Source organism: Blautia sp. DFI.6.71, assembly GCF_020593585.1.
Lineage (GTDB): Bacteria > Bacillota > Clostridia > Lachnospirales > Lachnospiraceae > Blautia_A > Blautia_A wexlerae.
The window spans coordinates 57,672-109,233 of sequence record NZ_JAJDMJ010000005.1; the positions used below are offsets into that span (position 1 = coordinate 57,672).

The following is a 51,562-nucleotide window of genomic DNA, read 5'->3' on the forward strand; positions in this document are numbered from 1 at the left end:
ATTGTCTTTTCCAGACCGTTAGCGTATAATATTACGGAATATTCATATCTGGAAATAGATATTTTAATAGGAAAGAATTACTTCAATATTTTTTCTTTTATACAGAAAGAGGAGGCTTGAATTTACTTTATGAATTACAAAACACTTGGAATTGACATTGGTTCCACTACTGTAAAAATCGCGATTCTGGACGAGAATGAAAATCTTATTTTCGCAGATTACAAGCGCCATTTCGCCAACATTCAGGAAACCCTTGCAGACCTTCTTCAGGAAGCCTTTGACCAGTATGGCGAGATGACTCTCCATCCTGTGATCACAGGTTCCGGCGGTCTGACCCTTGCCAACCATCTGGGCGTTCCTTTTACCCAGGAGGTTATTGCAGTTTCTACTTCTCTGCAGAAGCTGGCACCAAAGACAGATGTTGCCATCGAGCTTGGTGGTGAGGATGCCAAGATCATTTATTTCGAAAACGGAAACGTAGAACAGCGTATGAACGGTATCTGTGCAGGCGGTACCGGTTCTTTCATCGACCAGATGGCTTCTCTTCTCCAGACAGATGCCACAGGTCTGAATGAATATGCCAAAGATTACAAAGCGCTCTACCCGATTGCTGCCCGCTGCGGTGTTTTCGCCAAAACGGATATCCAGCCGCTGATCAATGACGGTGCAACCAAACCGGATCTGTCAGCTTCTATTTTCCAGGCAGTTGTAAACCAGACCATCTCCGGTCTTGCCTGCGGGAAACCCATTCGTGGACATGTTGCATTCCTGGGTGGTCCGCTTCACTTCCTGTCCGAACTGAGAGAATCCTTTATCCGTACTTTGAAGCTGGATGAGGAACACACCATCATTCCGGAGAACTCCCATCTTTTTGCAGCCATTGGTTCTGCATTAAATGCAAAAGAAGACAGCTCCATTTCCCTGACAGAAATGAAAGACAGACTCCGCAATTCCATTAAGCTGGATTTTGAAGTAGAACGTATGGAACCACTTTTCGCTTCTCAGGAAGAATACGATGCATTTGCAAAACGTCAGAGTTCCTACAAAGTAAAAACAGGAGATCTGGCTACATATAAAGGAAACTGCTATCTGGGTATTGATGCAGGTTCCACCACAACCAAAACTGCACTGGTAGGCGAAGATGGAACACTTCTCTATTCCTTTTACAGCAGCAACAACGGAAACCCGTTAAAAACTACCATCCGTTCTATTAAAGAAATCTATGAACTGCTTCCCAAAGACGCAAAGATCGCTTATTCCTGTTCTACAGGTTACGGCGAGGCTCTGATTAAGGCTGCTCTGATCCTGGATGAGGGCGAGGTTGAGACCGTATCCCATTACTATGCAGCAGCGTTTTTTGACCCGGAGGTAGACTGTATCCTGGATATCGGCGGACAGGATATGAAATGTATCAAGATCCGCAACAAGACCGTTGACAGCGTACAGTTAAATGAAGCATGCTCCTCCGGATGCGGTTCCTTTATTGAAACCTTTGCCAAATCCCTGAATTATACAGTACAGGATTTCGCAAAAGCTGCTGTTTTTGCACAGCATCCTATAGATCTTGGTACCAGATGTACTGTTTTCATGAATTCCAAGGTAAAGCAGGCGCAGAAAGAGGGAGCTGAGGTTTCCGATATTTCCGCAGGTCTTGCTTACTCTGTTATCAAAAATGCTCTGTATAAGGTTATCAAGGTTTCTGACGCTTCCGAACTTGGCAAGCACATCGTTGTACAGGGTGGTACCTTCTACAATGATGCGGTTCTTCGAAGCTTCGAAAAGATTGCAGGCTGCGAAGCCATCCGTCCGGATATCGCCGGAATCATGGGTGCCTTCGGTGCCGCACTGATTGCCCGCGAACGCCATCAGGAAGGTGCAGAAACGACTATGCTCTCCATTGATAAGATTAACGAGCTGAAATATACAACTTCTATGGCAAACTGTCGTGGATGTACCAATAACTGCCGTCTGACTATCAACAAATTCTCCGGAGGCCGTCAGTATGTAAGCGGTAACCGCTGCGAGCGTGGTATTGGCAAGGAAAAGAACAAAGATCATATTCCGAATCTTTATGAATACAAATATAAACGTATTTTCTCCTACACACCGCTTACTGCTGATAAGGCATCCAGAGGTAAAGTAGGTATCCCGCGTGTTCTGAATATGTTTGAGAATTATCCTTTCTGGTATACTTTCTTTACAGAACTGAAGTATGAGGTTGTGCTCTCTCCTACTTCCACCAGAAAGATTTATGAGCTGGGTATTGAATCCATTCCAAGTGAATCCGAATGCTACCCTGCCAAACTTGCACATGGCCATGTAACCTGGCTGATCCGCAATGGTGTGAAATTTATTTTCTACCCTTGTATTCCATATGAACGTAACGAGTTCCCGGATGCAGTCAATCACTATAACTGCCCGATCGTTACCTCTTATGCCGAAAATATCAAGAATAACGTAGACGAATTAAATGATCCGTCCATTACCTTCCGCAATCCCTTCCTTGCATTTACTTCTGAGGAAATTCTGGCAAATCGTCTGGTAGAGGAATTTAAGGATATCCCGGCTGAAGAAATCAAAGCTGCTGTGCATAAGGGCTGGGAAGAAATGGCTGCTGCACGCCGCGATGTACAGAAAAAAGGGGAAGAAACCCTGAAATACCTGGAAGAGACAGGTCGCCATGGTATTGTTCTTGCAGGCCGTCCATACCACATTGACCCAGAAATCCATCATGGTATCCCGGATCTGATCAACAGCTATGGTATTGCCGTACTTACTGAGGATTCCATCTCTCATCTGGCACCTGTGGAACGCCCGATCCGCGTCAATGACCAGTGGATGTACCACTCCAGACTGTATGCTGCCGCAAACTATGTAAAGACACGTGATGATCTGGATCTGATCCAGCTTAATTCTTTCGGATGTGGTCTGGATGCAGTTACTACTGACGAGGTTTATGAAATCCTTGACGGAAGTGACAAAATCTATACCTGCTTAAAGATTGACGAGGTAAATAACCTTGGTGCTGCAAGAATCCGTATCCGTTCCCTGATCGCAGCGATCCGCGCGAAGAAAGCACAAGGACAGAAACGTACTGTCAAACCTGCTTCCATTGATAAAGTATCCTTTACAAAGGAAATGAGAAAGGAATATACCATCCTCTGCCCGCAGATGTCACCGTTCCATTTCAGCCTCCTGCAGGCAGCATTCAATTCCTGCGGATACAACCTGGAGGTGCTTCCGAATGACAATAAGCATGCAGTGGATGTTGGTCTGAAATATGTAAACAATGACGCCTGCTATCCGTCTCTGATCGTTGTGGGACAGATCATGGATGCTCTGCTTTCCGGTAAATATGACCTGAACAAAACGGCCGTTGTCATGTCACAGACAGGTGGCGGATGTCGTGCTTCCAACTATATCGCATTTATACGACGCGCATTAAAGAAAGCCGGTATGGAACAGATTCCGGTTATCTCTGTTAACTTAAGCGGTCTGGAAAGCAATCCCGGATTCAAACTTACGCTTCCATTAGTGAAGAAAGTTGCTTACGGTGCCGTATTCGGAGATATCCTGATGAAATGCGTATATCGTATGCGTCCTTATGAACTGGAAGAAGGAATCGTAAACAGGAAACATAAAATCTGGGAACAGCGTGTGATTTCTTTCTTAAGCGGAAGCAGTATCAGCCACAGCCAGTTTAAGAAAATGTGCCGCGAAATGGTTCACGAATTTGATACCATTCCGATCAGTGATGTGAAAAAGCCTCGTGTCGGCATCGTAGGTGAGATCCTTGTCAAGTTCCTGCCTGCTGCAAATAATCATCTGGCAGAGCTTCTGGAATCTGAAGGCGCTGAGGCAGTTGTACCGGATCTGATCGATTTCATGTGCTACTGCTTCTATAATCAGAACTTTAAGGTAGAAAATCTTGGATTCAAGAAGTCCAAGGCAACCATGGCAAACTGGGGAATCAAAGCAATCGAATGGGTGAGAAAGCCTGCAAGCGAAGCTCTTGCACAGAGCCGCCATTTTGCACCGCCTGCTGATATCAGAGATCTGGCAAAAATGGCATCTCCGATCGTTTCCACCGGAAACCAGACAGGTGAGGGATGGTTCCTGACAGGTGAGATGATGGAACTGATCCATGGAGATGTTCCGAATATTGTTTGTATCCAGCCTTTCGGATGTCTGCCGAACCACATTGTAGGTAAGGGTGTTATCAAAGAGATCCGCAGAGAATATCCGACAGCCAATATTGTAGCCATCGATTATGACCCGGGTGCAAGTGAAGTTAACCAGCTCAACCGAATCAAACTGATGCTCTCCACAGCTCAAAAAAACCTGAAAAAAGCAGAAAAGAAAGACGCCTAAAATAAAAGAGTTATATTTCAGAAATTTTAAATGTGTTTCTATTTCAGAAATACATTTAAACCATGAAATATAACTCTTTTATTTTTTATAACTTCTGTTTTTTAATTATTCTGCCAGAACGGAAGTTTCTCTGCAATCCTTATCAGATAGCTTCCACCCGGAATTCTTCTAAGCTGTGATTCTGACGGCTTGCTGATGATCAGGTAAGCAAACAGATAAACAACCGCAGCAACAGGAATGGAAACAATCAGACAAATGAAATTGGATTTTACAAAAATGTTCAGTCCATAGCAGATACAGCCTGCAACAATTCCCATGGGAACAGATGCAAGAACAGGATACAGATATCCTTCTTTCCATGGATTCTTATACTGCAGATATTTCTTCATGGCTCTGTCATTTAACACACACACAACCACAGAATAGATCACCATTGCGATCAGCAGTGCATAAACTCCAAGGTTTGTAGTAAACAGCAGCACTACCACTACCACAATATCCACAACCAGTGCGATTGCAGCCGTAATCACCGGAATCCTCTGCTGTCCGATTGCCTGCAGAACTCCATTGGAAATATTTGACATTCCATTGAGCAGGATCGAAAAAGAACCAAGGATCAGCAGGTTGGCTGCCAGTCCTGTGGAATTTCCGTAAAGCAAAAATACAATCGGCTGTGCAAGCACTGCCAGTCCCATGGCACATGGGGCAGAAACTACCATAGAAAGCTGTACGGTCTGGTCAATGCACTCTCTGGTCGCTTCAATGTCTCCGGTGGCATACAGGGCGGAAACTTCCGGAATCATGGAAGTAGGTGCCGTACTGGACAGCGTCAGAGGAATATTGATAATTGTCATAAAGTAAGTAGCATACTCTGCATATAAAATACCAATCTGTGCCGCATCTCCACCTCTTCTTCCCAGAATATCCGAGAAAAGATACCCATTGATATAAGCATTTACATTATAAACAAAGGCGCTGAGAATGATCGGCGAAACAACCAGGATGATCACACGAAAAATCTCTTTGTAGGACTCTTCCTGATGTCTGTGGTCTTTCTCTACCCGGTGCAGGATTTTTCTGCGGTTTACACCATACACCAGAAGCATGAATGCCAATGCAGTCACCACTCCGGCTCCGGTTCCTACTGTGGAACCTGCTGCCCCCCATTTTGCAATGCTGTTCTCTGTTCCATCTGAGAATGCATTGATGAATCCCCAGGCTGCCAGAAGACTGACTGCCGCATTAAATACCTGCTCAATGATCTGGGAGATAGATGTTGGCATCATATTTCTGTATGCCTGAAAATATCCTCTGAATACCCCAAGAATACCGGACAAAAAAATCGTCGGAGCCAGAATCTGAAGTGCCGGAATTGCATCCTTCTGATTCTGAGGGATGATCAGCCCTGCTCCAAAGAGACAGAACAAACCGACCACTCCGCCAATCACCATGGCATAGATCATGGCACCCTTAAAGAACTTATGTGCATTTCTGTAATCCTTCAGAGCAATACGCTCGGAGATCAGCTTGGATACCGCCTGTGGAATACTAAATGATGCGATCATCAGAAGGATCATATAGGCATTCTGCGCAAGGCTTGTATAGCCCATTCCAAGGCTTCCTATAATATTGGAAAGGGGACTCTTGTACAGAAGGCCGATCACCTTGGAGATCATAGCTGCAATCATCAGAAAGGATGCATTTTTTACTAAATTGTTTTTCTGATTCATGTTATCACTGTGTGTCTTTTACCTGACTACACATTACCTCTTTTCTTATATATTTTCTATCTGCCAGTCGATTGGTTCCAGACCATTGGCAACAAGAAATTCGTTTGTTTTACTGAAATGTTTACATCCGAAAAATCCCCTGTAAGCAGACAGAGGACTTGGATGAGGTGCCTCCAGAATCAGATGCTTCGGATTATTCAGCATGGATTTTTTCATCTGCGCCGGACGTCCCCAGAGCAGAAATACAATAGGACGGTCCTGCTCATTCAGAACCTGGATCGCAGCATCCGTAAACTGCTCCCAGCCGATTCCCCTGTGTGAATTTGCCTGATGAGCACGTACAGTCAGAACTGTGTTCAGAAGAAGCACCCCCTGCTTTGCCCACTTCTCCAGATAACCATTATTGGGGATATAACATCCGCAATCATCATGAAGCTCCTGATAAATATTCACCAGGGACGGCGGAGTCTCCACTCCTCTCTTTACGGAAAAACAAAGCCCATGAGCCTGCCCGTCATTATGATAGGGATCCTGTCCCAGGATTACTACCTTCACTTCGTTTAACGGTGTAAAATGAAATGCATTAAACAGATCATCCGCAGGAGGAAAAATCTTCCTGGTCTGATATTCTGTCATCACCGTTTTATATAATTTCGCATAATACGGCTGGTGAAACTCTCCCTTCAGGGCTTCCAGCCAGTCACCTGAAATTGCTGACATACCTTATCCTTCACCTCTTATATTTTTCGTGGTCATCGTCTGACAGAAATTCCCCTGTCAGACAGATAATCCTTCACCTGAGAAATCTCCAGTTCTTTATAATGAAACAAAGACGCAGCCAGTGCAGCATCTGCTCCCCCTTCGGTCAGTGCATCATAAAAATGCTCCAGTGTACCTGCACCGCCTGATGCGATCACAGGAATGGAGACAGCATCAGCAATTGCTCTGGTAAGAGCCAGATCATATCCTGCTTTTGTACCGTCACAGTCCATACTGGTAAGAAGGATTTCCCCTGCGCCCAAAGCTTCCACTTTCTTTGCCCACTCTATGGCATCAATCCCTGTATCCAGTCTTCCGCCATGTTTGTAAATATTCCATCCGCCGTCTTCTCTGCGCTTGGCATCAATAGCCACAACTACGCACTGGCTTCCAAACTTGTCAGCCGCCTCACTGATCAGTTCCGGTCTGTCAATTGCTGCAGAATTTACGGAAATCTTATCTGCTCCTTCTCTCAGCAGTTTCTTGAAATCATCTACAGTACGGATACCGCCACCTACTGTAAACGGGATAAATACATTGGCAGCAACCCGTCTTACCATGTCAACTACCGTATCTCTCTGTTCGCAGGATGCTGTAATATCGAGAAACACCAGTTCATCTGCTCCTGCTGCATCATAGGCTTTGGCAATCTCCACCGGATCACCCGCATCGCGAAGCTGCACAAAATTTACGCCCTTTACCACACGTCCGTTATTTACATCCAGGCAGGGAATAATTCTCTTTGTAAACATCTTATTTTCCCTCCTTCTCAGTATTGCCGTCTTTTCCCACAGCAGCAAAATTTTCAAGTATCTTCAGTCCCCATTTGCTGCTCTTTTCCGGATGGAACTGGCAGGCAAATACATTGTCCTTTTCTACGGAAGCATGAATACAGGTGCTGTATTCTGTAGTAGCCTTTACAATCTCAGGCTCCTCTGCCTGCAGATAATAGGAATGCACAAAATATACATAGGTCTGTTCCGGGATTCCCTGAAACAGTCTGCCATTATTCTGAAAATGCAGGGAATTCCATCCCATATGTGGAATCTTAAGCCCGGGCGCAGGCGGAATCTTAACAATTTTCCCTTTCAGGATTCCAAGGCCTTCCACCCCCGGTGTCTCCTCGCTGCTTTCAAAAAGGAGCTGAAGTCCCAGGCAGATTCCAAGAAATGGCGTCTTCTTCTCTACAATCTCATGGATCACAGGTACAAGTCCGTATGTATGAAGATTCTCCATCGCCTGTCCAAAGCTTCCCACGCCCGGCAGGATTACTTTATCCGCATTTAACAAAGTCTGCGGATCGCGGGTTACTGTTGTTTCTTCCCCAAGATAATGAAGTGCTTTTTCTACACTTTTAATATTTCCGGCATCATAGTCAATTATTGCAATCATGTTATCCTCCTGATGTCATTATCTGTTTTCCTCATTATGGTAATCCAAAGTTTTTCCGGATCACATGTCAGACCGGAATAAAATATCCGATCAAAACGCTCCAATACAGTATAACCCAAAAACAGACAGTTGCAAAGTGCTTTCTTTGCTTCTGTCTGTTTTTATTCCGATCATACTACCAGTTACTGTTCACTCCATTCACAGTAACACGCTTCTCACTACGTTCACAATACCCGGATATCTTATCACTGCCTGCAATCCAGAGTGAACCAGAACTCCACGCCATTATCATAATTGCATACCCCATATTTCTGGTTCATACTCTCAATGATTGCCTTAACAATTGAAAGTCCGATACCACTTCCGCCATATTCTCTTGTCCGGGCCTTATCTACTTTGTAGAATTTATTCCAGAGATTTGGGATATCCACTTCTGGAATCGGAGTACCTGTATTAAATACGGTTACTTTCACACAGTCCTCTTCCTGAAGAACCTTAATTTCTACTTTTCGTTCTCCCTCCAGATGGTTCAGTGCATTGCTTGTATAATTGGTCACAACCTCTTCAATCTTAAACTCATCCGCCCATACATATACAGGTTCTGTTTCTTCAAAAATCACAGTTGCTTCTTTCTGTTCGATCATAATATGCATGGAACCAAGTACACCCCTGATCAGAGATACAATGTCAAATCTTTCCATCACCGGGGCATCTTTACCGGATTCCAGCTGATTCAGCGTCAGCAGGTTTTTGACCAGCTTGTTCATCTTTGAAGCCTCATCCATAATAACTTCACAGTAAAATTCCCTGCTTTCCGGATCATCGGAAATATTTTCATTCAGCCCCTCTGCATATCCCTGGATCAATGCAATAGGAGTTTTCAGCTCATGAGAAACATTATCAAGAAATTCCTTACGCATCTCATCAATTTTAATCTTATCTTCTATATCTTTCTGAAGCTTGTTATTAGCCGATTTCAACTCTGAGATCGTGCTCTCAAGTTTTCTGGACATTTTGTTAAAGTTATCGCCAAGTACATCAATCTCATTACCTGCCCTGCTTTGATATCTGGCATCAAAATCCAGATCAGACATCTTCTCTGATAATTTGGTCAGTTCACTGATCGGGCGGGTAATACGATTTGTCATCACAAGAATCACAATACCGCTGATCACAATTATGATTATTCCTACAATGAAGTAAAAACTGTTGGAAATAGATGCACTTTCCTCAATACTTTCCAGAGGAGAACGGATCAGGAAATAGTAACCATTATCAAATTGTCCCCAGCATTCCACATACTCCATGCCTGCAAAGCGGTCATGCACCTGCCACATGGTACAGGTATCTGTCTTTTTAAGCACACGACTGTGCTGCATATCCTGATCCAGATCATTAATATACCCAAACAGCTTACTGCGGAGCATTTTTGCCATATTATTCTCTCCCCAGTAATAATAACCGCTGTTTTCCTCATTTACTATGATCCAGGTAAGGTTATTTCTGGAACTGCTCCTCTCAATCTCATCCGAAATCTCATCTGTTGCCCCTTTTTTGTCCTCTTCTATATCTGTATCATACTGCAGGATGTCATCCAGATTCATCTGAGATAACACTTCTTTTGCCTCCTCCAGCACTTCTACTTTTTTGGATACATAATATTTTTCAAGAAAAAGACCATTGATCAGTGTAATGGTAAAGATTGAAAGCAGTAACAGACATATAAACACTACTGAAATCTGATGTTGCAGAGTATGAAATTTTTTATCTGTTTTTCCGGTTCCTGTCATTCGTCTACCTCAAACTTGTATCCCATACCCCATACAGTCTTTATATATTCACCTTTATCTCCCATTTTACTTCTGAGCTTCTTAACATGGGTATCAATCGTACGTGCATCTCCAAAGTAGTCATAATTCCATACAGAATTCAGGATCTTTTCTCTGGAAAGTGCGATTCCCTGATTCTCCAGAAAATATGTCAGAAGTTCAAATTCCTTAAAACTCAGTTCCATAGGCTTACCATCCACAGTAGCCAGATGTGCTGCTTTATCTATGACAATGCCGCCTGCTGAAATCACATCTTCCGGATTATTCTGACCTGTACGTCTCAGAATTGCCTCCACTCTTGCAACAAGGATTTTCGGACTGAATGGTTTAGAGATGTATTCATCTACGCCCAGATCAAATCCAAGAAGCTCATCTCTCTCATCACTTCTTGCAGTCAGCATAATGATCGGAACTTTTGAGTTCTTGCGAATCTCACGGCAAACTTCCCATCCATCCATCTTCGGCATCATGACATCCAAAATGATCAGTGCGATGTCCTTCTCCTCATAAAAGATATCCATGGCTTCTTCACCATTACCGGCTTCCAGTACCTGGAAATTCTTCTTTGTCAGGAAATCCTTTACCAGCTTTCTCATGCGGCTCTCATCGTCCACCACCAGGATTTTTAATGTATCCATTTGATCCCCTCCGTTTTTCTTCATTATTTTCCGAAACAGTTTTTACTTTTTATTTATACTGTTTTCCGAGTATTGTTAAAATCCACGACTGTTCAGCGCCTTTACAGCCACAGCGCAAAATCCGGGAAAATCGCCCTCAGCAACAGATTTTATCTTTCATATGGTTACTATAGCAGAGATTTATGTAAGATTTGTGAACATATGACAGAAAAATTATAAGTATTGCTGTTCACAACACCAAATAGCCTTAAATATAAAAATCTTCTTGACAAATTCTGTTTTTATTTCTATACTGTTAATCAGTCGATATATCTTATATAATGAATGATATATCAATATTAAAAAGTGCTTTCGTCTCATCACCAGTGCTGTTTTATGAAAAAACAGCGTTGCAGACTCATTTTCAGGGCTTGTACTGGTTTCGACGGGGGCTTTGAAGTTGGGGAAGCCATCCGCAGACTCCCAGACTGCGTACCAACCGGGAAACTAAATATAAACGCAGACGAACAGTACGCGTTAGCAGCCTAATTGCTGCTCGTCAGCCCTGATGCACTCACACTTCAGGAATCTGACGTCGACCATGTGAGAAACCTTGCCGGGTAAGCTTTGCCCCGGTAGATGTATCATGAAGCTACTAAGGTTGTAAGCCTGTCGGTGGGCGTACATCCAAGGGAATGTTAAAACAGCGACTGTGATGGGAGATGCCTCAATGAATAGGCTTTCGGACGCGGGTTCAATTCCCGCCAGGTCCATAAAAAACATCCACAGGGTAATTCCCTGTGGATGTTTTTTATTCACCAAACTGTTGTGCACATTCTTTCAGCATTTCGCGGATTGGCAGATGGTACGGACATCTGGTTTCACATTTGCCGCATTCTATACAGGCGGAAGCCTTCACCGCAAGAGAACTGTAACGGTTTCTTGCCCAGTCTCCCAGCCCGTAACGTTTAAGATAGCCTGCGAACAGGAACACACCCGAAATATCGATTCCCACACTGCATGGAGCACAGTAATTACATCTGCGGCAGAAATTTGTTCCAAGCTGATTCCGTACTGTCTGAACTTCCTCCAGTTCTTTCTCGCTTAACGGAGAATCATCAAGACAGGCCTTTATATTCTCCTCGATTTCCTTCTCTTCCGCCATTCCCGGGATCACAATAGTAACGTTCTTATTCGAACAGACATAACGCAATGCCAGCGTTCCATTTTCAATTGCACCACCGGCCAGAGGTTTCATATCAATAAAGCCGATGTTTTTCTCCTCACATTTTGAGATCAGCTCTTCCCCCTGACTCTCTACAATATTATATGGAAACATAATAGTTTCCACCCAGTCAAGCTCCAGAGCCCGGGCAAAAACCTCAACAGAATGAGCGGTCAGACCAATATGTCCGATTTTTCCTGCTGCTCTTGCCTCCTGCAGTGCTTCAAGGGCACCACCGGCCGCCTGCACCTGATCAAGCTGTTCCATACTCGGATTATGCACCTGATATAATTCAATATGATCTGTACGAAGATTATGAAGACTCTTCTCAATATCTTCAGCCATAGCTTCCTTTGTACGTGCCATGGACTTTGTGGCAATTATAAATCTGTCCCTGATACCTTCCAGTGCATATCCCAGATATTCTTCACTTACTGTATATCCTCTGGCTGTATCAATATAATTCACTCCCTGATCTGCCAGCTTATGCAGCAGTGTCTTTGTTCCTTCCGCATCAATTCTCTGAATCGGTATCCCACCAAGACCCATTCTGGAAACCCTGAGACCGGTTTTTCCAAGTGTTACGTATTCCATATTTTTTCTCCTATTCCAATCAAAGATAAAAACTGCCACCGGATCTTACCGATGGCAGTCTGATTATCTCTTTACAACTGTTAATCAGAAAAAACAACTGGTTTCATCCTGATTATACTCGAGAAAGATATTCTCCTGTTCTTGTATCGATTTTCAGTTTGTCGCCCTGGTTAACAAACAGCGGAACCTGAACCTGTGCACCTGTCTCTACAGTAGCCGGTTTTGTAGCACCCTGTGCTGTATTTCCGGCGAATCCCGGCTCTGTCTCAGTAACTTCAAGTTCTACGAACAGAGGAGGCTCAATAGCAAATACATTTCCGTTGTGGGAACAGATCTTAACCATCTCGTTCTCTTTAACGAATTTAAGAGAATCTCCAACCTGATCTTTTGTAAGACCAACCTGATCGTATGTCTCTACGTTCATAAAGTAGTACAGATCACCATCATCATACAGATACTGCATATCTACACGCTCAATACGTGCAGCCGGGAATTTCTCTGTTGGACGGAAAGACTTCTCAAGAACTGCTCCTGTAATAATGTTTTTGTATTTTGTTCTTACGAAAGCAGCACCCTTTCCTGGTTTTACGTGCTGGAATTCAACGATCTGACATACGTTTCCGTCAATTTCAAGTGTGATACCGTTTTTGAAATCACCTGCTGAAATCATAGTTATATTTCCTCCTTAATAGTACAGTTCAGCAATGCTGTGTCTTTTGACAACAACAGCCGTTCAAAGTGTGTGTCCCTCTCATGCTTTTCTCAGTTTTGTGACACACTCTTATTTAATTTTATAATATTCTGCTGTTTTTTTCAACTATTTTTTACACATGTTTTTAATTTTTCTTCAAGCTGAGCAATCAGATCCTCAAACGGCTTATCTCCTGTGATCATCTCAACATCTGCAAACTTCGCATAAACCGGATCACGCTGTTTAAGAAGTTTCCTGATCTTATCTTCTCTGTCTTCTCCCTCGATCAGAGGATTGCTGCTGGAATTTTCCAGTCTCTTCTTCAATGTTGCATAAGATCCCTTCAAATATACTACAGTTCCCAGTTTTTTAATATATTTTTCATTCTGTTCCTGCATCGGAAGACCGGAACCAAGAGAAATGATCTTCTGCTCCGGATCATCGATCAGTGCCTTGATCACAGTTGTCTCAAGAGCTCTGTAAAATGGTTCTCCGAATCTGTCAAAGATTTCTTTCATTGTAAGGTTCATCTTCTTTGATACTACGCGGTCAACGTCTACAAAAGGAAGATTGAAATCTTTTGCCAGCCGTTTTCCTACTCTTGTCTTACCTGAACCCATAAATCCTATGATAACAATATGGTTCATGAATTCCCCTCCTCTTTGCGGTAAAAATATAGTACAATTCTTTCAAGATATCGTTTCAGTACGATCTGAATCTCTTCTTTCGGATTGAGTGGTTTCACCAGAATATTCCGGATTCCTGTGCGTTTCGCACCATATATATCAGTAAAGAGCTGATCTCCTATAAAAACTGTATTACTTCTGTCTGTCCCAAGAAGTTCCATTGCCCTGATATAATTTTTTGTTGAAGGCTTGTGTGCATTCTCGATAAACTGCGCTCCTATCGCATCATTAAAAGAAGAAACTCTCTCGTACTGGTTGTTTGACAGAAAACAGCATTTAAATCCAAGTTCCTTCAGATGTGCAAACAACGCACATGCTCTCTCATCTGCCGGTGCACCATGAGGTACCAGAGTATTATCTATATCAAACAGAAGTCCTCTGTATCCCTGCGCATACAGATCATCGAAGTTTATCACATAGGTAGAATCCAGATATTCATCCGGAAAAAAGCAATTAAACATCCATAGTCATTTCCTTTATTTATATTTTTCTGAAAACAAGATCAGCGATAAGTGTCTAACAGTACGCTGTCCCCGAAATACTGAATCATTATGATCAGCGTTCATTAAGAGGAACATATACTGCCGGTTCCAGAACATTCTTATATGCCGGACGGATGATCTTATCTGCATTAATGAGCTCTTCCATACGGTGCGCACTCCATCCTACGATACGTGCAACTGCAAACATCGGTGTATATAATTCCAGTGGCAAATCCAGCATACTGTACACAAAACCGCTGTAAAAGTCTACATTGGCGCTTACACCTTTATAAATACGACGCTCTTCTGCAATTACTTCAGGTGCCAGACGTTCCACCATAGAATACAGGGCATAATCTTTCATTCTGCCTTTTTCCCTTGCCAGAGTTTCCACATATGCCTTGAAAACTTCAGCTCGCGGATCAGACACTGAATAAATCGCATGTCCCATTCCATAGATCAGTCCCTTCCGGTCAAATGCCTCTTTATGAAGAAGTCTCTTCAGATATGTCCGGACCTCGTCTTCATCCTTCCAGTCCTTAACTTCCTTCTTCATATCATCAAACATCCTGACAACTTTAATGTTGGCACCGCCATGCTTTGGTCCCTTTAATGAGCCAAGTGCTGCGGCAATCGCAGAATATGTATCAGTTCCTGATGAGGAAACCACATGAGTTGTGAATGTAGAGTTATTACCTCCGCCATGTTCCATATGAAGGATAAGCGCAATATCCAGGATCTTTGCCTCCAGATGTGAATACTTCTTATCCGGGCGAAGCATTCTCAGAATGTTCTCTGCTGTGGTAAGTTCTTTCTTCGGATTATGGATATAGAGACTCTTATCTTTAATATAATGGTTATAAGCCTGATATCCATAAACAGATAAAAGCGGAAATACACTGATCAGATTCAGACACTGTCTGAGCACATTCGGCAATGATGTATCGTCAGGGTTGGTATCATAAGAATATAAAGTAAGCACACTTCTGGAAAGCCCGTTCATGATATCCTTGCTCGGAGCCTTCATTATAACATCACGCACAAAATTTGTAGGAAGTGACCGCTGATTTGCCAGAAGCTGTGTAAAATCTGCAAGCTGTTTCTTATCCGGAAGACTGCCAAATAATAAAAGATAGGTAACTTCTTCAAATCCATATCTGTCATCTTCGATAAATCCCCTGGTAAGATCTTTGATATCATATCCTCTGTAGGAAAGACTTCCAGCACATGGAACTTCTTTGCCATCAATAATCTTTGTGGCTTTCACATTAGAAACCTGAGTCAGGCCTGCAAGAACCCCTTTTCCATTAATATCACGAAGACCTCTCTTCACATCATATTTTGCATACAGAGAAAGATCCAGACTTGTATGTTCCTTGCAAACCTCCGTCAGATTTTCAATTTCAGGTGTTACTTTGGTTTTAAATCCCGCCATGTAATAAATCTCCTTTCTTCACAATTCTCTCGATAATGATTCCCTCCTCGTTTCTGTCATCGCAACAATTTGCAGATGCACATCTCTGTAAATATTATAGCATTTTTTTCTCTTTCGGTCTACATCTTATATATTCTGTTTCTGAACATAAAAAAACAGATTACCGCTTACTGTTCACTCCGTTCACAGTAACGTAGCCAAAATTCATTCCAGATTGCCTGCGGCAATGGAATTTTGGCTTGTATGTCCTGCGAAGCAGTTATTCGGTTATGAGCAAGTAGCGAAGCGGATTGCGAATATCCGCTTGACTTTCCATTTGCAGTTTCTTACGGATACATGACAATATAAGAACCGAAACGCACAGTGCGAATTTACGCAGCTTTTATAAATATACTGTATTTTTTAGAAATTGCTATAAATTGTATGGATGATTTTTAACATTTTCTCATACTTGGCGGCATTTCGCAAGTACAAATTTTGTTCAAAAAATTTTCATAAAAAAATTTTCATTTGGCTCTTTCCATTTGTAACACTTTAGTGTATAATAACGTCGATTTAAAAAATAATTATACGATGGACGAGGAGGAAATCATAATGTCTTATACTGAAGAAGTATACGAAAGAGTCGTAGCACAGAATCCAAATGAGCCTGAATTCCATCAGGCAGTAAAGGAAGTTTTAGACTCCCTTAAAGTCGTAATCGACAAAAATGAAGAGAAATACCGCAAGCTTTCCATTCTGGAACGTCTTGTTGAGCCTGAAAGAATCATCTCTTTCCGAGTTCCGTGGGTAGACGATAAAGGTGTTGTACAGGTAAACAAAGGTTATCGTGTACAGTTCAACAGTGCGATCGGACCATACAAAGGTGGTTTAAGATTCCATCCGTCAGTAAACCAGGGAATCCTTAAATTTTTAGGTTTCGAACAGATTTTCAAGAACTCCCTTACAGGTCTTCCGATCGGTGGCGGTAAAGGTGGTTCAAACTTTGATCCTAAAGGAAAATCTGACAGAGAAGTTATGGCATTCTGCCAGAGCTTTATGACAGAACTTTCCAAATATATCGGTGCTGACATGGACGTTCCTGCAGGTGATATCGGTGTAGGCGGACGTGAGATTGGTTATCTGTACGGACAGTACAAGAGAAACCGCGGATTATACGAGGGTGTTCTCACAGGTAAAGGTCTTTCCTACGGTGGATCTTTGATCCGTACACAGGCTACAGGATATGGTCTTGTATATATGCTGAACGAAATGGTTAAAGCTAAAAATGACACAATCTCCGGTAAAACTCTCATCGTAACAGGTTCCGGTAATGTTGCCATCTACGCAGTAGAGAAAGCAGCCGAACTTGGCGGTAAAGTTGTTGCTATGTGCGACTCCAATGGATATATCTATGATCCGGAAGGAATCAAACTTGACATCGTTAAAGATATCAAAGAAGTAAAACGTGGACGTATCAAAGAATACGCAGATCGCGTAGAAGGCGCTACTTATACAGAAGGAAAAGGTATCTGGAACATCAAATGTGATATCTATCTTCCATGCGCAACTCAGAATGAACTTGACCTTGATGCTGTTAAGATCCTTATTGCAAACGGATGCAAATATGTTGCAGAAGGTGCAAATATGCCTACTACCCGCGAGGCAACTGATTACCTTATGGCAAACGGTGTAACATTTATGCCTGGTAAAGCAGCTAATGCCGGTGGTGTTGCTACTTCCGCACTTGAAATGTGCCAGAACTCTGCAAGACTTTCCTGGACAGCAGAAGAAGTTGATACAAAACTTCATCAGATCATGGTTGATATCTTCCATAAAGTTGATGATGCTTCCAAGCGTTATGATATGGAAGGCAACTATGTTGCAGGCGCTAATATCGCAGGCTTCGAAAAAGTTGTAGATGCTATGATCGCTCAGGGTATTGTTTAATTTATTTTAGTTAATTACCCCCATAAAAATACACATAAAGAGCCGGCGGGATATTATTCTCGTCGGCTCTTTATATTTGCCCGTAAATCCTTTCACACAGAGCATTCATACATTACTGTTCACACAGAACTCTTATCTAATTCATAAACTTCTTCAGCTCGTCCATAAAAGTACTGACATCTTTAAATTCTCTGTATACAGACGCAAAACGTACATAAGCAACTGCATCCAGATCTTTCAAATGTTCCATAACTATCTCACCAATTCTGGTGCTGGAAATCTCTTTCTCTTCGGTATTAAAGATTTCTCCCTCTATGGCATCCATCATCTCTTCAATCTTATCTATGGATATTGGTCTTTTATAGCAGGCTCTCAGAATTCCCGACTGAATTTTACTGCGATTATACTGTTCTCTGTTCTGATCTTTTTTAATCACAGTAAGCGGAATACTTTCCACCTTTTCATATGTGGTAAATCTCCTTCCGCAGGCATCACACAAACGACGGCGACGGATAGAATTGGTATCTTCTACCGGTCTGGAATCAACTACTCTCGTATTATCCTGATTACAAAATGGACACTTCATACGACGTCCCCCTTTAATTCGTATTACTGTTTTCTGCTTATGTACTATATACTTGATTCGGTTAAACGGCTACAAATACGTTACTGTTCACTCCATTCTCAGTAACACAAATACAAACAGTTATATATAGTTTTATTATACTGTATTTCTATTTAAGGTGTCAATAAAAGGACTTGCATAAATTTTTGCAAAAATACATAAATTGTTATCAAACGCATATCAGATTCTGAAAGCATTGGCACGACAGTCTGATTTTAACCGGAAGGACTGTATCTGATTTATGAAAATCTGTGAATTAAAGCAAAAAGAAGTAATTAATATCTGTACCTGCCGCAGTCTCGGATGTCCCATTGATGCGGAATTTGACTGCAAAAGCAGTCAACTCACCGCTCTTATACTTCCAGGCCCCGGAAGATTCTGCTGCCTGTTCGGACGTGATAATGAATATATCATTCCCTGGGAATGTATCAGCCAGATCGGGGACGATATCATCCTTGTGAAAATAGACGAAGAAAAATGTTTCCATAAAGGCTGATATTTCACCGCAGAGAATTGTCAAGGACCTATATTTTTTATATTTTCCCGGTCAAAGTATAAATCCACTGCTATATGAGAATCATTCTTACTGAAGTATATGGCAACTATTCGGCAGCCACTGTCCTTTTTTTATTTCCTGAAATGATTTCGGAGGATCCTGGCTCATATCTGCGAATAGTCGGTTTACATCCAGAGATAATAAGGAGGATTCAATAAGATGGCACTGAACAAAGTTGAAATCTGCGGAGTCAATACGTCGAAACTTCCTGTTCTTACAGCAGAAGAAAAAGCGGAACTGTTCAGACGGATCAAAAGCGGCGATGAACAGGCACGTGAATTGTACATTAAAGGAAATCTACGTCTTGTTCTCAGCGTAATACGACGATTTCAGAACAGCAGCGAAAATGCCGATGACCTTTTTCAGATCGGATGTATTGGTCTGATCAAGGCCATTGACAACTTTGATACCACTTTACAGGTAAAATTTTCCACTTATGCAGTTCCAATGATCATAGGCGAAATCAGGCGATATCTCAGGGATAACAACAGTATCCGCGTCAGCCGTTCTCTTCGTGATATTGCATACAAAGCAATCTATACCCGCGAAAATTATATGAAGCAGCACCTGAAAGAACCTACAGTTACCGAAATTGCACAGGAAATTGGTATCGAAAAAGAAATGATCGTATATGCCCTTGATGCTATCCAAAATCCTGTGAGTCTCTTTGAACCGGTCTATACAGAAGGCGGTGATACTCTTTATGTCATGGATCAGATCAGTGACAAAAAAAACAAAGAAGAACGCTGGATTGAAAATCTTGCTCTCCGCGAAGCTATGCAGAGGCTGAACAGCCGCGAAAAGCATATCATAGAACTGCGCTTCTACGAAGGAAAGACGCAGATGGAAGTAGCTCAGGAAATCGGCATCTCCCAGGCACAGGTCAGCCGTCTCGAAAAAAATGCACTGAAATCCATGCGTAATTATCTGCGTCCATAAAATGATAATTCAAGATCCGCATTCAGAAAAGCAGCCTGGCCCAATACCTGCCAGACTGCCTTACATATCTTTTAAAGTATACCGTTTTCCGCCTCTTTCCAATGAGGTTCTGATCTGTCTGTGAAGCTTTAATGAAGCTTTAACACTTCAACAAATTCTGCCAGTTTTCTATATTAAATATCTGCTTCACATCCAGAGCCCCTGACATTGCAGGAAAGAACTTCTTCATATCAGTAAATACCAGAGCATAGTCGAACTTTGACATTCCGATCATCCTGCGAAGCTCACGCCTGTAAAAATCCAGAAGCATCTCCGGCACTTCTGTTTTCTTAGATTTCATAAACTTTTTATGACATACATATTCTTCGTCCGTAGCCGGGTAGGAACGCTTCCAGTATAAAACCCTGATTTCTTTTGGCAGACTATTCAATTTCTCAGAAGACTCCTCTTCTTTTGCACCATTCCCGATCAACGTCACATCAAAATGCTCATAATCCACTTTGTTCAGAAATTCATAGAATGCCTCTGTCTCCTGTGTATCACTGAAATCTCCGGCATATACCAGAAGTTTTACTTTATCTGTCTGATTCAGATATACCGGATTTACCGGTTCTTTTCCATCAAGCAGGACTTCTGCTATACGTTTGCATGCTTTTCCATCATCTCTCGGACATATCTGTTCTCTTGCTTTTTCATACTTCTCTTTACAGGAAACAGCCACTCCCGGAAGATCCTTCAGAAGTTCACCAAGCTTCTCAGGGGTAGACACTGCCGGTCCCGGAAGTTTGTCAAATTCGAAGTACAGACCTCTGTAATCTTCAAAATTCTCCGCATCCGGCACATAAAACAGAATCGGTTTTCCTGTCAGCATGAAATCATAAAAAATACTGGAATAATCAGAAATCAGTACATCTGTCACTGACAAAATCTCATTTGTATCCATTGTTGCAGGAATAAATTTTGTCTGCGCATCACCAGGTTCCATGGCATTCTCTTTCATATAGTGATATACGATCTGATGAAGCTTGACAAAAATCTGATATTCATTTGTATCTATACTGTTCTCCATTACATTGATCAGCTTATAGACATCCTGCAAATCTGTATCCGGACGGCTGTATTGTTCGCCTCTCCATGTCGGTGCATAAAGAATAATCTTTTTATCTTCCTTTACGTCCACTCCGCAATCCTTAAGTTCCTGTATCACTTCTGCTCTGTCACTGTCAAAAAGCTTATCATTACGCGGGAAGCCCTCTTCCAACACTGTGCCTTCATACAGATTCTGCATTTTATACGAATCTTTGTATGCTGTCTTTGTCATATAAGGTCCGGAGGAAACTATATAATCTGCACTGAGCAGATTTCTTGCTGTATTTCCCTGAGAAATATTTGCTCCCGGAATATCAAATCCCATATTCTTCAGAGGAGTTCCATGCCAGGTATCGATCAGTACCTGACCTTCTCTTTTAAGGAAATAGCTTGGAAAGCTTACATTATTTACCAGATATTTCACTGTCGCAAGTTCTTTACAGTATTCCTTTGATTTATATTTTACAAATCGCACGTTCGGATATTTTTCGTATTTTTCAATTTGTTTTCTGTTATCCTCGAAGTCCTCAAGCACCCAGATATGGGTATAATCCTGATACTCTTCTTTTTCAAGAAGATACAAAAACAGAGCATAAGGATTACAGATCATACCACGTCCGCCAAAAGCTTCATAAAGAATTGTATTATCTCTTATCTGGTATTCCTTTACAAACTCGGCATAGCTGGTTCTAAGCGGATATTTCTCCCTGCACTCCAGAATCTGTTCCTCATTTTTCATATAAAAGGTCTTGATTCCCATTACACGATTAAAAAGACGATTCCACTCTTTAACTGCCTTCTCAATGGCAAAGTCCTCAGATTTCCAGATTGCATTTCTGGACATCTCTCTGCGGAGTTCTTCATCATGTGCCAGCTTCAGCATCGCATCTGTAAATTTCTTTGTATCAAAAGCTTCCGGCAGGTATCCTGTTTTTCCATCATCGATGATCAGATCCATCGCTCCTGTATGGAATGCGATGACAGGAAGACCAAATTCAAAGGCTTCCATGATAACCATCGGCCATCCTTCCCACCTGGACGGAAGAAGGAAAACAGAAGAATTCAGATAATACTTCTCCGGCTCATTTGTATAACCGACAAAATTAACTCTGTCCTCAATACCACGTCTCTTTGCATCCGCCACAATCTGATTCCAGAGATCACCGGCTCCGATAATATCCAGCTGCCATTCATCATCCTGCTTACAGAACTCTTCAAAAGATTCCATCATCAGATCAAGACCCTTGGCATATACAAATCGTGTAGCCATAAGGAAACGCTTGGATTTTGGGTCGCATTTTCTCTCACTCACGAAGCTTCGGGGATTAATTTTAACTTCTGTATCAATATCCAGAAATTTTTTGTAATCGCGCTTATCATAGTCACTGAGAACAATGTATCTGTCCAGCTTCGGCAGATATTCCTGGAGCAGACATTCCTGTTTCCAGAATACGACATTAGGAACATCAAGATATCCGGCATAACAGTTATGCTGCCATCCGATTGTCTTTGCATTCAGCTCCGGCGCCAGCATACCCAGACGAAGGCTTAAACTTGCAGTTGTGATAATAATATCATAATTCTGCTCATTTAAATATTTTACCCATTTTTCTCTGGTCTTTTTCGGGAAAATCGCATCTGCCAGAATATCATTATATTTTTCTTTATTAAAAATCCCATATTTGGCATTCAGTTTCTGAACAAGATAACGCCAGCAGAAAGCCGGTGTATGATGTCGATTGACAAACTCATTATTATCAATAAAGTCAACCTTGATATCCTCACTCATATGATACATATTCCGGTCTTCTTTAAATCTGTCCTGATATACCATGATCGTCACATCATGCTCTTTTACAAGTTCATTCGCAAGAAGTGTGACAACTCGCTTAGTTCCGCCAAGATCAAATATCTTGGTGCACCAAATACATATTTTCATTTATCTTTTTCTCCTGTTATGACTTTCTGATATCTGTATCCTATAGCAATTCCATAAAATAATGCAATCAAGACAGTTCAGCAGAGTGTGAAGGACAAGGAAGATATCTGCAGGCGTGCTGACGCACGGCAAAGATATCTGACGCAGGACTTCACGCTATGATGGACTGGATTGTTTGCAGTAATTTATGGAATTGCTATAATATCATTACATTGTAATGTTAAAATAATCCAACACACGCTGGCAGTAATTGTCACACACATTATGTGTTTTTGCTCTTACACTGGCACGCTGTTCTTTATAATTATCTTTTCCGTTTTTAATATCCAGGATGAAATTCTCAAAATCCTGCATATTATACATATGTTCGCCAGGCATATATTCCAGCGGATCATCAAACACCCATCCTCTGGATTCCGTATAAGCCTCATAATCATCCAGTGTGAATCCAAGCGGTCTGTCTAACAGCAGATAATCAATCGCAACAGAAGAATAGTCAGAAACCAGCGCATCCGAACAGTTGATAAACTCATAAAGCTGCAGTCCGTTATCCGCAAGATCTCCGTTCTCCAGATAAACAATATTGGTAAGGACATTCTCACCAAAATCATAAGGTACCTGAAGGTAATGCTTCTTGATAACAATAAGAATATGATTCTCCTTACAGAACTTATTCAGTTCCAGAAGCTTATCTGCATCATCAATGATAGGAATATTGAATTCATTATTTAAGGTTTCCTCGTTCAGACGCTCACTGGAAGCATGTCTGTAGGTTGGCATCCACAGGATCAGTTTCTCGCTGTCTGTTTCCTTCAGAAGTTTCTTTTTATATTCATCTGCACGTTCACTGCCCTTAAGCATCATATCATAACGGGGATATCCAAACGAGAGCAGTTTTTTGGAAGTACATCCAAAAAATTCCATTTTGGTCTTAATAAAAATGTCCCCCGGTACCAGGCAATAATCAAAGAAAACCTTACGCCCGTTCTTATTTGCCTTGTAACCACAGCCATGCCAGAGATCGATAAAGAGCTGATTTCTTCTCGACATACCAATCCAGTTAAAAGCCTGGGTGTAAAAAATATATTTTGATGTCAGTGCATATTTATATGCTTCTGCTCTTCGGATCGTGGAACCTTTCTTAAAGTTCTGCACAAATTTCACATTTTCAAACTGATATTCTTTATATTTAGACGGTTCATGGACCAGCCATACAATCTCATATTTTTTGTTGTATCCTTTCTCAATAAGATAGTCAAACAAAGCACGACCATTATCCGTAAAATCATCATTTGTTTCAAAGAGCATTCTATTCTCTACAAGTGCAGGGGGGAATTTCTTAAGGCGTCTGATCTTGCGATTATCATATAATCCATAGGTCACAGTTGCCCATGTCTCCTGCAACATGGCTTTTCTTCCCTTTTGAACTCTGACCTTGTTAATCTTGTTAATGGATTTTTTCAGTTTTTTTATTTTCTTTTTTATTCTTTTTTTCATATCTGGCTCCCTAGAATTCTTTTAATTTCTCACGAAGCATCGTTGAGGATGTATCTTTGGTATATGGCAGAAATACCAGCTTAGCGCCCAGCTCTTCCATTTCTTTTCCGGTCTTTTCCCAACGTGCATTGCCCTTCCAGTCATCTCCGATATAGATTTCATTAAAGTGGACTTTTTCCCATACCTGCTTTTTGTCCAGGGTTGTCGTCACGATCACCTCATCAACATATCTGATGGCCCGTACAATCTCTGCCCTTTCTTCCAGCGGAACGATCGGTCTTTTGTTTTTATATGACTCTACCAGATCATCCGCATTCACACCGACAATCAGATAATCGCAATGTTTTTTTGCATTTCTGATCAGGTTCAGATGTCCTATATGAAACATATCAAAGGTTCCCTGTGTATATCCTATTTTTTTCTCCATTACATTCTCCCTGTTTTATTGCATTAATAGATAACTGTTCTCTTCGCATTCATATAACAGCTACAATTGTAAATAATCTGCAAGCCTTTTGCAATAGTTTTCTGTTTTATTGTGCATCTGTTTCAGATTCTTTGCTCTCTCCTGCCGGTAACTGTCTGTTCCATCAGTCAGATGTTTCATAAATTTTCTGATATCACAGGCATTATAGATTTTCTCACCCGGCATATATTCCAGCGGATCTTTAAATACAAATCCCCTTTTTTCTTTATATATATTGTAATCCGCAAGCACATATCCAAGCGGTCTGTCCAACAGCAGATAATCTACTGCCACTGACGAGTAATCAGAGAGCAGACCGTCGCTGATCCCTATCAGTTCATAAAGTTTTATCTGTTTTTTCTCCAACAGGGCTTCCGCAACATAACGTATATTGGTAAACTCCTGTTCATTCTCATCCCATTCCGTCTGAAGCGGATGCTTCTTTATGATCAGAATAATCTCCTGCTCCCTTAGATAACTGTCCAGTTCTTTCAGCTCGTTCATATTCTGTATTGCCGGAAGCTGACAGGGAAGCTCAATTTCATTTTCCGCACACCCTCCCAGATCACTTTTTCTGAAAGTCGGCATCCACAGAACAGCTTTTTTCCCTTTCCATCCGAACAGACTGTCCAGAATTTCATCCTTACTCATTGACGGATGCAGCATCCAGTCATATCTGGGATATCCCATCATTAACAGCCTGTCCGGTTCGCAGTTCCATAGTCCGGATTTCGTTTTCACAAATACCGGTCCGGGAACAAGTGCATAGTCAAAATCAGGCTTTATATTCTGTTTTTTCTTTCCCTGCTCTGCATCTTTATAACCGCACCCATGCCACAGATTTACAACTGTCTGTCCTTTACACCGATACCTGTTCAGTCCTGCACTGTTATGAGAATAAAAGAAAAATCCGGCTGTAGCACCATAATAATATGCCAGCGGACTACTCCATCCATATTTATTTTCAGCAGTTACAAATTTTACATTTCCGGTATTCTGATTTCTGAATTTTCTTTTTTCAGAGACCAGCCAGATGATCTCATATTTTTTATTATACCCGGAACTTATAAGATATTCATAAAAAGCTTCCGGATTATCTGTGCAGTCCATCATTTCCCGATTTTTAAACACAAGCCGGTTTTTCTTTACTTTTCCAAAACGCACAGTCAGCTTTCCAATGACCTGCTGCTCTGTTTTTGTCATAAAACGACCGATATAGTGCAGGATCATTCCGAAAAAGCCCAGCCTTTCCGTATATTTTTTAATCGCACTTTTTGTCATACATGCCTCCGGAATCTTTGTAAGATAATTCAAATGCAGACTTTTCGGGAAGGATACTCTCAAAAGAATCTTTGATATTTCTTTTCTGTTGTCTGAAATCTCCTATATTTTCCGTATCATTTATACACAATATTTTACACTTCTGATTTCTGAGTACATCATGTATCTGCCGGTCGTGAAGACCTATGGTAAAAAATTTCCCGATTTTCGGTGATTGAGGTTCATATTTTCCCTCCATATACTGCCAGTATTTCATCACATACTGATTTACATCCCCCGGAGAACGGAATCGTGTCCTGCATACTCTGTCCAGCACTTCACCTTCTTCCCTCCACACTTCTTCAAAGGTACTCTTCAAAAAAGAGCTTGAGATATGAGAATATTTAAAACTGGAAAACTCCCTGTACGGAAGCATCAGCATATTTCTGAATACCATTTTTCCATATGCAGGATGAAACCATTTTTTCCAGTTTCTGCCAATCACTTCTCTCTTTGAATAATGCATATTTACAAGTGCCGCATTGTTCATAAGAATGCAGGCAAACGGATTATTGATATCATCCTGTACCAACGCTGTTTCTATACAATAGTCTCTTGGAAGACCATTTCTGAAAAAGTCTTCCGGTTCCATTTTATTTATGATGAAGGTATCATCATTAAAATATACAAACTGTTCGGATAAACCTCGGATCCGATGCATATTCAGTTCAATGGGATGACTGCTGAATGTGGGCAGATACTGCTTCGGAATATAATCCTCGTGTTTTACAACTGTCAGCTTCGGATGATCTGTATTCAGCCATGAAGGGATATGCCCCCATGTCACAAAATATATATGATTCACCCATGGAGCAAATTTTTCAACACCTCTGAACCAGTACTGCAGATTTTCCCAGTCCCGAAATCTGCTGTCCTGTGTCTGGTCATTTTTAATTCCCAGATACTCATTTCTCTGCTTTATCCAGGCTGAGTCTGATCCATCCACCCATGGCAATACAAAATCAATCTTGTCCATCTGTAATTTACCTCGTATGATAATATAAATCTTTCAAACGTTTTGCCTCTGTCTCAATGTTAAAATGCGTATCTGACAGCCGCTTCTTTATCAGATCAGCCGCTTCTCTGTTCATAGAACTCATTGCCATCACTGCTGCCGCCCACTGTATATTATCTCTGTCAAGTGACAGCCGTCTGACTCTCTCAGGAAAAACAACTGCCTCCTCAGACACCGCCTCTGACATCACGCAGGCAAGTCCATTTGCCTGGGCTTCAATAAGCGCAAATGGCACACCCTCAAAAACAGACGGAAACAGAAAAACATCCATAGCAGATAAATACCTGCGGATATTCTCCTGTTTACCGGCAAAATATACCTTATCTTCCAGTCCTTTCTGAACTGTTTTCTCTTTTATCTCTTTGTACAGACCTTCCTTTGGACCTACCAGACACAGCATCACATCTTTTTTTTCGGAAACGATCTGTTGGAAAATATCAAGCATTCTGTCATGATTCTTCGGAATATCAAATCTTCCGACATGACCGATCACTGTTTTATTTTCCCATCCCAGTTCCTTTCTGAGTGAATCTCTGTCTTTTTCTGAAAAACTGAACTTCTCTGCCTGAATGGCATTATTGATCAACGTAACCTGACCGCTTTGGAAAGCTTTATCTCCAAACAGCCACCTGCCCGCCATTTCTCCGCATGCAATCCTGTCAGTAGCATATTTTGCAATCTTTGGTCTGTTCCAGTTGTCCATGATTTTTCTGATCAGTCCGGGACAGGAAGAGCTGTGGCTGTGCGCAATTATCTTTGGCACTTTCATTGTATGAGCCACACGTAACGGAACAATATTTGCAGCTGAAAGCATATTTACATGTACTGCATCATATTTTGTTTCTTTTATTATTTTTTTCAGTTCTTTTATATAGCCCCGATAGTTCTTTTTTACATTTGGAATATAGTAGATCCTTCCACCCAGTTTCCTGATTTCCTCTTCATATGCAATTTTATCATACATACACACAAAATCAAACTGTATATCCATATCCACCAGAACTCTATAGTAATTCATCACAAATGCTTCCAGACCTCCGGCAACATTTCCCATTCCAATCTGCAGTATTTTCATGATACGCTCTCCCATCCGTCACTATTGTCCACTCTGAATCCTATTGCGATCCTCTCGAAAAATCATTCCCGTACCGCATAATGTTCCGTCACCTTTTTCTTTAACAGCCGTATCAGTTTCTGATATCCTGTAATCTTCTTAAGAAAATCCAGGCAGTAACTGATTCCCAGCGAAATCACAAGAACTGCAACAGGAATCAGCCAGAATTTTTTTAATGCAAATACATATTTTCCCAGAGAATCTCTCACAAATGTATGTACCAGCCAGATGTTCATGGAATGCCTGCCCAGATACTGAAAGAACAAGGATACAGGCGTAATCCTGAACAAATATTCAACGCAAAAGAGAATCAGCAGGAATGGAACAAGTGCATACCGAAATTCCCAGAAAATTTTCAGGTCGATTTTATGGTACAGGAAAAGGCAGGCACACAGTAAAGCAGACAAACAGATGAATTTTAATTTTTTCCGCCTGTATTCATGCAATTTTTGAAAGAAATTATATTTACAGCATAACATTCCTGCCACAAATATCAAAAGAAATGAATATGGCTTTGAGCCTCCCTGAAATCCAATACCTAAAATTCTCGGAAGCAAAAAGATAACTGCAATACAGAATATGCCTCCAAATTTCTCAATCGTCCCATCTAACAGAGGAAGCAATATAATAAATACAAACGCAGCACTCATATACCACCATGCCCCGTTAAGACTTTCAGTCTCCAAAAGTCTGGAGATTCCCAGTATATCTGCAAATACGGCGAATCCTCTTTCATAAAAGGTTTCTCCCCACTTGCTCGGATCCTTAAGTCCAAGTCCAAAGTAAATAAGATAGGATACAGCTGCAGTAAACCAGAATCCGGACATAGTGGAAAGAAGATGTCCGGATATCCATTCTGATACTGCATACTTTTCTTTATTTTTCATTTTAGCCGAATATCCATACATCAGCCCGTAACCGGATACAAATGCAAATATTGCCACGCAGATTTTACAGCATTCCGCAATAGCAACAAGCTGTTCTGTTGTCAGCCCGCACAGATCCACCTGATATCTTTCGATTCTGTCTGCAAGACGGTAGCAGTGGTGAAAGATCAGCAGTAACACTGCAAGACCTTTTAAAGCTGCTGAATCTTCTTTTTTTAATCCGTTTGTCATATACTCCTCCGGATATTTCTGACTTCTTAAATTTTTTCTCTGTCAGACAGATATCTCTGTCTGTCCCTGTCAGTTAGTCATTTTCTCATACTGTTCAGAAATCGTATCAATATCTCCGTAAGCGATCAGTTTTCCTTTTTCAAGGATCATCGCCTTATTACAGATTCTCTGAACCTGCGCCAGAGAATGAGAGACAAACAACACTGTTACACCCGAATCAAACATGCTGAGTACTTTCTTCTCACTCTTCTTACGGAATTTCGCATCACCTACAGATAATACCTCGTCCAATATCAGAATTTTGGGAGAAACCACTGTAGCAATCGAAAATCCAAGTCTGGATTTCATACCTGATGAATAGTTCTTGATCGGCACATCAATAAAATCCTTCAATTCGGAAAATTTCACGATCTCATCATACTTCTCATCAATAAATTCTTTGGAATATCCAAGCATTGCTCCGTAAAGATAAATATTTTCCTTTCCTGTATACTGTTGATCAAATCCTGCACCCAGTTCCAGAAGCGGAACCATCTTCCCATGTTTTGTAACTGAACCTTCTGTTGGTTTGAAAACGCCTGCGATAACCTTAAGAAGAGTACTCTTTCCTGCACCATTCAGTCCGAGGATTCCTACCCTGTCTCCTTTTTCCACTGTAAAGCTCACATTCTGCAAAGCCCAGAATTCATTATATTTAATCTCTTTTTTAATTGACTTGATAATATAATCTTTCAGACTGTCTACTTTCTCTTTGCTGAGATTAAATTTCATACTCACATTATCAACAATAATCGCTGGTTGTTTGCTCATTTTTTCTCCTTATTTTTCAAAAATAATTCGTTCCGCTGCCCTGCAGCTTTCTGTCTCAGTTCTCAGATGTAAAGAATAAAATCATCCTGTTTCTTCTTGAAGCAGAATAATCCAATCACCATTGCCACAACGGAAAAGATAAGTGCATATGCAAAATAATGAATATTCATCGCTTTTCCAAATACTGAACATCTGAAAATATCAATCACACAATACAATGGGTTATATTTCAGTATCCATGCCCATCCACTCTTCAAAAGCTTTTCAGGATAATAGAAAATCGCACATGTATACATAACCAGCATAAGTGCTACAGACCAGAGATATTCCATATCTCTGAAAAATACACCTATTGTTGCCAGGATCATTCCGCATCCATATGACATAATAAGAATCAGTATCAGTGCGATTGGTGCCTGAAGCAGATAGAACGTAGGCTTTACACCAAGTATCACACTCACCATTGCCAGTACGATCAGTGAGATCAGAAAGATCACATAGTTAAAAAGCACACTGGACAGCGGATACAAATATTTGGGTACATATACCTTTTTGATCATTGCCGAGTTCTGACGTATAGATTTCAAAGCGGCCTTGGTGGACTGTGAAAAGAAACTGTACAGGAGTCGTCCGGTCAGGATATATACAGGAAAGGTCCTGTCTGTATTTCCATACAAAGTACCAAATACAATTGTAAGCACGATCATGGTAAGCAACGGCTCCAACATAGACCATATCATTCCCAGATAAGAACGTCTGTATTTCAGCTTAATCCCTTTTTTTACCAGTTCTGACAAAAGAAACCGGTATTGCATAAAATTATCAACGTATTTTTTCATGTCCTCTCCATTATTTCTGTTTTTTATTTCATTTTATAATTCTTTTGTGCAGAAATCTGTTATCGTCAGGCGGATATTTGCAATCCGCTTCGCAGTTTATTTTCTTTTTGCCGGACAACTGTCTCTACACAAAACAAACCACCTTGTACTGTATCATATTCTCTGATGTCTTGCAACCGGTATCCGTAATTTTGCGCAAAATAAAATCCCAATCTTTCCTGTCATTTTATGGTTATCCCATAAAATAATATAAAAGATCAGGATTTTTATATGTCATGCCAGTCAGTTAAAATGATCCACTGGAACCCCCATGCGTCTCACCCGAAGAACTTGTATGGGTACTGCTTCCACCGCCACCGGAACTCTCTTCCTTCGGCTTCGCCGTACGTGTGACCTGATGATACAGAAATATATCCCGGCTTCTGTTAATATGAAGACTTCCGTCTTTCATATAATCTGCTGCATCCGGCTTCATATGTACAGTCTTCATCCGGCTTCTCATTACTCCGGTTACGATCAGCGCGATCACAAATCCGACCACAAGCGAAATGAGAAATATCATATAAAAAGGGATGGTTTCCTCCGGCAGATTTTCTACATCGTACGGTTCTCCGCTCTGTGCCTGAATGATAAATTCTTCGCACAGATCAGCAAACTTCATAAAGCCCTCATAATACTCACCATCGGATAAATATGACCCAAAATTATCCGTCATATATTCCTGTCCTGCATCAGTAAAAATCTGAATAGCCTCTCCATGTGTGGAGATACACCACTTACGTTCTGACATGGTTATCAAAAACAATATACCACTCTTGTCCTCTCCCATGCCATAGTCATTATAATCAAAGAAATCATCTGCATAATCCTGCGGAACTGCACCATCCAGAGTCTCCTCTGTGACAACCACAACATCACAGCCGTAGTCCTCGCTGACCTGATCCAGTTTCGCCTCCAGTTCTTCTTCCTGCCCATCATCTAACAGATCTGCAAAATCTGCCAGCCTTTCTGTATGCACTTCTTCTGCCGCATAAACATTTTCTGAAAATGCTTCCGTCACAAATCCTGTTGTACCTGATACAGTAAGGACAGAAGCCAGAAATACAGGTATGATCTTTTTCTTCAGCATATCTTTCGTCCTCCCCTAAAAAATCAGCAGTCCGGCAAGGCACAAAACAACCGTAAATACAGCGGTCAGTCCGGCAAGCCATTTCAAATAAATTCCCCTGTCAATCGGAAGGTCTCCTGTCATTTTTCCGGTTTGTCCGTTCATTGCAAATATATATTTCTTATCTTTCCATGTTGTATTCAGAATCCATACCGGATACAGTGCATACTGTGCTTTTCCGCCTGAAATATTTACGTTTGTATTTTCGGGAACAACAGAAGCATAACCCTTCACTGTATCTGCCAGTACTTCCTCTGCGCTCTTTTTCATACGGTCATGTGCCCTGTTGATGCTCTCTTTTTCACTGACATCATACTTATCTGCCAGATATCCGGAAAGATATGCGGTCTGAAAATCCACAGACTCTGAAATTTTAAATGGTTCAATGGATTCCATCAAATCATCTGCCATCTTTTCTGATCCATCTACAGGTACAGAAACGAATGTCATCTCTCCGCTTCGCTCCACAGAATAGTAGCTGGTCTCCGTATAATCATAATCATGGTCACTCCACATTCTTACCTTTGTCGCCTTATAACGCACATCAGCATCAACATCCCCGTCAAAAAGCCAGAACGGAACATATAGCCCCTTAATCTCATCAATATGATTTTCCCTGCGAAATGCTTTTGGCAAAAATGTTCTTCCCTTAATATGCCTGTAATATGCTTCTTTTGCCGCTTTCTTATCCAATTTGAACGGAATCACCAGATCCGGCCTTAATGCACCTTTAAACTTCTCTGTCATAATTACGGGATTTCCACAATACGGACAATTTGATGCTCCTGTATTCTCATCTGCGATAATCTCACCACCACAGGACTGACAGGTATAGACATTCATTCCATCTGTCTCACCTTCCTGCCATTCTCCACCGGCATCTGTCTGCCATCCTGACAGATCATCCTGCTGTCCGGCTTCACGCTCCATCTGCGCATCCAGTTCTTTTAATGTTTCCAGTTCAAATTCTGTATCACAGTATGGACACTTCATTTTCTGGGACTTACTGTCAAATTCTATTGCACCGCCACAGGCAGGGCATTTATATTCTCTCAGATCAGACATAGACATTTCTCCCCCTGCTGTATTTTACTGTCTTGGCTTTCCACATTCTGCACAGAACTTTCCTGTATTTACCGCACCACAGCTGCATGTCCACTTTCCGGTCGGTCTTGGGCTTCCGCATTCAGAACAGAATTTACCGGTATTTACTGCGCCGCAGCTGCATATCCACTCTTCCCGCTGCGGTTTCGGTTTACCACATTCAGAGCAGAATTTTCCTGTATTCTCTGCACCACATTCACATTTCCATGTTCCTGCCCCGGATGCCGGCTGCATATTCTGTGCTGCCTGTTGCTGTGCTGCCTGCTGCTGTGCCCCCATCTGATAGAGATTCTGCATATTCGCTCCACCTGCCTGGCCTGCCATGCCCATTCCCATAAATCCGGTCATAGCACCTGCAGTGTTGGAGGCTGCTGATTTCATTGCATCTGCCTGAGCACCGGCAAGTGTCGCTGCTGCCATAGTCGGATCTCTGAGAATGGCATTCTTCTGTGCATCTTTGATAAGCTGTGCATCCTCTTCCGGAAGAGTCACAGGATTCATGGCAATGGAAACAACCGCAAGACCTCTGGTCTGCTGCCATTTTTTCGTAAGGGCTTCATTCATGGCATCGCATAATTCCAGAACATGTCCCGGAATGGCACTTGGACGGATCTGAAGTTCTGAGATTTTTGCAAATGCAGGCTGAAGAGCACTTACAAATTCTGTCTTTAACTGAACTTCAATTTCTTCTCTGTCATACTGCTGTTCAACATTTCCGCACACATTTGTATAAAACAGGAGCGGATCGACAATCTTATAAGAATATACTCCATTACAGCGCACAGATACATCTATGTCAAGACCGATATTTCTGTCAACTACCCGGAATGGGATTGGATTTGCTGTTCCGAATTTATTATCTACCAGTTCTTTTGTATTAAAATAATAAACCCTCTGGTCTTTGCCTGTATCGCCGCCAAATGTAAAACGCTTCTTTACTGTATCAAAAGTCCTGTGGATCCCCTCTCCCAGACTTCCGGCAAAAATACTTGGTTCTGTGGATGCATCATAGGTAAACTGTCCGGGTTCTGCACAAACCTCCACAACCTTTCCCTGTTCTACGATGATCATACACTGACCATCTGCAACAGCAATTCCGGAACCGCTTGAAATAATATTATCGCTGCCTTTTTTGTTGGAAGAACGTCCGCCTACTCTCTTCTCACCCTTTACAACCAGAACATCTTTATCTATTGCATCGCAGTAAAAAAACTCCTTCCACTGATCTGCCATTGTTCCGCCAAATGCACCGGCTGCTACTTTGATCAATCCCATAATTTATATCTCCTTCCTGATTACATATTATTTTATACATATTTCTTACAGATATTTTCTACCCATATTTCCTGTTAGTGTGCCGACAAGTTGATTTCTCGAACAATCTTGCGTCTAAATTTCTTATTTTGCGGGTAATTGTGTGTGTTTTTTTACAATATAATATTTTTACAGTTACAAATTGATATTTATAAGTTCATCATATCATACATTTTCCGAATTGTCATGCGCAAAAACTCCTCTTTTCTGTCATTTTGCAACATATGAGCACATAAATCGCTGCAGTCCACTCCACAGTAACTATAATGCGACGCGCAGTTATTCAAAAGTTCATGAATAGCAATATACACTTACAATGTATGAAATCTATAAATTCTTTTTTAATTTCAATATATTTTTCCCGTCTGCATATTCATATGAAACCTCATCCATCATTTCCTTAACCAGAAAAATTCCAAGCCCCCCGATTTTTCTTTTTTCTATATCCAGGGTAACATCCGGATCTTTATTTTCTAATGGATTATAAGGAATGCCTTTGTCTATAAACGTCAGTTCCAGTCTTTCAGGAAAATTCTTTATTTCAACCTGTACAGTTGCCTCTCCAGTTTTTGGCGTATAAGCATAATAGGCAATATTGCCAAATATCTCATCTATCGCAATATCTATCTCCATCTGTACTTTTGCAGAACATCCATTTGCTTCCAGTATGGAATTTACAAAATCTGTAATTACCGCTATATTCTCTATTTTTGCTTCTTCTGTAATACTTTTCAAATCCACTTCTCCTTCCTTCATTCAGTTCAGGTAAATAGAATCCCCCTTTTCGCTGTGCAGTTCTGTATCTTTACAACCACAGTCATTCGATTGACAGTATGTCTGCAAATCCCGTAATATCGAATACATCCTGTATGATATCACTCACATGAATCAATTTCATAGTTCCTTTTACATTCATAAATTTCTGCATTTTCAGAATAACACGCAGGCCGGCTGATGAAATATATTCAAGCCCTGCAAAATCCAATACAAGTTCCTGAGTATTGATCAACTCTTTCTCGGCAAAAGTATCCAATTCAGGTGCAGTTGCTGTATCTAATCTCCCGGTCAAAAATACCGTATCTTTTGTTCCTTCATTTTTCTTTTCAATTTTCAGACTCATTTTCTCTCTCCTTTTTCAGATAATGTCAAATTTCTGTTCTGTCAGCATCTTCTGCCTCCATCTGTATATTCACTCTATCCACCCTGATATCTGCAAATTGCTCCATTACTGAACAACTCCCATATTTATCATATTCATTGTAACATAAACAGGAGATGAATGCATCATCTCCTGTCTATTATTTACCTGTATTTTGTGGAATTGATTACTGTTCACTCCGTTCACAGCAACACGCTTCGCAAAGTATGTCTCGGGATTTTGGCATAGGCAAACTGTCAGTTCTGCTATTTATTTTTATTCTTTACTTCTTCCCACGCCTCATCATCAAATTTCTGTTTCTTAAAGTAATAGATTCTGTCTTCGTCTGTAATCTTGCGGATTACTTTACATGGATTTCCAGCTGCGATCGTATTATCCGGGATATCTTTGGATACTACACTTCCTGCACCGATCACTACATTACTTCCAACGGTAACACCCGGAAGAATCACTGTATTTCCGCCGATCCATACATTATCTCCCACTGTTACAGGAATTCCGTATTCATATCCTGAATTACGGCTGTCCGGATGAACCGGATGACCCGCTGTATAAATGGAGACATTTGGCGCGATCTGAACATTTTTTCCACATGTTACTTTTCCCACATCAAGGATTGTCAGATTATAATTGGAATAGAAATTCTCACCTACTTCAATGTTCCAGCCATAGTCACAGTGGAATGGTGCTTCCACCCAGACATTTTCGCCTGTTTTTCCAAAAATATTTTTTATCATCTGAGGTGCTTCCTTGCTCTGCCTGGATGGTGGCAGCTGATTAAAATCATAAATCTTCTGTTTGCATGCCTGTCTGTCCTCTTCAAGCCCATCTAACCACGCTTTGTACGGAAGTCCGCTTAACATTCTTTCTCTCTGATTCATTTGTTATCTTCTCCTTTACGTTTTTATTTTTAACTGTTAAATACCCTGCACAACCTTATCACATCATTATTTTGTAAATGATGTGCCAGAAGCCTTAATAGTTACACTATTTCCAAGCATTTATATTCTGATTTAATTGAGTTCTGTAAGGTTTCTCACCCAGTTATATTTTTTGTAATGTCTATATACAGCAGGAAGTTTTATTATCTCGTCCATGCTGATAATAAAATAAACCACCATGATCGGAAGTTTCAGCACAAATGCTGTTATCATCCCTATCGGGATCAGAATCACCCACATCGTTACTGCATCACATTTCAGTCCAAATTTCGTGTCTCCGCCTGCGCAGAATACACCGGCAATCACTGTAGCATTCACCGACTTTCCTATCATATAATAGGTACAGATATACATCATATTCTTTAAATAAGAATGTGCCTGTGCACTGAGACTGCCCGTAAATATCCTTAAAACCGGGCTCACTGCCAAAAGTATAAGCCCTGAAACTGCGCCTGCAAATACCGCAAGCTTAAAAAGTCTGTTTCCGTATTCCGTGGCCCGTTCCATCTCGCCTTTTCCAAGCTCGTTTCCGACAATAATACCAGCTCCGATTCCGATTCCATTACATACACATGCGATAATATTTTTCAGAATATTTGCTACGGAATTGGCGGCCACCGCATCACTGCCCAGATGTCCCATAATAACCGAAAACATGGTAAATCCACATCCCCAGACCAGTTCATTTCCAAGAACAGGTGTCGTATAGTGCCAGAAATCCTTTTTCAGTTTCTTCGAGCTGTTTCGGATATATTTTAGTCGGACACATACTAATGAACGGTGCATATTTTCATAAATAGTCAGTAGCAATTCAAGCGCCCTGGAAACTGTAGTTGCAAGTGCAGCCCCCGCAATTCCCATAGCAGGAAATCCCGCCAGCCCGAAAATAAATATCACATTAAATCCAATATTAATCACAACCGCTACTGATCCATAGATGGTACTCTTTGCAGTTCTTCCGCTGTTTTTCATAATACAGAGATAAATCTGCGAAAATCCCATAAACAGATAAGAAACACTCACAATTCGAAGATACGGAATTCCTGCCTGAATCAATCTTATGTCATTCGTAAATATTCTCATAAGAAATCCCGAAAAAAACATTGCAGCTATAAAAAATACAACTGATACAGCCATAGAAATTTTAAGAACGATTGCCAGAATCTCCTCTACTGAATCTGTATCGCCTTTTCCCCAGTACTGCGCAGCCAGAGTTGTCGCGCCAATCGTAAGGGCAAGCATAAACAGATTATGTACAAACTGTATCTGTGTTGCCAGTGAAACAGCAGATAATGATGTCTGGCTGACAAATCCCAGCATAAACGCATCAGAAGCACTTACCAGCGCAGTCATAAGATTCTGGATTGCGATTGGAAATACCAGTCCCCATAGCTTTCTGTAAAAAATTCTTTTTTCTGATTCCATCATATCCCTCTGATTGATTTTTTACATCTGCAGATGTTATAATTATAGTATTCTCAGATACAGTAATCTATCAGAATAGTCCTTATTTTTTATAAAAATCGTACGCGAGGTGAATTTATGGGATTAATCAGAACAGAACTTATGCCAGATTCTTCAGAAGTAGTTCCTTATGATCATGCCGGAATTCCTTTGTATATCCGGGCGGCACATCTTGCTTCTTATTATAACATGTGTGCTCCCTGCCACTGGCATGATGATATTGAATGGATCTATATTATCACTGGAAAAATGAGATATTATGTGAACGGAAAAAGACTTATCTTAAATGAAGGTGATTCCCTGATGGTCAATGCAAGACAGATGCATTACGGATATGCTTTTGAACAACAGGACTGCTATTTTCTCTGTATTCTGTTTCACCCTTCTTTGTTTGGGAATAACCAGATATTACAGGAAAAATATTTTCTTCCTTTTTTCGAAAACACCAGCCTGGAATTTCATCATTTTTACTCAAATGATGAAGCAGGGGTGAAAGTCGGCAGATATTTACAGGAAGTTCTCCTGTTGAAAGAAGATTCTGATTCAGGTTATGAATTAGGTGTTATAAGCTGTATGCTGGAACTATGGAGCTTTCTTATCCGCACTGATCTGCTGTCAGCTGCAAAAAATAAATCAGAGTCCGAACAGGAACTGAACATTCAGAAAGATATGGTATCCTTTATTTATCAGCATTATCCTGAGAAAATATCTCTTACGGATATTGCAGCCGCCGGTCATGTAGGAAGGAGTAAATGCTGCCAGATATTTAAACATTATATGCAGCAGTCTCCTGTGGATTTTCTCAATACCTACCGATTAAAGATCAGCTGCCGTCTCCTGTGCACTACGCAGAAAAGCATAACAGAGATTGCTATCTTGTGCGGATTTAATCATTTAAGTTATTCATTTAAATATTTTATGGAATGTTATGGATGTACGCCAAGAGAATATCGTACGCTCCATGAACACGAAACACTTTTGACTTGATTATTATCTGTACGATACTATTCCCCGATTTCGTTATGTAGCTCTACGCCAAATAACTGTCTCGCAGTTTATAAGAAGAGGCTTGCACTTTTCCCGGTATAAGTAATTTCCCATCCGCTGCTCATTATCCTTCGTAATTAATGCAGGAGACTTACTTAATTTAGCAAAACTATAAAAGAGACTGCTACATCTTAATATGTAAACAGTCTCTTTTTCGCACTTTAAATATTTAGAACCCGCTGATTTATTACGTAAATCATTATTTTCTCATATTTATTTCAATTATACTAATGCAGCACCCAGTGCTTTGCATGCTTCTGTAGCTTCATCATCTGGTTCTTCCTGGCAGATCACACTTTCACATACAAGGTTTGCACCAGCTTCCTTGCAGGAATCTTCCCAGTTGCGCATCCATTCGCCATCTCCCCATCCGTAAGAACCAAAAAGAGCGATATTTTTGCCTTTGAGTGCATCTTTACATCCATCAAACATCGGCTCGAACTCTGTATCTTCCAGAACTTCATCTCCCATTGCCGGGCATCCAAAAGCAATTGCATCATATTCAGTTACTTTAGATCCGTCAAAATCCTCACAAGTATGAAGAACAGCCTCGCCGCCTTTTCCCTTAACTCCGTCTGCAACTGCATTTGCCATTGCCTCTGTGTTTCCTGTGCTGCTCCAATATACAACTGCTACTTTACTCATGATTAAAATCCTCCTTAAATTCGCTCTGCTTTTTCTTTGCCGCAAAGCCATGATTTATATTATAATAAAAAGTCATACGGCTTTTCTATTATACTGATTCTTAAATGGACTCTCCGTCCCTGCTATATTACTGTATATAGCTTCTTCCTTACGCAGCTACTGTCAGCTGGCGTACACTTCTTCCCTGATTCCAAAGACGTACATACACGTTGGTACATTTCTTAAATCTGGCAAAAGCCTTTATTGCCTCACATTCATTGCAGTAAACCTTCCAACAACCTACACATTTACAGTTCTGCCCTGCATTCTTGATAAATCCGATCACATCTCCCAGTGGATATCCCAGAAACAATCCGATTTCATGAGGAAAATCTTCTCTCTGGGCCAGGCGGCTTCTCAGTCTCTCAAGTGCATATGCAGGATCTGTACTCTCATACCCATACTTCTTTATGAAATTCGCAACACCAGGTTTCTTCAGATCTCTTTCAAGGCTTGAGAACCGGCAGACATAAATCAGCGCCTTTTTCTCACTCCTGCGAAGTACTGTGAGGGAAACGCCTTTTTCTCTTACACATTCATTAAAACCTTCTACGCTTTTCCATAATTCTTCCTCAGATTCATATTTATATGTAAAAAGATTTCCGGTTTTAATAGATGCTAATGTAGGTGAACAATGTTCGATCACAGATTTCTCCAGCATGTTATGATTCCTTTCTCAATAACAAAATATCGGTTAGAATGCACTAACCATTTATTAAAAAATAAAGCTTTACGAAACATTTTATTGCTTTTGTTTGCTGTAAGGCTTGAATTTACTGCTGCAAAAAGACCTTCAACAGATTGGTCAGTAGCTTAAGTTATTTGCATCTAACTCTATAGTTTAATATATACTATCTCTGATATTCTGTCAAGTTAATTTTATATAACTTTTTAGTAATTTTTTAAATCGCAAAAAACAGAGGAATATACATACTGTATCCCCTCTGTTTTTCTACTCTATTTCTTATTGAGAATTGTGGGAGCCGCTTTGCAGCAGAGCAATTCCATAAAATCTCATCCTTCTATACAGATCGTACTTCCAACTCCATCTTCTGTCCGTTTCTTTGTTACTATGATCTTCTTATCAATACGTTCTTTCAGCTCTGCTACATGGGAAACAATCCCCACCAGTCTGCTTCCCTGACTGAGATCCTTCAATGCGCGGATTGCCTGATCAAGGGCATCTTCATCCAAAGATCCGAAACCTTCATCCACAAACATGGTATCAAGCTGGATTCCACCGGAGCTTGACTGAATTTCATCAGAAAGTCCCAGTGCCAGAGACAGGGATGCCTGAAATGTTTCTCCACCTGATAAGGTCTTGACACTTCGAACAGTTCCATTGTAATGATCTACTACATCCAGTTCCAGACCGGTTTTCCCTACCCTGCTCTTGTTTTCTTTCCTGCGAACTAACTCATATTGACCGCTGCTCATGGTCATCAGACGGATATTGGCACGCGCAAGAATGCGGTCAAAATACTGCATCTGGATGTAAGTTTCCAACATGATCCTTGCCTTACCCGTGATCGTACCATTGGCAGTGTCTGAGAGAGATTTCATCCACTTCCAGCGGGTTTCCGTTTTCAGAAGTTCTGTCTGCTGTCTGCGGATTTTTTCATACATGTCACTGTTGATTTCCAGGCGGGCATGGATTTCATCACGATTTTCTGAAAGTGATTTCTTTTGCTGTGCAAAGTTTTCTTTCTGAGCATTCAGTTCCTCAGCTGAAATACTTATGGATTCTTTTAACTGTTCTGTCAGAGATGCAATTACCGAATCCAGTTCTGTCATTCTCTTTTCTAATACTTCTCTCGCTTCTGTTACTGTTTTATAATGTATTTCAAGCTTCTTTTGTTCCTCAGTCTTAATCTGGATCTGAGACAGGATTTCTTCCTTTGTCCTTTCACCCAGCTCTTTTTCCATATTCTCTCTCTGCTTCTGCAGCTGCTCATATCTGGATTTCTCTGCTGCTGTCTGCTGCTGATTCTGATTGATCTGGTCTGTGATCGTTGTGAGTTCTGTCTGAGTCTTACCAATCTGCATCTCCAGAAGTTTTCTCTGTTCCAGAAGTGCTGTCAGATCCTTTTGTTTCTGTCCCAGAATATTTTGCTGCTGTTTCAGCCATTCTGCTGCTCTCTTTCCCTGCAGCAAAGCCTGTGATACATTACAGATTTCCTTTTGATACACTATTTCACCGCTGTAATCCTGTGACAGTTCCGGATCAGTTTTCATTCTCTGTCTTATATCTTCTTCATGGATCCATGTCAGTACAGGTTCGTCCAATTGATTCTGCAGCTGTTCCTGAATACTTTCCAGCTGGCTCTTCCTCTTTTCAAGACTGATCTGTAATTTCTGAAATTCTTTTGCATGTTGTTCTGACTGTGTGATGAACTCTTCTTTTTTCTTCAGTAAATCCTGATGAACTTTTTTCTGTTTTTTGATTTCTTCCAATCCTGTCTGTACACTGCTTTCCTGATTTTTTACAAATAAACATAATTCATGATCAGGAAGTTCCTTTCGAAGTATCTCTTGTGTCTCCTCTTCTGGCAGAAACTGCGCTATATAACCTTTAACCCCTTCTGTCAATTCTTCCCTGCAGCGCTGCATCAGTCCTGTTGCCTCTCCTGCCTGCACACTTGCGTCAGATGCCGCTTTTTCCGCAGCTTCTGTTAACTTTTTCTGTTTTTTCAGCTGTTCTTCTGTGGGAACTTCCTTCGGAATCTGTGTAAGCTTCGGATGATGAACAGAACCACATACCGGACATGGCATCCCATCCTGAAGATCTGCTGCCAGAACACCCGCCTGCGCATCCAGATAGGCCTGCTCCATTTTGTTCAGGATTTCTTTTATTTCTGTCCGTTTCTGAGAAGCGGTCAGATAACCCTTCTTTTTTCTCTCTGCTTCCTTTTCCAGATCCTGATACCGTTTCTGCTGATCTTCTATTTTCTCTATCTGCTGCAAACGTATGACCAGACTGTTCTCTTTGATTTCCAGATTCCCACCGGAAACAATTTTCTCTTCCAGATCAGTCAAATCCTTTTTTATCTGTTTCGCAAGTTGTTCTTCCTGCCCGGACTGTGTTTTCAGTTCACTGATTTTTGTCTGAAGAAACTCCAGATTTCCACAATTCTTATAAATTCCTGCATAAAGAGTATCTATTTTCTCTTTCCGGAAATCTGTTTCTGCTTTTTCTTTTTCTGCACCGTCTGTTGTCTGATATTCTTTTTGTTTTTCTTCAAGCACAGCTTTCATTTCTTTCTGACGATTCTGCAGCTCTGTACCGTCCGTTCCCAGCTTTTCTATCTGCAGGGAAGCCTTCTTTGTTTCTCTGAGCAGATTTTCCAGATTTGTATAACGCTCCAGATTCTCTTTTTCTTTCTGTATGGAAAGCATCAGGCGTTGGATCTCATCAGGTTCCTTTGCCCCATTTTCTGCAGCTTTTTGTGCCTGTTCCAACTGCGGAAGCAATACCTCTTTCTCTTGCAGAAGCTGTTCCTTCCTTGCCTTTGCATCTGCTTCTTTATGAGTCTTTCCCAAAAGCTGATTTACTTTTTCCAGTTCTTTATCGTTCTCTTTAATCTGCTTATTCAAATTTTTCAGCGTCTCTTTATCTACCTTCAGAAACTGCTCCAGGATTTCCAGACCTTCTTCCAGATTTCCCTCAAAGCCATTCTTCTCCATCAATATCCACTGTTGTCCCAACTGGTCTTCTGTAGAATATCTGACCTGTTCCGTATACTGGCGGATACTTCTCAACAGCTCTTTATACGCCTTGTCCAGACCACCGGCCTCGAATTTTAATTTTTCCTGAATCACCTTATAAATATCCGTATGGAAAAGCTTTCTGAAAATGTTGCTGCGTTCCTCTGTGTCAGCCAGCAGCAATTTTCTGAAATCTCCCTGTGCGATCATAGCAATCTGCGTAAACTGCTTCATATCTAACCCGATCAGATCAGTAACTGTCTGATTCACTTCCTTCAGCTTTGTCACAGGAGCTCTTCCATCAGAAAAAGTAAGCAATGCTTCCCCTTTCTGGGTGGTCATTCCGGTACCTCTGGTCTTTGGGCGCTCATAATCCGGGCTTCGCTTCACTGTATACACTGCATCTTTATATTCAAAAATATATTCCGCATAGGTAGGTGTTTCCGGTTTTGCATACTTGCTTCTGAGCATGGATGCCTCCCGGACTCCTCCGCTTGTCTCCCCGTACAACGCAAATGTAATCCCATCAAAGATCGTCGTTTTTCCTGCTCCCGTATCTCCGGTCACCAGAAAAAGTCCCTGTCCTCCAAGCTGTGTAAAATCGATCACAGTCTCATCCGCATATGGACCAAATGCAGATAATGTCAGCTTCAATGGTTTCATACGCGCACCTCCTTCAGATTCTGGATCAGTTTCTCCACAAACTCTGTCTGTTCTTCTTTCATAGGTTCATTATTTAACAGTTCATAAAACTCCTCAAACAGTTCCAGCTCTGACTTCTGTTCCTGAGCCTCCACTGCCTGAACTTCCCGGTTCTCACGTGTTCGTTTATTATCATATTCCAGACGCATCAGATTGGGATAAACAGTACGCAGCTTCTGAAGTGCCCCCGGCACATCTTCCTCATCCGTCAGGGTAATCTGAAGATAATCCATCTTATTTTCAGTAGTATATTGATCCTTCGCTGTCACATCCATATAAGTTCCCCTCAGCTTACGCATATCATGTTTGGGAATCAAAGGTACTGTACTGACCCTCACATTTCCTTTCTCCAGAAGCTCCACAATCGTTACTGACTTTTTATGATCTGCTTCCGAAAAAGAATACTTAAGCGGCGTCCCACTGTAACGCAAGGTCTCTCTCCCCATTTTCTGAGGTCTGTGGATGTGTCCCAGTGCCACATAGTCAAAATCCTTAAATACTTCCGCACTGACATTGTCAAGACCACCAACCCATGTTTCTTCTGAGTCACTTCTGTCTGCTCCGGTCACAAACTGATGTGCCACCAGCACATTTCTCTGTGTCGTATCGATCTCACACTCCTGCAGAGCAGCCATAACACCCTCTTCATAAGTATTAATGTCATCCCTCTGTAAAGCATGGCGTACTGCCGCAGGTTTCAAAAAGGGCAGAAGATATACAGATATTGGTCCATACTGATCTTTTAACACAATCCTTTTCATCTCTCCATCATAGACCTGCGAAATATAAATATCACTACTTTCAAACAGCTTCGCCCCAAAGGAAAGCCTTTCTGCAGAATCATGATTTCCACTGATCATGTACACCGGGATCTTAGCTTTAGCCAATCCTGTAATAAATTCATCAAACAGCTGCACTGCCTCTGCCGACGGCACTGTCTTGTCATAAACATCCCCTGCGATCAGAACTCCATCAACTTTCTGTTCCTCAAAAATTTTGATCATCTGATTCAGAATATATCTCTGATCCTCCAGCATGGAAAAATCATGCACCCTTTTTCCAATATGCAGATCTCCAATATGCCCAAACTTCATCCCACATCTCTCCAATCTAAATATCATTCCTGCCTGCTCTGTCTGCCGGCGGCATTTGATCCATTATTTATTTCACTTTCAGAATATTTTTGCTGTCCTCATACTCCTCCGGAATTTCTTCTGTAAGAATTTTAGCATCTGTAAACACGCCGAATGTGACAGAACTTACTTCTCCAAACTTTGACTTATCTGTCAGGATATATACATCTTTGCACTGCTTCATTGCAGTACTCTTTACAATTGCTTCACTGGTATCCGGTGTGGTAAAGCCTTCCCTTCTGGTAATTCCATTGGTTCCGAAAAATCCCTTTGTAAAATGATACATCTGGATCATCTGCATCGCCTGACTGCCTACGACTGCCTCTGTTGAACTCTTAAGTTCTCCTCCGATCAGGTAAACCCGGATTCCCATCTTTGCCAGAGTCTGGGCATGGGATACTGCATTGGTGACAAAGGCAGCTTTTACACCTTCCAGATATTCCAGCATCAGACCAGTGGTGGTTCCTGCGTCCAGATAAACGAAATCATCTGGTGTGATCAGACTGGCTGCATATTTTGCGATCTTTTGCTTTTCTTCTTTATTTAATTCTGATTTCTGCGCTACTGTCGGTTCATAGGCAGTTACTTTATGATTTAATGCTACTGCGCCGCCGAAAACCTTGGTAAGTTTTCCTGCTTTGTCCAGTGCAGTGATGTCTCTGCGCACTGTGGACTCTGATGCGTCCAGAAGTTCTCTCAGTTCTGTTACTGTAATACTTTTTCTTTCTTCCAGAAGCTTCAGAATAATGTCAAATCTCTGTTCTGTAAGCATATGCTTCTGCCTCCATTATATATTTACTTTGATTGTTTACTTCTGATTATTTTCTCCGATATCTACGAATTGCTCCGTTGCTTCGCAGCTCCCGCAATTCTACGTTACTGTTCACTCCGTTCACAGTAACGTAGCCAAAATTCATTCCAGATTGCCTGCGGCAATGGAATTTTGGCTTGTATGTCTCGGGATTTTGGCATATTCATGCCAAAACACCTCGCGGGATAGTGATGTGTGAACAGTAACCTGATATCTCATTATAACAGAAACAGGAGATGAATGCATCATCTCCTGTCTGTCAGTTTCTTATATTTAATTCTGTGAATTACAGGTTCTCCTGCATGAATTTGCTTACTGCTTCGTATGCTGCTTCTTCATCAGCGCCTTCAATTGTGAATGTTACTTCATGACCTTTCTTAACGCCAAGCCCCATCAGTGCAAGAAGTTTTCTGCAGTCTACTTTTTTACCTTCTTTTTCGATGGAGATAGTGGATTCAAAACCTTTTACCAGTTTTACAAGTTCTCCTGCCGGACGTGCGTGGATTCCTTCGTTGTCTGTAACCACATACTTAAATTCTTTCATTTTGATATCCTCCATGTTCTTTATTTTAATTTTTTGTTATTGCTTTTCTTATTTCGGTGCTTATGCTGCTTTCTTCTTTAAGAGGCCAAGCAGAACTGCAGAAATTACTGTTCCCGCAACCAGTGCGACCAGGTACATAACTGCGTTTCCAACCACTGGGAATACGAAAATTCCACCGTGTGGTGCCATCAGTGTACAGTCGAATGCCATGGAAATCGCTCCTGCCACCGCAGATCCTACGATACAGGATGGAAGTACACGAAGGGGGTCAGATGCTGCGAACGGAATCGCACCTTCTGTAATAAATGCAAGACCCATGATAAAGTTGGTAGGACCTGCATCTCTCTCTTCTTTTGTGAACTTATCCTTAAACAGCAGTGTTGCCAGTGCAATTGCACAGGGAGGTGTCATACCGCCGATCATAACTGCTGCCATAATATCATAGTTACCTGCTGCAATTGCAGCTGTTCCGAATACATATGCTGCTTTGTTGAACGGACCACCCATATCAATAGCCATCATTCCGCCAAGCACAATGCCAAGTATTACTTTACTAGAACTTCCCATTCCTGTCAAGGCATTATTCAGACCTGTGTTGATACCGCCCATAACAGGCTCTACAATAAATGTCATCAGGAGTCCCATAACAAGAATTCCAACTACAGGATAGATTAAAACAGGAGCGATCTTTTCCAGGGCTTCCGGAAGTTTATCACATAATTTACGAAGTCCAAGAATAATATATCCGGCTGCAAAGCCTGCAAGCAAAGCTCCAAGGAAACCAGATTTACCGTTGGCTGCCATCATACCGCCTACCAGACCAAGTGCAAGTGCCGGTCTGTCACCGATTGCCATTGCAATAAATCCGGCAAGGATCGGAAGCATGAATCCGAATGCTGTATTACCGATTCCTTTAAACAGAGCCGCTACCGGAGTAATGGTACCGAAGTTTGCTCTCTGATCTGCCGGAAGCGCACTTAAATCTACACTTAATCCATCGATCAGGAACGCAATGGCGATCAGGATACCACCGCCTACAACCAACGGAAGCATATGAGATACGCCATTCATCAGCTGCATATAGATCTTATGTCCTACACTGCCGCCGGATTTGTTACCGGCAGAAGATGTCTGGGAACCGGCTGCTGCGTGGTAGACCGGTGCATCCCCATTGATTGCTCTGTCAATGAGCTGATCTGCTTTACTGATTCCGTCGGATACCTGACATTCGATCACTTTTTTACCATCGAAACGTTCCATGGGAACCTTGGCATCTGCTGCGACAATAATACAGTCTGCATCAGCAATCTCCTGATCTGTCAGCACATTCTTTGCACCGCCGGATCCGCGGGTTTCGATCTTTACAAAACAGTTCTTTGCTTTTGCAGCTTTTTCAATTCCTTCTGCTGCCATGTACGTATGTGCGATACCTGTAGGACAGGAAGTAACAGCAAGGATCTTAGCCTGTGTTCCTTCTGCTGATCCGGTATCTGCCAGTCTCTCATCAATATCTTTCTTTTCACTGTCTGCCCTGTCAATAATATCCATAAACTCATCTACAGACGATGCATTGCGAAGAGATTCTGTAAACTCCTCATCCATCAGCATCACAGAGAGCTTGCTGAGTACATCCAGGTGAATGTTATCCTCTGTATTCGGCGCTGCGATCAGGAATAATAAGGTTACAGGTTCATCATCCAGTGCCTCAAACTCTACACCATTTTTGATGACCATTGCCGCAAGTCCCGGCTTCTTAACTGCATCACATTTACCATGAGGAATGGCAATTCCCTCGCCAATACCTGTTGTGCTCTCTTCTTCTCTTAAATATACCTGTTTACGATAAGCCTCACGGTCGCTGATCTTCTCACTCTTTACCATCAGATCAACTGCCATATCCAGAGTTTCTGACTTTGTTTTCGGAGCAGCTGTTAACGATACGCTTCGTCTGTCAAGCAGGTCTGTTATTCTCATCTCTTCTTCCCCCTTTATTATTTTTCGGTTATCTGACGATAAACCGCTTCTATTTCTTCCTTTGTTGCAAGATTTTCAGAAAATGCACTTGCACTTCCTGCTGCAATTCCCATGTGGAATGCATGTTCGTAATCCTTCTTCTCCATCCAGCCTGCAACGAATCCTGCTACCATGGAATCTCCTGCACCCACACCATTGACCAGCCTGCCTTTTGGTGCAGGTTCTTCAAATACCTGTCCATCCTCTGCTACCAGAACTGCACCTTCGCCGGCCATGGAGATCAGCACATTTCTTGCACCTTTTTCCTGAAGTTTCTTTCCATAAGGAATTACATCTTTTCTTGTTTTTAATTCTACACCGAAGATCTCACCCAGTTCATGATTATTTGGTTTTACAAGGAACGGATGATATTTCAGAACATTGACCAGAAGATCCTTTGTGGCATCAACTACGATCATCACACCTTTTCCATCCAGCCTTGCCATGATCTGTTCATACATGTCATCCGGCATAGAAGATGGAATGCTGCCTGCCAGGAAAAGTACATCGCCTTCTCCAAGCTCTTCCAGTTTCTTCATCAGTTCCTCTACTTTATCCTTGCTGATCACCGGTCCTGCACCATTGATCTCGGTTCCGTCAATAGATTTCAGTTTCAGATTGATCCTTGAAACCCCTTCACTAATCTGAATGAACTCAGATTTCACTCCCATCTCATGTAATCTACGGATAATTTCTTTCCCTACAAACCCTGCAGTAAATCCAAGTGCAGTGTTCTCAATCCCAAGATTCATAAGGACTGTGGAAACATTAATTCCCTTTCCCCCCGGAAGCATCAGCTCTGAACTTGTTCTGTTTGTCAGCCCCAGTTTAAAATCATCTACCGAAACGATATAGTCCAGAGATGGATTAAAAGTCACTGTGTAAATCATCTCTTCTTGCCCTCCCGTTTTATATTGGTATCCTTTCGGAGTCTTTATTTCACTTTCACCAAAAGATTCCAAAAGTACATATTGTCATGTCTTTTCTGCATGTTCATGACTGTTTTTTGTTTATGATCTTAGTATACTGTCATATTCATCCAAAGTCAATCAAACTAATTCATAAAAATAATGACTGATTTTGGTTTACTTTGCACAAAAAGTCATAATCAGTCAAATGCAAGCAGAAAAAATCCTCTGATCAGGATTGCTATAAATTCCATAATCAGAGGATTTACTGTTATTTTATTACTTTTGATTCCTTACATTTTATGCTTTTCTGCTGCAAAGAACGCTTTTGTTTCTTTTACGATCACTCCACTTAATGCGAACAATGCGATCATATTCGGAATCGCCATCAGTCCGTTGAATATATCTGCGATCGTCCATACAGCACTTACTGTCATGTACGGTCCGATAAATACTGCCAGAATGTAAAGCCAGCGGTATGTAAGGATTGTTTTCTTATGTCCGTTTGTCAGATATTCCAGACATCTTTCACTGTAATAATCCCATCCAAGAATTGTAGTAAATGCAAAGAATACCAGACAGATCATTAATACAAATGCAGAAATCTGTCCAGGGATCGGAAGTCCATGCTGGAATGCATAGGTTGTTACCTGAACACCTTCCAGACCTTCTACCTGCCATGCACCTGTCAGTACGATGGAAAGACCTGTCATTGTACAGATCACGATCGTATCAATAAATGTACCAGTCATGCTTACAAGACCCTGACGTACAGGCTCTTTTGTCTGAGCTGCTGCCGCTGCGATAGGTGCGCTACCAAGACCTGCTTCATTTGAAAAAATACCACGAGCCACACCTTTCTGCATGGATACGATCATTGTTCCTACCACACCGCCTGTCACTGCTGACGGATTAAAGGCTCCCTTCACAACTGTTACGATAGCTGCCGGGATCTCTGTAATGTTTAAAAGAATCAGCGCTACACTGAAGATCAGATAGATCACCGCCATAAACGGTACAATAATCTGGCTGACTGTTGCAATTCGTTTCAGACCACCGATGAGGATTGCTGCAACACAGGCTGCAAGAATCAGGGAAGAAATTACAACTGCCCAGGAATACTCTCCAAGAAACGGAATATTTACGCAGTTTGATTTGTTCGGATCAAAGAAGTTCTGAACTGCACTGGAAATACCATTTACCTGGCTGAATGTACCGATTCCGAAAAGACCTACACATACACCAAAGAATGCAAAGATCTTTGCAAGCCATTTCCATTTTGTTCCCATACCTTTCTCAATATAATAGAAAGGACCGCCAAGGCTGTGACCGTCTTCTGCTACCACACGGTATTTCACTGCAAGAAGACCTTCGGAAAATTTTGTTGCCATTCCAAAGAATGCTGCAAGAATCATCCAGAATAAAGCTCCGGGACCTCCGGCACAGACAGCAGTTGCAACACCGACGATATTACCGGTTCCGATTGTGGCACTCAGTGCTGTACATAAAGCTGCAAAGCTGGAAATCTCACCGTCGCCTTCTTCTTCGTTTTTAAACATCCATTTTAATGCAAGGGGGAGTCTTCGTATCTGAAGAAGTCCAAGTCTGGCAGTTAACAGGATGCCACCTGCCATGATCAGGACCATAAGGGGCACGCCCCAGACCAGATTGTCTACTGTTGTCAAAAAAGAATTGATCGCTTCCCACATAATAATAAATCTCCTTTTTCTTTTAAAAAGTGTATAGGCGTTTGCGAAACGCCAAAAGCCGCATAAATACGGCATTTTTTTGTTGTTAA

Annotated in this window: 42 protein-coding genes and 1 other RNA gene; 6 read left to right on the forward strand and 37 right to left on the reverse strand. The window is 41.4% G+C overall.

Features of this window, described 5'->3' with window-relative positions:
- Positions 1–129 precede the first annotated feature (129 nt).
- Positions 130–4,371, forward strand: coding sequence for a 2-hydroxyacyl-CoA dehydratase (locus LJE12_RS04290; RefSeq protein WP_227226797.1), 4,242 nt, complete (start codon positions 130–132; stop codon positions 4,369–4,371).
- 101 nt (positions 4,372–4,472) lie between these two features.
- On the opposite strand, the gene LJE12_RS04295 is transcribed toward LJE12_RS04290, so the two are convergent.
- The 6 genes from LJE12_RS04295 to LJE12_RS04320 all read right to left on the reverse strand — a co-directional run bounded on the left by LJE12_RS04295 (position 4,473) and on the right by LJE12_RS04320 (position 10,719).
- Positions 4,473–6,101, reverse strand: a complete 1,629-nt coding sequence (locus LJE12_RS04295; protein WP_055058071.1) for a putative polysaccharide biosynthesis protein — start codon at positions 6,099–6,101, stop codon at positions 4,473–4,475.
- A gap of 45 nt (positions 6,102–6,146) precedes the next feature.
- A complete protein-coding gene (ung, locus tag LJE12_RS04300; RefSeq protein ID WP_008703498.1) occupies positions 6,147–6,821 on the reverse strand; it encodes a uracil-DNA glycosylase in 675 nt (224 codons plus the stop codon).
- Between the two features lie 32 nt (positions 6,822–6,853).
- Positions 6,854–7,612, reverse strand: coding sequence for an imidazole glycerol phosphate synthase subunit HisF (gene hisF / locus LJE12_RS04305; RefSeq protein ID WP_008703500.1), 759 nt, complete (start codon positions 7,610–7,612; stop codon positions 6,854–6,856).
- Between the two features lies 1 nt (position 7,613).
- Positions 7,614–8,252: an imidazole glycerol phosphate synthase subunit HisH gene (gene hisH / locus LJE12_RS04310; protein ID WP_008703502.1), complete on the reverse strand. Its 639-nt coding sequence runs from the start codon at positions 8,250–8,252 to the stop codon at positions 7,614–7,616.
- A 245-nt stretch (positions 8,253–8,497) separates the two neighbouring features.
- Positions 8,498–10,042, reverse strand: coding sequence for a sensor histidine kinase (locus LJE12_RS04315; protein ID WP_227226796.1), 1,545 nt, complete (start codon positions 10,040–10,042; stop codon positions 8,498–8,500).
- On the reverse strand, positions 10,039–10,719 hold the full coding sequence (locus tag LJE12_RS04320) for a response regulator transcription factor (RefSeq protein WP_020993968.1): 681 nt from the start codon (positions 10,717–10,719) through the stop codon (positions 10,039–10,041). The genes LJE12_RS04315 and LJE12_RS04320 overlap by 4 nt, the downstream gene beginning before the upstream one ends.
- Before the next feature lie 406 nt (positions 10,720–11,125).
- Here LJE12_RS04320 and ssrA point away from each other — a divergent pair.
- Positions 11,126–11,474, forward strand: a transfer-messenger RNA (tmRNA) gene (gene ssrA / locus LJE12_RS04325).
- Between the two features lie 35 nt (positions 11,475–11,509).
- On the opposite strand, the gene LJE12_RS04330 is transcribed toward ssrA, so the two are convergent.
- The 5 genes from LJE12_RS04330 to LJE12_RS04350 all read right to left on the reverse strand — a co-directional run bounded on the left by LJE12_RS04330 (position 11,510) and on the right by LJE12_RS04350 (position 15,811).
- Positions 11,510–12,517, reverse strand: coding sequence for an aldo/keto reductase (locus tag LJE12_RS04330; RefSeq protein ID WP_227226795.1), 1,008 nt, complete (start codon positions 12,515–12,517; stop codon positions 11,510–11,512).
- Between the two features lie 112 nt (positions 12,518–12,629).
- Entirely contained in the window at positions 12,630–13,187 is a 558-nt protein-coding gene (gene efp / locus LJE12_RS04335; RefSeq protein WP_008703519.1) for an elongation factor P, read from the reverse strand.
- Positions 13,188–13,330: 143 nt separating this feature from the next.
- Positions 13,331–13,855, reverse strand: a complete 525-nt coding sequence (locus tag LJE12_RS04340; RefSeq protein ID WP_025577089.1) for a shikimate kinase — start codon at positions 13,853–13,855, stop codon at positions 13,331–13,333.
- Complete coding sequence (locus LJE12_RS04345; protein ID WP_008703523.1) at positions 13,852–14,355, reverse strand: YqeG family HAD IIIA-type phosphatase; 504 nt, start codon at positions 14,353–14,355, stop codon at positions 13,852–13,854. The genes LJE12_RS04340 and LJE12_RS04345 overlap by 4 nt, the downstream gene beginning before the upstream one ends.
- Positions 14,356–14,449: 94 nt before the next feature.
- The gene (locus LJE12_RS04350; RefSeq protein ID WP_227226794.1) at positions 14,450–15,811 is read right to left on the reverse strand and encodes a citrate/2-methylcitrate synthase; all 1,362 of its coding nucleotides are present in this window, start codon (positions 15,809–15,811) and stop codon (positions 14,450–14,452) included.
- A 594-nt stretch (positions 15,812–16,405) separates the two neighbouring features.
- Between LJE12_RS04350 and gdhA the strand changes: the two genes are divergently transcribed.
- Positions 16,406–17,740, forward strand: a complete 1,335-nt coding sequence (gene gdhA, locus LJE12_RS04355) for an NADP-specific glutamate dehydrogenase (RefSeq protein WP_008703526.1) — start codon at positions 16,406–16,408, stop codon at positions 17,738–17,740.
- Between the two features lie 136 nt (positions 17,741–17,876).
- Here the strand turns inward: gdhA and nrdR are convergent, their stop codons facing one another.
- Positions 17,877–18,326 (reverse strand): transcriptional regulator NrdR, encoded by a 450-nt coding sequence (gene nrdR, locus LJE12_RS04360; protein WP_008703527.1) that lies wholly within the window; start codon positions 18,324–18,326, stop codon positions 17,877–17,879.
- Positions 18,327–18,606: 280 nt separating this feature from the next.
- On the opposite strand from nrdR, the gene LJE12_RS04365 reads away from it, so the two are divergent.
- Both LJE12_RS04365 and sigG read left to right on the forward strand, forming a co-directional pair.
- The gene (locus tag LJE12_RS04365; RefSeq protein ID WP_008703528.1) at positions 18,607–18,861 is read left to right on the forward strand and encodes a YlmC/YmxH family sporulation protein; all 255 of its coding nucleotides are present in this window, start codon (positions 18,607–18,609) and stop codon (positions 18,859–18,861) included.
- A gap of 219 nt (positions 18,862–19,080) precedes the next feature.
- Entirely contained in the window at positions 19,081–19,860 is a 780-nt protein-coding gene (sigG, locus tag LJE12_RS04370; RefSeq protein WP_022381304.1) for an RNA polymerase sporulation sigma factor SigG, read from the forward strand.
- Between the two features lie 139 nt (positions 19,861–19,999).
- Here the strand turns inward: sigG and LJE12_RS04375 are convergent, their stop codons facing one another.
- From LJE12_RS04375 to LJE12_RS04450, 16 genes are all read right to left on the reverse strand, one after another.
- Positions 20,000–22,888, reverse strand: a complete 2,889-nt coding sequence (locus LJE12_RS04375) for a CDP-glycerol glycerophosphotransferase family protein (RefSeq protein WP_227226793.1) — start codon at positions 22,886–22,888, stop codon at positions 20,000–20,002.
- Positions 22,889–23,095: 207 nt separating this feature from the next.
- The gene (locus LJE12_RS04380) at positions 23,096–24,385 is read right to left on the reverse strand and encodes a CDP-glycerol glycerophosphotransferase family protein (RefSeq protein WP_055053627.1); all 1,290 of its coding nucleotides are present in this window, start codon (positions 24,383–24,385) and stop codon (positions 23,096–23,098) included.
- A gap of 10 nt (positions 24,386–24,395) precedes the next feature.
- Positions 24,396–24,812 (reverse strand): adenylyltransferase/cytidyltransferase family protein, encoded by a 417-nt coding sequence (locus LJE12_RS04385; protein ID WP_008703533.1) that lies wholly within the window; start codon positions 24,810–24,812, stop codon positions 24,396–24,398.
- Between the two features lie 60 nt (positions 24,813–24,872).
- Positions 24,873–26,132 carry a CDP-glycerol glycerophosphotransferase family protein gene (locus LJE12_RS04390; protein WP_118331134.1) on the reverse strand — a complete coding sequence of 420 codons (1,260 nt, stop codon included), beginning with the start codon at positions 26,130–26,132 and terminating at the stop codon, positions 24,873–24,875.
- A complete protein-coding gene (locus LJE12_RS04395; protein WP_025577094.1) occupies positions 26,113–27,147 on the reverse strand; it encodes a Stealth CR1 domain-containing protein in 1,035 nt (344 codons plus the stop codon). Before LJE12_RS04395 ends, LJE12_RS04390 begins: the two co-directional genes overlap by 20 nt.
- Positions 27,148–27,154: 7 nt before the next feature.
- Complete coding sequence (locus LJE12_RS04400; RefSeq protein ID WP_227226792.1) at positions 27,155–28,261, reverse strand: glycosyltransferase family 1 protein; 1,107 nt, start codon at positions 28,259–28,261, stop codon at positions 27,155–27,157.
- A 62-nt stretch (positions 28,262–28,323) separates the two neighbouring features.
- Positions 28,324–29,418 carry an acyltransferase family protein gene (locus LJE12_RS04405; protein WP_227226791.1) on the reverse strand — a complete coding sequence of 365 codons (1,095 nt, stop codon included), beginning with the start codon at positions 29,416–29,418 and terminating at the stop codon, positions 28,324–28,326.
- A gap of 69 nt (positions 29,419–29,487) precedes the next feature.
- Complete coding sequence (locus tag LJE12_RS04410) at positions 29,488–30,228, reverse strand: ABC transporter ATP-binding protein (RefSeq protein ID WP_008703540.1); 741 nt, start codon at positions 30,226–30,228, stop codon at positions 29,488–29,490.
- Between the two features lie 62 nt (positions 30,229–30,290).
- Complete coding sequence (locus tag LJE12_RS04415) at positions 30,291–31,067, reverse strand: ABC transporter permease (protein ID WP_008703542.1); 777 nt, start codon at positions 31,065–31,067, stop codon at positions 30,291–30,293.
- A gap of 286 nt (positions 31,068–31,353) precedes the next feature.
- A complete protein-coding gene (locus LJE12_RS04420) occupies positions 31,354–32,196 on the reverse strand; it encodes a TPM domain-containing protein (protein ID WP_025577097.1) in 843 nt (280 codons plus the stop codon).
- Positions 32,197–32,211: 15 nt separating this feature from the next.
- The gene (locus LJE12_RS04425; RefSeq protein ID WP_008703545.1) at positions 32,212–33,300 is read right to left on the reverse strand and encodes a hypothetical protein; all 1,089 of its coding nucleotides are present in this window, start codon (positions 33,298–33,300) and stop codon (positions 32,212–32,214) included.
- 24 nt (positions 33,301–33,324) lie between these two features.
- Complete coding sequence (locus tag LJE12_RS04430) at positions 33,325–34,614, reverse strand: SPFH domain-containing protein (protein WP_227226790.1); 1,290 nt, start codon at positions 34,612–34,614, stop codon at positions 33,325–33,327.
- 366 nt (positions 34,615–34,980) lie between these two features.
- Positions 34,981–35,394 carry an ATP-binding protein gene (locus LJE12_RS04435; protein WP_306452303.1) on the reverse strand — a complete coding sequence of 138 codons (414 nt, stop codon included), beginning with the start codon at positions 35,392–35,394 and terminating at the stop codon, positions 34,981–34,983.
- A 76-nt stretch (positions 35,395–35,470) separates the two neighbouring features.
- Positions 35,471–35,773 (reverse strand): STAS domain-containing protein, encoded by a 303-nt coding sequence (locus LJE12_RS04440; RefSeq protein WP_008703548.1) that lies wholly within the window; start codon positions 35,771–35,773, stop codon positions 35,471–35,473.
- A 284-nt stretch (positions 35,774–36,057) separates the two neighbouring features.
- Positions 36,058–36,693: a sugar O-acetyltransferase gene (locus tag LJE12_RS04445; protein WP_020993972.1), complete on the reverse strand. Its 636-nt coding sequence runs from the start codon at positions 36,691–36,693 to the stop codon at positions 36,058–36,060.
- A gap of 132 nt (positions 36,694–36,825) precedes the next feature.
- Positions 36,826–38,181, reverse strand: a complete 1,356-nt coding sequence (locus tag LJE12_RS04450) for an MATE family efflux transporter (RefSeq protein WP_008703550.1) — start codon at positions 38,179–38,181, stop codon at positions 36,826–36,828.
- Between the two features lie 114 nt (positions 38,182–38,295).
- On the opposite strand from LJE12_RS04450, the gene LJE12_RS04455 reads away from it, so the two are divergent.
- A complete protein-coding gene (locus LJE12_RS04455) occupies positions 38,296–39,204 on the forward strand; it encodes an AraC family transcriptional regulator (protein WP_227226789.1) in 909 nt (302 codons plus the stop codon).
- A gap of 282 nt (positions 39,205–39,486) precedes the next feature.
- Here the strand turns inward: LJE12_RS04455 and LJE12_RS04460 are convergent, their stop codons facing one another.
- The 9 genes from LJE12_RS04460 to LJE12_RS04500 form a co-directional block, all read right to left on the reverse strand.
- On the reverse strand, positions 39,487–39,909 hold the full coding sequence (locus LJE12_RS04460) for a flavodoxin (RefSeq protein ID WP_008703554.1): 423 nt from the start codon (positions 39,907–39,909) through the stop codon (positions 39,487–39,489).
- A 148-nt stretch (positions 39,910–40,057) separates the two neighbouring features.
- Complete coding sequence (locus LJE12_RS04465) at positions 40,058–40,609, reverse strand: DUF3793 family protein (protein ID WP_008703555.1); 552 nt, start codon at positions 40,607–40,609, stop codon at positions 40,058–40,060.
- Positions 40,610–40,962: 353 nt separating this feature from the next.
- The gene (locus tag LJE12_RS04470; protein ID WP_118340056.1) at positions 40,963–44,316 is read right to left on the reverse strand and encodes an SbcC/MukB-like Walker B domain-containing protein; all 3,354 of its coding nucleotides are present in this window, start codon (positions 44,314–44,316) and stop codon (positions 40,963–40,965) included.
- The gene (locus LJE12_RS04475; RefSeq protein ID WP_330597757.1) at positions 44,313–45,476 is read right to left on the reverse strand and encodes an exonuclease SbcCD subunit D; all 1,164 of its coding nucleotides are present in this window, start codon (positions 45,474–45,476) and stop codon (positions 44,313–44,315) included. The genes LJE12_RS04470 and LJE12_RS04475 overlap by 4 nt, the downstream gene beginning before the upstream one ends.
- Positions 45,477–45,516: 40 nt before the next feature.
- A complete protein-coding gene (locus LJE12_RS04480; protein WP_173698413.1) occupies positions 45,517–46,260 on the reverse strand; it encodes a DeoR/GlpR family DNA-binding transcription regulator in 744 nt (247 codons plus the stop codon).
- A gap of 325 nt (positions 46,261–46,585) precedes the next feature.
- The gene (locus tag LJE12_RS04485) at positions 46,586–46,843 is read right to left on the reverse strand and encodes an HPr family phosphocarrier protein (protein WP_019162036.1); all 258 of its coding nucleotides are present in this window, start codon (positions 46,841–46,843) and stop codon (positions 46,586–46,588) included.
- A 60-nt stretch (positions 46,844–46,903) separates the two neighbouring features.
- A complete protein-coding gene (locus tag LJE12_RS04490) occupies positions 46,904–48,817 on the reverse strand; it encodes a PTS fructose transporter subunit IIABC (protein WP_173679345.1) in 1,914 nt (637 codons plus the stop codon).
- Positions 48,818–48,834: 17 nt separating this feature from the next.
- On the reverse strand, positions 48,835–49,746 hold the full coding sequence (pfkB, locus tag LJE12_RS04495) for a 1-phosphofructokinase (protein ID WP_055152893.1): 912 nt from the start codon (positions 49,744–49,746) through the stop codon (positions 48,835–48,837).
- A 311-nt stretch (positions 49,747–50,057) separates the two neighbouring features.
- Positions 50,058–51,473, reverse strand: coding sequence for an alanine/glycine:cation symporter family protein (locus LJE12_RS04500; RefSeq protein WP_118409254.1), 1,416 nt, complete (start codon positions 51,471–51,473; stop codon positions 50,058–50,060).
- Positions 51,474–51,562 lie beyond the last annotated feature (89 nt).

Bases quoted from the DNA above. Each gene is read 5' to 3' on its own strand.
- LJE12_RS04290 (WP_227226797.1), top strand. From the start codon at position 130: ATGAATTACAAAACACTTGGAATTGACATTGGTTCCACTACTGTAAAA.
- LJE12_RS04295 (WP_055058071.1), bottom strand. From the start codon at position 6,101: ATGAATCAGAAAAACAATTTAGTAAAAAATGCATCCTTTCTGATGATT.
- ung (WP_008703498.1), bottom strand. From the start codon at position 6,821: ATGTCAGCAATTTCAGGTGACTGGCTGGAAGCCCTGAAGGGAGAGTTT.
- hisF (WP_008703500.1), bottom strand. From the start codon at position 7,612: ATGTTTACAAAGAGAATTATTCCCTGCCTGGATGTAAATAACGGACGT.
- hisH (WP_008703502.1), bottom strand. From the start codon at position 8,252: ATGATTGCAATAATTGACTATGATGCCGGAAATATTAAAAGTGTAGAA.
- LJE12_RS04315 (WP_227226796.1), bottom strand. From the start codon at position 10,042: ATGACAGGAACCGGAAAAACAGATAAAAAATTTCATACTCTGCAACAT.
- LJE12_RS04320 (WP_020993968.1), bottom strand. From the start codon at position 10,719: ATGGATACATTAAAAATCCTGGTGGTGGACGATGAGAGCCGCATGAGA.
- LJE12_RS04330 (WP_227226795.1), bottom strand. From the start codon at position 12,517: ATGGAATACGTAACACTTGGAAAAACCGGTCTCAGGGTTTCCAGAATG.
- efp (WP_008703519.1), bottom strand. From the start codon at position 13,187: ATGATTTCAGCAGGTGATTTCAAAAACGGTATCACACTTGAAATTGAC.
- LJE12_RS04340 (WP_025577089.1), bottom strand. From the start codon at position 13,855: ATGAACCATATTGTTATCATAGGATTTATGGGTTCAGGTAAGACAAGA.
- LJE12_RS04345 (WP_008703523.1), bottom strand. From the start codon at position 14,355: ATGTTTAATTGCTTTTTTCCGGATGAATATCTGGATTCTACCTATGTG.
- LJE12_RS04350 (WP_227226794.1), bottom strand. From the start codon at position 15,811: ATGGCGGGATTTAAAACCAAAGTAACACCTGAAATTGAAAATCTGACG.
- gdhA (WP_008703526.1), top strand. From the start codon at position 16,406: ATGTCTTATACTGAAGAAGTATACGAAAGAGTCGTAGCACAGAATCCA.
- nrdR (WP_008703527.1), bottom strand. From the start codon at position 18,326: ATGAAGTGTCCATTTTGTAATCAGGATAATACGAGAGTAGTTGATTCC.
- LJE12_RS04365 (WP_008703528.1), top strand. From the start codon at position 18,607: ATGAAAATCTGTGAATTAAAGCAAAAAGAAGTAATTAATATCTGTACC.
- sigG (WP_022381304.1), top strand. From the start codon at position 19,081: ATGGCACTGAACAAAGTTGAAATCTGCGGAGTCAATACGTCGAAACTT.
- LJE12_RS04375 (WP_227226793.1), bottom strand. From the start codon at position 22,888: ATGAAAATATGTATTTGGTGCACCAAGATATTTGATCTTGGCGGAACT.
- LJE12_RS04380 (WP_055053627.1), bottom strand. From the start codon at position 24,385: ATGAAAAAAAGAATAAAAAAGAAAATAAAAAAACTGAAAAAATCCATT.
- LJE12_RS04385 (WP_008703533.1), bottom strand. From the start codon at position 24,812: ATGGAGAAAAAAATAGGATATACACAGGGAACCTTTGATATGTTTCAT.
- LJE12_RS04390 (WP_118331134.1), bottom strand. From the start codon at position 26,132: ATGACAAAAAGTGCGATTAAAAAATATACGGAAAGGCTGGGCTTTTTC.
- LJE12_RS04395 (WP_025577094.1), bottom strand. From the start codon at position 27,147: ATGGACAAGATTGATTTTGTATTGCCATGGGTGGATGGATCAGACTCA.
- LJE12_RS04400 (WP_227226792.1), bottom strand. From the start codon at position 28,261: ATGAAAATACTGCAGATTGGAATGGGAAATGTTGCCGGAGGTCTGGAA.
- LJE12_RS04405 (WP_227226791.1), bottom strand. From the start codon at position 29,418: ATGACAAACGGATTAAAAAAAGAAGATTCAGCAGCTTTAAAAGGTCTT.
- LJE12_RS04410 (WP_008703540.1), bottom strand. From the start codon at position 30,228: ATGAGCAAACAACCAGCGATTATTGTTGATAATGTGAGTATGAAATTT.
- LJE12_RS04415 (WP_008703542.1), bottom strand. From the start codon at position 31,067: ATGAAAAAATACGTTGATAATTTTATGCAATACCGGTTTCTTTTGTCA.
- LJE12_RS04420 (WP_025577097.1), bottom strand. From the start codon at position 32,196: ATGCTGAAGAAAAAGATCATACCTGTATTTCTGGCTTCTGTCCTTACT.
- LJE12_RS04425 (WP_008703545.1), bottom strand. From the start codon at position 33,300: ATGTCTGATCTGAGAGAATATAAATGCCCTGCCTGTGGCGGTGCAATA.
- LJE12_RS04430 (WP_227226790.1), bottom strand. From the start codon at position 34,614: ATGGGATTGATCAAAGTAGCAGCCGGTGCATTTGGCGGAACAATGGCA.
- LJE12_RS04440 (WP_008703548.1), bottom strand. From the start codon at position 35,773: ATGAGTCTGAAAATTGAAAAGAAAAATGAAGGAACAAAAGATACGGTA.
- LJE12_RS04445 (WP_020993972.1), bottom strand. From the start codon at position 36,693: ATGAATCAGAGAGAAAGAATGTTAAGCGGACTTCCGTACAAAGCGTGG.
- LJE12_RS04450 (WP_008703550.1), bottom strand. From the start codon at position 38,181: ATGATGGAATCAGAAAAAAGAATTTTTTACAGAAAGCTATGGGGACTG.
- LJE12_RS04455 (WP_227226789.1), top strand. From the start codon at position 38,296: ATGGGATTAATCAGAACAGAACTTATGCCAGATTCTTCAGAAGTAGTT.
- LJE12_RS04460 (WP_008703554.1), bottom strand. From the start codon at position 39,909: ATGAGTAAAGTAGCAGTTGTATATTGGAGCAGCACAGGAAACACAGAG.
- LJE12_RS04465 (WP_008703555.1), bottom strand. From the start codon at position 40,609: ATGCTGGAGAAATCTGTGATCGAACATTGTTCACCTACATTAGCATCT.
- LJE12_RS04470 (WP_118340056.1), bottom strand. From the start codon at position 44,316: ATGAAACCATTGAAGCTGACATTATCTGCATTTGGTCCATATGCGGAT.
- LJE12_RS04475 (WP_330597757.1), bottom strand. From the start codon at position 45,476: ATGATATTTAGATTGGAGAGATGTGGGATGAAGTTTGGGCATATTGGA.
- LJE12_RS04480 (WP_173698413.1), bottom strand. From the start codon at position 46,260: ATGCTTACAGAACAGAGATTTGACATTATTCTGAAGCTTCTGGAAGAA.
- LJE12_RS04485 (WP_019162036.1), bottom strand. From the start codon at position 46,843: ATGAAAGAATTTAAGTATGTGGTTACAGACAACGAAGGAATCCACGCA.
- LJE12_RS04490 (WP_173679345.1), bottom strand. From the start codon at position 48,817: ATGAGAATAACAGACCTGCTTGACAGACGAAGCGTATCGTTAACAGCT.
- pfkB (WP_055152893.1), bottom strand. From the start codon at position 49,746: ATGATTTACACAGTGACTTTTAATCCATCTCTGGACTATATCGTTTCG.
- LJE12_RS04500 (WP_118409254.1), bottom strand. From the start codon at position 51,473: ATGTGGGAAGCGATCAATTCTTTTTTGACAACAGTAGACAATCTGGTC.